A 55,084-nucleotide genomic window follows, 5' to 3' on the forward strand; every position below is an offset into this window, starting at 1 on the left:
CGGCATGAACCAGGAGCAGCTCTCCCGCCTGTTCCGCCGGTTCAGCCAGGCGGACAGCTCCACCACCCGGCGCTTCGGCGGCACCGGGCTTGGCCTGGCCATCACCAAGGCCTTCTGCACCCTTCTCGGCGGCGACATCGCCGTGGAGAGCGAGGAGGGGCGGGGGACCACCTTCACCATCCGCGTGCCGGTGGACATGCACGAGACGGGGCCGGAGCCTTCGGCCGAGCAGCGCCTGGCCACCATCCCCGAGCCGGATTCCGGAACGGCCGGCCTTGTCCTCGTCGTGGATGACGACCCCGCCTCGCGCGAGCTGCTGTCCCGCTTCGTCGTGCGGGACGGCTTCTCCGTCGCCTGCGCCCATGATGGGGAGGAGGGGCTGCGCCTCGCCCGCCAGCTCCGCCCCACCGCCATCCTGCTGGACGTGATGATGCCGCGCATGGATGGCTGGTCCGTGCTCTCCGCGCTCAAGGCGGATCCGGACCTGTCCGAGATTCCCGTGGTGATGGTTTCCATCGTCCAGGAACGCGCCCTCGCGGTGTCCCTCGGCGCGGCCGACTACCTCGTGAAGCCGGTGCAGTGGCACCGCCTTCGCACGGTGCTGGAACGCTACCGAGCGCCTGGCACCGCCCTGGTGGTGGAGGCCGAGCCGGAGCCCCGCAACGAGCTGCGCCGCCTTCTGGAAAGCGAAGGATGGTCGGTGGAGGAAGCAGGGAACGGCTCGGCCGCCCTGGAGCGCCTCTCGGCCGCCTCGCCGGCCGCGCCGCCCCTCGGCCTCGTCCTCGTCGCCGTTCCCGGGCCGGATGGCGACGGGCTCAGCCTCGTGCACCAGCTCCGGCGCAACGAGGCATGGAAGGGCATCCAGGTCATCGCCCTGACCGGCGGCCATGTCGCACCCGCGGAGCTGGAGGCACTGCGCGGCCAGGTCCGCCGCATCCTTCCCGCCGATGACGAGCCGCCGGAGGCGCTTCTCACCGAACTTCGCCGCATTGCCGGGCAGCGGATCGCGAATGCAGCCCCAGGGAACCCGCCGCCGCCGCCGCCGTTGGAGGCGCAGAGGGAGACCGCGACGCGATGACGAAGATCCTGCTGGTGGAGGACCATGAGGAGCTGTGGGATTTCCTCTCCCGCCGCCTCCGCCGCCGTGGCTTCGACGTGGTGCTGGCCCATGACGGCCAGCAGGGCGTCGACATGGCCCAGGCCGAGAAGCCCGACGTGATCCTGCTGGACATGAACCTGCCCGTGATGGATGGCTGGACGGCCGCCCGGAAAATCCGGGAGCTGCCCGAAACCACCCGCATCCCCATCATCGCGCTGACCGCCCATGCCATGTCGGGCGACCGCGATAAGATGATTGCCGCGGGCTGCGACGACTATCACCCCAAGCCCGTGGACTTCCCCCAGCTGCTCGCGCAGATCGATGCGGCAATGCTGGCGGCCGAGGAGGGGTAGCGGCATCGCAACCGGCCGCTCCGCCGCCCTGGGTGGGACTCGGCGGCGATGATAGCCTGCCCGAAGCCGCAGCCCCGCACCGGCGTTGCGACGACGGATCAGAGAAGGACAGGCCCGATGCGCCGAGCGCCCATCCGCGCGTGCATGCACTCCCTCGCGGCCCTGGGCGCGCTCCTCGGCCTCGCGGCCTGCGGGGCGCCCAACCCGCCTCCATCGCCGATGTCCGAAATCCCGATCCGCGCGCCCACCACCCCGCCCGCCATCCTGTATGTGTCCATGCCGGGCGTGGCCCCCGTGCCGCATTTCCTCACCGCGCAATTGTCCCGCGGGGCCGAGGTGGTCTGCGCCCCGATTGTCGGCACCCGGCTGGACCCGGTGGCGGACAGCACCTTCCTTCTTGTGCTCAGCCCGCCCGGCTTCGTGGTCACGCGGGAGACGGTGCTCCGCCGCACCGTGCCCGGCCCGGTCAACGCGCCGGAACTCGCCATGGACGGCGCCAATAACGGCCGGTGCGACTACATCTTCCGCGTGGCGGCAGGCTGATCCGGCGGCCTCGCGCGCCCCGTGCGCACGAGGCCAGTATGCGCGGGGCCGGCCGTCCTAATCCGCGCGGATATTGGCGCGCTTGATCACGGGCTCCAGCGTGCGCTTCTCCCGCTCGATCAGCGCCGCAAAGGCCTGCGGCCCCTGGCCACCCAGGATCGTCCCCTGCTCAGCCAGCCGGCCGCCCACCGCCGGGTCGCGCATCGCGGCCGCCACGCCTTCGGCCAGCGTGGCGATCACCGCCTCCGGCGTGCCCGCGGGCGCCACCATGCCGAAGGCCGTGCCGAAGATGAATCCTGGCACGCCGGCCTCCGCCGTCGTCGGCACGTCCGGCAGCTGCGGCAGCCGCTGCTCCGTCGCCACGGCCAGGGGACGCACCGCGTTGCCGCGGATATGGCCGAGGATGTTCGGCAGGTTGTCGATCACCATGTCGATATTGCCGGCGATGAGGTCGGTGACGGCCGGCGCCGCCCCGCGATAGGGGATGTGCTGGATTTCCGTGCCCGTCGCGCCCTTGAACAGCTCCAGCGCCAGGTGAAGGCTGCTGCCCGAACCGGCCGAGCCCGCCGTGAGCTGCCCCGGCTTTTCCTTCGCCGCCGCGATCAGCGCGCCCAGGTTCCGCCAGGGCCGTGCATTCGCCACGCAGATCACCTTTGGCGTGGAGGCCAGCAGCGTGACCGGCGCGAAGGCCGCGTTGGTGTCATAGGGCATGGAGGGGTAGATGAACTGGTTCACCGCCAGCGGCCCCATGGAGGCGGCGAGGACGGTGTAGCCATCCGGCGCCGACTTCGCGACGAGATCGGCGCCGATATTCCCGCCCGCCCCGGCGCGGTTATCGACCACGAAGGGCTGGCCGAACCTGGTGGCCAGCGATTGGGAGACGGAGCGCGCCAGCGTGTCCACCAGCCCGCCGGGCGGGAAGGGGACAACGATGCGCACGGGCTTGCTCGGCCAGGCACCTGCGCTCTGGGCGCCCTGGGCGCGCACGATGGCCGGCGCGGCGAGGGCGAGCGGCACGCCCAGCAGGATGCGGCGCGGAATGCGGTGGCTCATGACGTCGGTCCTCCGTTGTTGCATTGATTGCCCGTCACGCGGCCTCGGCCGCGCCCAGATAGGCCCGGCGCACCGCCGGATCGGCCGCGAGCGCGGCGGCGGTCCCGCCGCCCACCACGCGCCCGCCTTCCAGCAGGATGCCGCGATCCGCGATGGCCAGGCTCCGCCGTGCATTCTGCTCCACCAGCAGGATGCCCGTGCCGCCCGCCCGGATGCGCGAGAGCGCGCGGAACAACTCCCCGGCCATCAGGGGCGAGAGCCCCAGCGAGGGCTCGTCCAGCGCAAGGATCTCGGGCGCGGACATCAGCGCGCGGCCGATCGCCACCATCTGCTGCTCGCCGCCGCTCATGGTGCGGACGGCCTGGCCCATGCGCTCGGTCAGGCGGGGGAACAGGGCCAGCACCGTTTCCAGCCGCGCTGCCTCGCCCCGGCGCGCGCGCGCCGGATAGGCGCCGAGCAGCAGGTTCTCCCGAACCGTCAGCGCGCCGAAGATGCCGCGCCCTTCCGGCACCAGCGCCAGCCCCGCCTCCACAACCGCATGGGCGGGAATGCCGCCGATATCGCGCCCGCCCATGGCGATGCGCGCGCCGGCAGCGGGGCGGACCAGCCCGGCCAGCGCCTTCAGCAAGGTGCTCTTGCCCGCGCCATTGGCCCCCAGCACCACCAGGATCTCGCCCGGGGCGACGGAGAGGCCGACATCCTCCAGCGCCCGGTGGCGCCCGTAGGAGACGGAAAGCCCGGTCGCCTCAAGCATCGTCCTCTCCCAGATAGGCCTGGATCACCGCGCGCTCCGCCAGCACCTCGGCGGGTGGACCCTCGGCGATGGACCGGCCGGCATTCATCACCACGCAGCGGTCGGCCAGGGCACGGATGGCATCCATCACATGCTCCACCATCAGCACGGTGCAGCCCTCGTCCCGCAGGGAGGCGATGAGGTCGATCCCGCCGCGCAGCTCCGTCGGGTTCAGCCCCGCCAGCCATTCGTCCAGCAGCAGCAGGCGCGGGGAGAGGGCGAGGGCGCGGGCCAGCTCCAGCCGCTTCTGGTCGCCATAGGTCAGGACCGAGGCAGGCTGCGCCGCACGCCCGCCCAGCCCCACACGCTCCAGCAGCGCGGCGGCCCGCGCGCGCGCCTCTGTGCCCCAGGCCGGGTCGCGCCCGAAGGCGAGGCCGGCCACCACATTCTCCTCCAGCGAGAGTCCGGGCAGCACGCGGACGAGCTGGAAGGTGCGCGCGATGCCCAGCCGGGAGAGCCGGTGCGCCGGCAGCCCGGCCACCTCGCGCCCTTCCAGCACTACGCGCCCCGCATCCGGTGCCAGCACGCCGGAGATAAGGTTCAGCGCCGTGGTTTTGCCCGAGCCGTTCGGGCCCAGCAGCCCGAGGATCTCCCCCGGGCGGATGCTGAAGGAGAGCCCGTCCACCGCGACCAGCCCGCCGAAGGCGCGCCGCAGCCCCTCCACCCGCAGCAGCGGGGACGGATCCGTGCCAAGCGCCGCGCTCATGCCACGGCCCCCCGGCGCAGCCGCGCCAGCAGCCCGGAAACGCCCTGCGGCAGCGCATAGACGACGAGAAGGAACACCACCCCAACCAGGATGGAGAAGTGGTTCGGGAAGCGCGCCGTCAGCACCTCGAAGAGCATGGCCAGAGGCACCACGCCGAGAAGCGGCCCGAGCAGGCTCCGTGTGCCGCCCAGCAGCGCCATGATGAGCACGGTAAAGGAGATGGAGGGATTGAAGGCGATGGCAGGATCCAGATAGGTCCAGCGCGGCGCCATCACCGCCCCCACCAGCGCCATGAAGACCGAGGAGAGGGCGAAGAGCGCCACCTTGGCCCGCGCCGTGTCGATGCCGACATGCCGGGCGACCGTCTCGTCCTCCCCGATCACCCGCAGCGCGAAGCCGAGGCGCGAGCGCGCGAGCCATGTGCCCAGCGCGAGCAGCGCGCCGAACAGCGCGAGCAGCTGCCAGAGGATCTGCGCCTGGCTGATCTCGACGAAGACGTAGCGCCCCATGCTGCGCGTGACGTTCACCTCGAACCAGGTGACGAGCTGCCGCACCAGCTCGGCGAGGCCGAAGGTGAAGACGACGAAATAGACGCCTGAAAGGCGGAGCGTGGCGAAGCCCACCAGCAGCGACATCACCGCCCCGATCACGCCGGCCACCAGCAGCACCAGCGGCCAGGGCAACGCCTCCCCCAGTACGGCGACGGTATAGGCCCCGATCCCGAAGAAGGCGGCGGTGGCGAGGGATACGTATCGCGTCGGCCCGCTGAACATCGCCCATGCCGTCGCGAGCACCGCGTATTGCGCGACATTGATCGCCAGGGCCAGCCAGAAGCCGGTATCGAGGAAGGGCAGGGCGGCCAGGGCCGCCAGGGCAAGGAGCGAAAGCCCGAGGGCGGCGTTGCTCATCGCGCGGCCACTCCGAACAGCCCGGCGGGCCGCAGGATCAGGACCAGCAGGAACAGCCCGTAGGTCGCGGCCAGCGTCAGACCTGGATCGACGAAGCTGGCCACCAGCGTCTCCGTCAGCCCCAGCAGCAGCCCGGCCACAAGGCAGCCCATCAGGTTCCCCACGCCACCCATGATCACGACCACCAGCGCCTTCATGGTGAAGACCATGCCCATGGCCGCGTTGAAGGTCAGGAAGGTGGAGACGAGCACGCCGCCAGCGGCCACCACCGCGCCCCCCACGGCGAAGGCCAGTGCGGCGGTGCGCGCCATGTCGATGCCCACGAGCGGCGCCGCCGCCGGGTTCACCGCGACGGCCCGGACGGCCGTGCCCATGCGCGTATGCGCCAGCAGGAACCAGAGCCCCCCGCCGATCACGGCGGCGAAGGCCAGCGCGACCAGCCTGTTCGCCGTGATGGTGGCCCCCAGCACCTGCACGGGCACCGAGAGATAGGAGTAGGACTGGTAGGCGCCCCCGAAGATCGCCAGCATCACCCCCTGCACCACGAAGAGCAGCCCGAAGGTGGCCAGGATGCTGTCCGTCTCCAGCGCGCCCGCATCCGGCGCCCGACGCACCAGCGGCGTGAGGAAAACGCGGTAGAGCGCCCAGTTCGCCAGGAAGGCGAGCGGCATCACCAGCACCAGCCCCAGAAGCGGGCTGACGCCGAGGCTCGTAAAAAGCCAGAGCGCCGCGAAGGCCGCCGCCACCACGAACTCGCCATAGGCGAGGTTCATGATCCGGGCGACGCCGTATTGCAGCGTCAGCCCGATCGCGACCAGCGCATACATGCCCCCCAGCACGAACCCGGTCACGATCGTGGCGGCAGCGGCCTCCATGGCGCGTCCCCCCTCAGGCCGCGGGCCAGGCGGGCTTGGGCAGGATGGCGGGCTTCGCGCCCTGCTTGTTCAGCGGCATCAGCCCGTAAAACTCGCCGCCCTGCCACTGGCCGACCTGCCAGAGATCCGTCAGCAGGTTGTTCTGCAGCTTCACGGGGCCGATCACCGTGTCGAAGCTGCCGGTCTGCAGCTCGCGGATCACCGCCGCGCGGTCGATGCGCCCCACGCGCTCGATGGCCTGCTGCAGCATTTCCAGGCTGGCGAAGGTGATGGCCGAGGCCCAGCGATCCGGCTCCCGCCCCGCGGAAGCGACATGGCGGCGTAGATAGTCCTGGAAGCGCTGGCTGGAGGCATCCACCCCGCCGACCCCCATCACCCCCTCGGTCGCCGCGCCGAAGCGCTGCTTGTAGAGCGGGAAGGCCGTGCCGACGCCGGTGTAGAAAACCTTCGGGTTGAAGCCGGAGACGCGCGCCTGCTCGGTGATCGCCAGCGTGTCCGGCGGATAGGAGCAGGCGACGAAAACCTCCGGATTCCCGCGCGCGGCTTCCGCCAGGATCGGGGCCATGTCCTGCGTGCCGACGGGGTAGGAGCGGTCATAGGTCAGGCGGAAGCCGGCGCGCTGGAAGGCCGGGCGCATGCCGTTCGCCAGCTCGATCCCGAAGCCGTCCGCCACGGAAACGAGGGCGACCGTGTCGCCGATCCGGCCCTGCTGCTTCAGCGGCGCCAGCACCTCCACCAGCCCCGCCCCGGCGCCCGAGCCGGTGCCGAGCATCCAGAAGGAGTTGGTCCAGCGCCGCCCCAGCTCCGGCGCGCGGTCCGTCACCGCGGTGGAGGCGAGATGCGGATAGCCCGCGCGGTTCAGGATGGGGGCGACGGCCAGGTTCAGCGCCGTGCCCCAGGGCGGGAGGACGAAATCTACCCGGTCCTGGTTCACCAGCCGCTCCGCCGCGCGCACCGTGTCCTCGGAAACGCTGCGGTCGTCATATTCCGTGACCTGGATCGGCACCCGGGCCTGGCCCAGGCGCAGCCCGCCGGCGGCGTTCACCTCCTTCACCCACATCTCGTAATTCGGGATGGTGGTGATGGCCGCCCCGCCCGCATTCGGGCCGGTCTTGGAAATGGCATAGCCGATCCGCACGGCGGAGGGCGCGCCCTGCGCCCGGACAGCGGGCGCCGCCAGGGCGGCCGCCGCGGCGCCCAGCGCGCCGCGGCGGGTGATGGTGCTGTTCATTTCTTCTGTTTCCTCCCTTTGTTTCTTGCGGCGTCTAATGCGCGCCGGGCGTCGCGGGCGGCGGTGCCTTGGCCGCGGGCGGGAAGGGGTATTGCCCGGGCTGCGTCTCCACCGTGATCCAGCGCAGCTCGGTGAACTCCGCGATCCCCGCGCGCCCGCCGAAGCGGCCGTAGCCGCTGGCCTTCACGCCGCCGAAGGGCATCTGCGCCTCGTCATGCACGGTCGGCCCGTTCACATGGCAAATGCCGCTCTCGATCCGCTGCGCCAGCGCCAGCCCGCGCGCCACGTCCTTCGTGAAGATCGCGGCGGAGAGGCCGTATTCGGTGTCATTGGCGACGCGGATCGCCTCCTCCGCATCCTTCACGCGGATCATGGCCACCACCGGCCCGAAGCTCTCCTCCGCGTAGATCGCCATGTCAGGCGTCACGCGGTCGATGATGGAGGCCGGCATGATCGTGCCCTTGCGCGCCCCGCCGCCCAGCAGCGTCGCGCCCTTGCCGACGGCATCCTCGATCAGCCGCTCCACCTTCACGGCGGAAGCCTCGTCCACCACGGAGCCGAGGAACACCGTGCCCGTACGAGGGTCGCCCACCGGCAGTGTCGCGACGAAATCGGCGAAGCGGCGCGCGAACTCATCCGCCACGCTGTCCACCACCACCAGCCGTTCGGTGGACATGCAGATCTGGCCCTGGTTCATGAAGGCGCCGAAGGCGGCGGCCTTCACGGCCTCGTCCAGGTCGGCATCCTCCAGCACGATCATGGGCGCCTTGCCGCCCAGCTCCAGCAGCACGGGCTTCAGGTGCTTCGCCGCATGCATGGCGATGATCCGGCCCACATGCGTGGAGCCCGTGAAGTTGACGCGCCGCACGGCGTTATGCGCGATCATCGCCTCCACCACCGCGGGCGCATCCTCGGCGGAATGCGTCACCACATTCACCACGCCCGGGGGCACGCCACCCTCGCGCAGCGCCTGGGCAATCAGGCTGTGCGTGCCGGGGCAGGTCTCGCTGGCCTTCAGCACCACGGTGTTGCCGCAGGCCAGCGGCAGGGCCAGGGCGCGGACGCCCAGGATGACCGGCGCGTTCCACGGCGCCATGCCCAGCACCACGCCCACCGGCGCACGGATGCTCATCGCCAGGCAGCCCGGCTTGTCGGAGGGAATCACCTCGCCCGTGGTCTGGGTGGTGGCCGCCGCCGCCTCGCGCAGCATGCCGGCGGCCAGATGCACGTTGAACCCGGCCCAGCCGGCCGTGGCGCCGATCTCCTCGGCCATCAGCCGGATGAAATCCGGCGCCTTCGCCGCCAGCGCATCCGCCGCCTTCAGCAGGATCGAGCGCCGCGCATTGGGGCCAAGCTTCGACCAGGCCGGGAAGGCCGCCGCCGCCGCGTCGCAGGCGGCCAGCGCATCCTCCACCGTCGCCGCGGCGGCGCGTGTCGCCACCTCGCCCGTCACGGGGTTGCGCCGCTCGAAGGTCGCCGAACCCGTGGCGGGCCGATCGCCCTCGCCGATGATCAGGGGCACGTCCAGCATCTCGTCTTTCCTCCCTTGCTACTTCTTTTCGTCGTAGAGCGTGGCGATGGCGGCATCGACGGCCACCTCCACCAGGAACGGGCCTTCGGCGGCCATTGCCTCGGCCAGCGCCGCGTCCAGCTCCCCTGGCGTCGCCACCGCACGCGCAGGGCAGCCCATGCCGCGCGCCATGGCAACGAAATCGATTCCGGGCAGGTCGATGCCCGGCGCGTCCCGCACCTGCAGCACGCGGGAGAAGGAGCGCATGGCGCCGTAGCCCGCGTTGTTCATCACGATCACCGCCAGCGGCAGCTTCTCCTGCACAGCGGTCCAGAGAGCCTGGGGCGAGTACATGAAGGATCCGTCGCCGATCAGGCACACCACCCGGCGCCCCGGACGTCCCAGCGCCACGCCCACCGCCGCCGGCAGCCCGTAGCCGAGCCCGCCGCTCGCCATGGTGAAGAAGCCGCCCCATTCGCGGATGGGCATCTGCTGCTGCATCGCCGGGCGGTGGGACGGGGCCTCCTCCACCAGCACCGCCCCTTCCGGCATCGCCGCATGCAGCCGGTGCAGCGCATAGGCCGCGCTCGGCGGCGACGAAGGCGCGGGCGGCGCCGGACGAGGACGCGGGGCGGGCAGGCTGCGCCCCGATTCCGGCAGAAGCGCAGCGAGCGCCGGGATGCCCAGCCGCAGCGCACCGAGCACGGCCGTCCCGGCCGGCGCCGAGGAAGCGGCTTCCAGATCCGTCGTCATTTGGAAGATCGGCGTGCCGGAGCGGAACAGGCCGCATTCCCCGGCCACGTGGAAGGTGAAGACCGGCGCCCCGATCACCAGCACCAGGTCATGCCCGATCAGCGTGTCCGAAACCTGCTGCGGCGCCGCGTGCAGATGCCCGGCGAAAAGCGGGTGATCCTCGGGAAAGGAAAGCCGGGAGGAGAAGGGGCTGGTCCAGACCGGCGCCCCGATCCGCTCCGCCAGCATCACCAGTTCCGGCCCGCATCCCTCCGCATCCACATCCGGCCCCACGACCAGCACGGGCCGGCGGGCCGCCATGATCGCCCGTGCCGCCTCGGCCAGCGCCGCCGGGTCGGGCGCCGTGTCCGGGAACCAGGCGCGCGGCACCACGGGCTGGCACGCAGCCGCCCAGTCATCCGCGGGGATCGAGACGAAGGTCGGGCCATAGGGCCGCTGCATCGCGATCCGGTGCGCCTGCGCGATCGCCGCCGGCACGTCCTCGGCGCGCGCCGGCTCGATGCTGAACTTCACATAGGGGCGGGGGAAGCTCGCCGCCTCGCTCGCCCCCAGGAAGGGCAGGTTGGGCAGCAGCGAGCGCGTCTGCTGCCCCGCGGTGATCACCATCGGCGCGCCGTTGCGGTAGGCGGTGAACAGATTGCCCAGCGCATGCCCCACGCCCGCGGCGGAATGCAGGTTCACGAAGGCGCATTGCCCGGTCGCGCGGGCATAGCCATCCGCCATGCCCACCACGCTCGCTTCCTGCAGGCCGAGCACGTAGCGGATGTCGCGCGGCCAGCGGTCCAGGAAAGGCAACTCCGTGGAGCCGGGATTGCCGAACACCGTGTCGATGCCCAGCCCGCGCAGCATCTCGAACACCGCCTCGCGCACCGTCACGCGGCCGGTTCCCATCCCATCCATCATGCTTCGTCCGAATCCAGCCCCGCCAGCAGGCGGCGCAACGTGTCGAGAAAGGCCTGCCGGTTCTCCGGACCCACCAGCGCGTCCAGCGCCCGGTCATGCGCCGCCGCATGGCCCTGCAGCGCTGCCAGCGCATCCTGCCCGGCCGGGGTGAGGCTCAGCGCGTAGCTCCGCCGGTCCGCCGCCGCCCGGTCACGCCGGATCAGGCCGCGCTTCTCCAGCTCGGTCAGCTTCGGGGTGAGCGTGGACTTGTCGCGCCCCACGGCGCCACCAAGGGCGGTCTGCGAAAGCCCGGGGTTTTCCTGGATCACCACCAGCGCGGCGTAATGGCCCGGCTTCAGCCCGGAATCGCCAACCCGCCGCGCGAAGGCGGCAAACGAAGCCTCCTGCGCCAGGCGAAGATGGAAGCCGAGCGTCTCCGTCAGCGGCCCGAGCCGGACCGTGCCGCCGCCACCCGGCAGGGCGCGCAGGGCCGGCCGTCCGCCGCGTGGCCGGATGCTTGGCCGCGATGCTCCCGCTGGCTGCGCCAAGGGACCTTCCTCCTCCCGGCGCATCCTGTCCGCGCGCCTTCCCCCGGGATCGTAGGAGATCCAACAATTGAGTCGCAAGCCCTCCGTCGCCACCTCACGCGCTTGGCAGCCGCGTGGCCGGACCCGCCGGGCTCAGCCGTGGGAGAGGCAGCCTCCAGACCGGGTCAGCGGAAGGATGCTGCTCATGTTCCGGTCTGGATCCGGGGCAGGAACGCGCCGCGCGGGGTGCGATCAGGCCGCTTCCTCGTCCGCCTGCTCCTCCAGCGCGTCCCGGTTCAGGATTCGCAGGTGGTGGGTTCCATGATTGGCGACCAGGCGGTTCTTGCGCAGCGTGGTCAGCACCCGGCTCACCGTCTCTGCCGTCAGGCCGAGGAAATCGGCGATGTCATAGCGCGACATTGGCAGCTCGATCACACCGTCCGGTCCCTTGCCGCGATCCGCCAGGTCCAGCAGGAAGGCCGCTACGCGCTCGGCGGCTGTACGGCGGCCAAGAAGGATGAACCGGTCCTGCGCCGCGGCCAGCTTCTCCAGCGTGTAGGAATGCCAGGACTGCGCGGCCGCGGGGTCGCGGTCCACCCAGGCGGCGATGTCCCGGCGGGAGAAGGCGATCACCACCGCATCCGTCACCGCCTCGGCGAAGAAGCGGTGGCGCCCGACGCCATCCAGCCCGAACAGCTCACCCGCCAGGGCGAATTGCGCGATCATCCGGCGCCCGTCCGGCAGCAGCCGGCAGGTGCGCACCGTGCCTGAGAACACTTGGTAGAGCTGGTCCGCCGCCTTGCCCGCGGGATAGATCTCGGCGCCGCGCTGGAAGTGGAGCGTCCGGCCCACCAGCGGGTTCAGCATCGCCTGGGCGCGGCCGAAGCCGGGGATCGGGAAGGGAAGGACATTGGCCGGCGATGCGCTGCGGGCGGTGGCGGCGAGCTGCATCGGGATGCTCCAACTCCTGGTTCCGTGAGCACTGGTAATCCCGGCACCGGACCGCCGCACATTCGGGAAAAACCCCTACGCGGAACTACGTAGCCCTGGCGCGGGATCCTTCAGCGATACGTAGATTTCCCAGGTCGCAGGGCGCCCTTCGCCGGCACAGATTGCGTCCTGCGCCACGGCCCGCGGCGCGCGCCCAGCCAGAGGGAACCACCCTGTCCATGTCCCCGCGCGAGGCGCCTCCCGAGGTCCAGCCGGAGGGAAGCATCGTCGCCGTACCGCTTGCCCTCGTCGTGAGCTCGGACCCCGCCGTGGAACGGGCCCTTGCCCTGATGCTGGAGGCGGAGGGCATCGCCGCCCGGTCCTTCGGTTCGGCCGATGCGTTCCTTGCCGCGCTTCCCGTCCTGGCCGCATCCCCGTCCGGCCCCCCCCGCTGCCTGCTCGCCGAGGAGGATCTCTCCGGACAGAGCGGAAGCGGGATCGCCCTGGCCAGCCGGGCTGCGGCGGAGGGCTTCGCGATCCCCGCGATCATCCTGCGCCGTGCGGTCCGGCGCCGGCGAAAGGAAATCGCCGCCCCTGTGACCTTCGTCGATCCCTTCCAGATGGATGTGCTGGTGGACAAGGTCCGGGCCGCGCTGCGCGCGCCCCTTCCGCCCGGCGCCAGCGCTGCCTAGCCGCCGGCTTCCCGCCCCCCGCGGGCGCCCGCCATATCCGCCCAGACCGAAAGGCGCACGGCCTCGGCCAGGCTTCCCACGCCCAGGCGCGCCATCAGGCGCAGTCGGTGCACCTCGACCGTGCGCGGGCTGATCCCCAGCTCATGCGCGATCAGCTTGCTCGGCTTCCCCTCCATCGCCAGGTCCAGCACCTCGCGCTCGCGCGGAGAGAGCGTGGCGATCAGCGCCGCCGCCTCGGCCATCTCCGGGCGCAGCGCCTCCTGCGGCGCCGCACCTCCGGGCCGGGCCTCCCCGCCCGCAAGGGCCAGGGCGGCCCGGATGATGGCGAACAGCGCCTCGTCGTCGAACGGCTTCTCGATGAAGTCGAAGGCGCCGTCCTTCATCGCCCGGACGGCCATGGAGACGTCGCCATGGGCCGTCATCACGATCACCGGGCGGCGGAAGCCCTGCTCGCGCAGCCGGCGCAGCAGCTCCATTCCGTCCATGTCGGGCATGCGCACATCGGTCAGCACGCAACCCGGCTCGGGCAGGGCGGGAAGTGCGGCCAGGAAGGCCGGGGCGGAGGAATGGGTTTCCACCAGCAGGTCGAAGGAACCGAGCAACGTAGCCACCGACCAGCACACATCCTCGTCGTCATCGACCACATGCACCACGCGGCCCGGTGCGGCCCCTGTCGCCATGGCAGACCCCTTCACGACATCGCCTCCTCCACCGGCGCGGCGGGAAGGGTGAACCGGAACACCGTTCCGCCGCCAGGATTTCCCTCGGCCCAGAGCCGCCCGCCATGGCCCTCGATGATCGAGCGGCAGATGGAAAGCCCAACGCCCATCCCGGCGGGCTTGGTCGAGACGAAGGGTTCGAACAGGCGCGCGGCCACGCCCGGCGCCAGGCCCGGCCCTGTATCCGCGATGGCCACCTCCACCTCCTCGCCGCGCGGCATGGCGGAGACCAGCAGCTCGCGGCGCTCCGGCCCGTCCTCCTCCGTCATGGCCTCCACCGCATTGCGGATGAGGTTGAGGAGCACCTGCTGCACCTGGATCCGGTCCACCAGCACCGGCGGCAGGTCCGGGGCCAGGCGAAAGCTCGCCTGCACGCCGCGCTGGCGCGCCCCTACCAGCGCCAGCGCGCATGCCTCCTCGACCAGCCCCGGCAGCGATTCAAGGTGGCGCTCCGCCTCGCCCTTTGCCACGAACTCGCGCAGCCGCCGCACGATCTGGCCAGCGCGCAGCGACTGACCCACCGCCCGTTCCATCGCCTCCATCGCACGCGCCGGGATCGCCGCGGGTTTCCCATCCGGCCCGGGCGCCTGCAGCATCCGCATGGCCGCCTTCACGGAGCTGGCGATGGCCGTGAGCGGCTGGTTCAGCTCATGCGCCAGGGCGGAGGCCATCTCGCCCGCCGCGCTCACGCGCGAGACATGCAGCAGCTCCGCCTGCAGCTCCTGCACGCGGCGGTCGGATTCCTGCCGCTCCGTGAGGTCCCGGATGAAGCCGGTGAACAGGTGCCGCCCGGCCGAGCGCACCTCGCCCACCGCCAGTTCCATGGGAAAGACCGAGCCGTCCCGCCGTCTTCCGCTCACAACCCGCCCGATGCCGATGATGCGACGCTCGCCCGTTGCCAGGTAGCGCGAGAGATAGGCGTCGTGGCCGGTGCGGTGCGGCTCCGGCATCAGAATGGAAACGTTGCGCCCCACCAGCTCCTCGGCCTTCCATCCGAACAGGCGTTCCGCCGCGGCGCTGAAGGAGGCGATCACCCCGCGCTCGTCGATGATGACCATCGCATCGGGGACGGTCTCCAGGACGGAGCGCAGCTGCGCCTCGCTCTCCGCCAGGGCACGGCGGTCGCGCGAGCGCTCGGTGATGTCGATCCAGGCCGTGTAGAGCAGCGCATGCGCGCCGATCGTCACCCGCTCAGCCCGCAACAGCATGTCCAGCGTCGCCCCGTTGCGGGTGCGCAGCCGCGCCTCGAACTCCTGGCCCTCGGGGATCCCGCCATCCATGCGCTCCGCCCATTCGCGCGCGCTCGAACCGGTATCGATCTCCGGCAGGGTCAGCCGCGTGAACTCCTCCCGCTCATAGCCAAGCTCCCGGCACGCATGCTCGTTCACGTCCAGGAAACGCAGCGTGTCCGGGTCTATCAGCGCGATCGACACTGGCGCCGCCTCCAGCAGGGCGCGGGAGCGCTGCTCCGCCTCTCGCAGCGCCCGCTCCGCCGCCCGCCGCGCGGTGAGGTCCACCACGATCCCGACCCGCCGCGGCTGCCCCTGGTAGACAAGGGGGCGGCATTGCAGCCCGGCCGGAAAGCGCGAGCCATCCGCCCGGATACCCACTGTGTCCCATTGCCGCGCCTCCCGCCGCCGCAGCGCCTCGCGCGCCGCGTCCCGCTCCTCGGGCGCGATGAAATCCAGCGGATGGAGCCCGATGACGGCCTCGCGCGAGCTGTGGCCGAACATCCGCCAGAAGGCGTCGTTCACCTCGATCACCCGCTCCTCGTCGTGAATGGCCACGCCCTCCTGCGTGGCCTGGGCCAGGGCGCGATAGCGCTCGTCGCTTTCATGCAGCGCGCCGGCTGCCTGCCGCAGGTCCGCCTCGCGCCGTAGCGCGGCCCGTGCCTCCGCCACCTGCCGCGTCCGCCCCAGCGAGAGCATGACGAGCCCGGCCAGCGCGACCACGGCGGGCAGGCCGAAGCCGGCCTGCCACAGGACGATTTCGCGCCAGCGCGCCACGACGGTTGCACGGGTCTGCGTCGCTGCTGCATAGACCGGCCAGCCCGCGACGCGGCGGAAGGCCATCAGCCGCTCCTGCCCGTCCTCACGGCTGGCCATCTGGGCCGTGCCCCGCTCCGCGCCTGCCTCCATCACCTGTCGCAGCGCGCTCCCTGCCGCGAGGGGAGGGGGCGGCGCATCGATACCCGTGCTGCGGGCGAGCAGCGCCCCATCGGTCCGCACCAGGGTCACGACCTGGTCACGGTCGGGCGCGAGCTGACGCAACCCTTCGGCCAGCTCATGCGGGCTCAGGGAGGCCAGAACGACGCCGTTGAAACCTGGCGCCGCGTGCTCCGTGCCCATGGCGGCACTGCCCCTGCGCTCGGCGACTGCCAGGTAGAGCTCCCCGTCCAGCCGGCTCGGATAGATCTTGCTGATCGCGGTTCCCGAGGCGGGGTCCTGGCGGAGCTGGATGAAGAAGTCCCGGTCCTGCAGCGCCATGTCGCGCGGCGCGGGAAGCACGGCGCCGCTGACCAGCATCCGCCCCTGCGCGTCCAGGGCGTGCAGCCCGCGCACGATCGGGCGCGGGGCGGCCAGCTGCCGCAGCACCTCGTGGAACTCCGCTTCGCGCCGGCGGATCTCGTCATCCGGGATGTCGCGCAGGAGATCGTCCACGCGGCCCGCCAGCAGCCCATGGCCGTCCAGCACGCGCGCGGCATATTCGGCCGCGGCGCCCGCGGTGGCGTTCACCTCCGCCCGGGCCCGGTCCCACACCTGCGACCAGGCGACCCAGGCGCCCAGCGCAAGGATACCGACCGGCACCAGCACGGCCGAGGCCAGCATCGAGACGGTGGTGAGATTTTGGGACGGCGCGCCGCGCCTGCTGCGCTGCGGTCCCGGGCGAGGCGTGGCCTGCCCTTCGGTGCTCATGCAGCCCCGCCCCGGATCCCGCCCCTGTCCTGCGCCCATCCGGGGCGGTGGGTTCGTCCTGGGCCAATCGGGCGCAGCATCCGAAGAAAGTCTCCGCTTCGGGGCATGATCGTGGATAGGGCGCGCTGCCAGGCCCGGCAACCCTGCAGTCCCCCATTTCAGCCAACGGATCGTGCCACGAAGTCGTCATCGCGCTGCACGGGGGACCCGCTTTGCCCTGCCCGCGAACGAGGCGGCCGGGGTGGTCCCGGATGAGGCGGGATAGGGCCCGTCAGGCCGACCGGGCCGCGCGCTCCCGGAGGAAAGCCTCGAAGGCCTTGAGGCTGGGTTCGGAGACATGGTGCTCAATGCCTTCCGCATCGGCCTCCGCCACCTCCTCCGGCACGCCGATCGCCCGCAGGAGGTCCACCACCAGCCGGTGCCGTGCCCGCACGGTTTCGGCCAGCGCGTGCCCGGCCTCAGTCAGGAACACGCCGCGATAGGGCTTGCTATGCGCCAGCCCCGCCGTCTTGAGCCGGCTGATCGTGTTGATCGCGGTTGCATGGCTGACACCGAGGCGCCGGGCGATGTCAGTGGCGCGCGCCTCTCCCCCCGTGGCCAGAAGGTCGTCGATCAGCTCGACATAATCCTCCAGCAGCGCGCTCGCACGGGCGGTGCGGGCGCGGCGGTGCCGCGCCGCCTGAGCGGGCTCGGCGGGCAGCTCGGCGGGTGGGTTCGCGCCGGGGCGCGGCGGGCGGCGGTTCGGCGTTGCAGTCACCCACCACCGGTAGCCGAAGGGCGCGCCATCGGAAAGGGTGCTGCATTTTTGTAGCCTTGGCTACAACCGCGCCGTCCCACGCAGCCGTGTTCCCCGCGATCCCGGCGCGACACCGGAAATCCTGGCTTCCTGGCTTGAAAGTAGCATCGGCTACATTATACCCGATGGACTGCATGTTCGGGTGCGTTCAACAGGAGAACCTGATGTCCCGCTTGCTGCCGCGCCGCCTGTTGCTCGCCGCCGCGCTTTCCCTCGCGGCAGTCGCGCCGGCCTTTGCCCAGGCGCCCGCCGCGCCACGGCGCGTGGTTGCCACTTTCACTGTCCTGGCCGACATGGCCCGGAACGTCGCGGGCGACGGAGCCATCGTGGAAAGCCTGACCCGCCCGGGCGCCGAGATCCACGATTACGACCCAACGCCGCAGGACGTGGCGCGTGCGCAGGGCGCGGACCTGATCCTCTGGAACGGTCTGGGGCTGGAGCGCTGGTTCGAACGCTTCTTCGACCGCATGAAGGGCACCCGGCAGGCCGTGCTGAGCGAGGGAGTGGCGCCCATCGGCATTGGCGAAGGGCCCTATCGCGACCAGCCCAACCCCCATGCCTGGATGTCGCCCACCATCGCGCTCACCTATGTCGAGAACATCCGCAAGGCATTGACCGACCTCGATCCCGCCCGGGCCGAACTCTTCGCGGCCAATGCCCGCGCCTATTCCGAGCGCATCCGCGCCGTGGATGCGCGGCTGCGCGAAAGGCTGGCCGCCATCCCCGCCGAACGCCGCGTGCTGGCCACCTGCGAGGGCGCATTCAGCTATCTCACCCAGGCCTATGGCCTGCGCGAGGCCTATCTCTGGCCCATCAACGCCGAGGAGGAGGGCACGCCCCGCCAGGTCCGCGCGTTGATCGACACGCTGCGCCGGGCCAAGCCGCCCGCGGTCTTCTGCGAGAGCACGGTGAACGAGCGCCCCATGCGCCAGGTCGCGCGCGAGGCCGGCGTGCCCTTCGGCGGCGTGCTGCATGTGGACAGCCTCACCGCCGCCAATGGCCCGGCCCCCACCTATCTGCGGCTGCTGGAGGCCAATGCGGACACCATCCTGCGCGCCTTCGGGGGGACGGGCCGCTGATGCTGAAGCCCCTCGCACCGGACCTTTCGGTCGAATCCGTCTCGGTGGTCTATCCGAACGGCCACACCGCCCTGCGTGGTGCCGGCTTCCGCCTGGAGTCCGGCACGATCTGCGGGTTGGTGGGCGTGAATGGCGCCGGCAAGTCCACGCTCTTCAAGGCCATCATGGGCCTTGTCCGCCCCACCGCCGGGCGGGTGCTGATCGGCGGGGAGCCGGTGGAGGCCGCGCTCCGGCGCAACCGCGTCGCCTATGTGCCGCAGGGCGAGGAGGTGGACTGGAACTTCCCCGTTTCCGTGCGGGACGTGGTGATGATGGGCCGCTACGGGCATATGGGCATCCTGCGGATCCCGCGCGCGGCGGACCGCGCGGCGGTGGCCGATGCGCTCGGCCGGGTCGGCCTCTCGGATCTCGCGGAGCGGCAGATCGGTGAGCTCTCGGGCGGGCAGCGCAAGCGCGTCTTCCTGGCCCGCGCCATGGCGCAGGGCGCGGGCATCCTGTTGCTGGACGAGCCCTTCACCGGCGTGGACGCGACCACGGAGCAGGCCATCATCGCCCTGCTCCGTGGCTTCCGGGAGGAGGGGCGAATCGTGCTCGTCTCCACCCATGACCTCGCCAGCATTCCCTCCTTCTGCGACCAGGTGGTGCTGGTGAACCGCACCGTCCTGGCTGCCGGCCCGACCGGGACCGCCTTCACCGAGGAGAATCTTCGCCTCGCCTTCGGCAATGCCCTGCGCCGCGGCGCAGCCGGGCGACTGCCGGAGGAGCGCGCGGAGGGGCGGGCCGCCTGATGTCCGAGGAGCTGCTGGTTCCCTTCCTCTACGACTACATGCTTCGCGCCATGGGGATCAGCATGCTGGTCGGCGCTGTGGCTGGGCTGCTGTCCTGCTATGTCGTGCTGAAGGGCTGGTCGCTGATGGGCGACGCGCTGAGCCACGCCGTGGTGCCGGGCGTGGTGCTGGCCTGGCTCGGCGGCATCCCCTTCGCGGTCGGCGCCTTCGCCTCCGGCCTCCTCGCCGCCGGTACCATGGCCGCGCTGCGCGACCGCACCCCGCTGCGCGAGGACACGGTGATCGGCGTGGTCTTCACCGGCTTCTTCGGCCTCGGCCTTTTCCTGCTCTCCCTCTTTCCATCCAACATCCGGCTGCAGACCATTGTCTTCGGCAATGTGCTCGGCGTCGCCGATGCGGACATCCTGCAGATGGCCATCATCGCCGTCGCCGTGGTGATCGTGCTGGCGGTGAAGGGGCGGGACCTCATGCTCTCCCTCTTCGATCCCGTGCAGCTCGCCGCGATCGGCGGCAGCCCCGCGGCCATGCGGCTGCTGCTCCTCACGCTTCTTGCCGCCACGGCTGTCGCGGGGCTGCAGGCTGTGGGGGCGGTGCTCGTCATCGGCATGCTCGTCACGCCCGGCGCCACGGCCTATCTGCTGACCGACCGCTTCGGGCGCATGGCGGCGCTGGCGGCCGGAATAGGCGCTGCCACTGGCCTGTTCGGGGCCTATGCCAGCTATTTCCTGGATGGTTCCACGGGCGGCGTCATCGTCGCCTCCCAGGCGCTGCTTTTCCTGCTGGCCCTCGCCCTGGCGCCACGCCATGGCGTGCTCGCCACGCGCCGTGCCGCGCGCGACGCCATGGCGGAGGGCGGTGCATGACCGCGCTGATCGAACCCTGGACCCATGACTTCATGCAGCAGGCGCTGCTGGTCGGGCTGGTGGTTGCCGTTCTCTCGGCCATCCTCTCCTGCTTCGTGGTGCTGAAGGGCTGGTCGCTGATGGGTGATGCCGTCAGCCACGCCATCCTGCCCGGCGTGGTCGGCGCCTGGCTGCTCGGGCTGCCGCTGGTGCTCGGCGCCTTCGCCGCAGGGCTTCTCTGTGCCGTCTCATCCGGCTCCATCCGTGCGGTCAGCCGCGTGAAGGAGGATGCCGCGATGGGCGTGGTGTTCAGCGGCATGTTTGCCCTCGGGCTCGTCATGCTGAGCCAGGTCCGCTCCAACATGCATCTCTCCCACGTGCTCTTCGGCAGCATCCTCGGCATCGAGGCAGAAGACCTCTGGCAGACCCTCGGCATTGCCGCGGCGGCGCTGCTCATCCTGGCCGTTCGGGGGAGGGACCTGATGCTCTTCTGCTTCGATCCGGGCCAGGCGCGGGTCGTGGGGCTCGATCTCGGCCGCCTGCGCCTCATCCTCCTGGTTGTGCTTGCCGCCAGCATCGTTTCCGCGGTCCAGGCGGTCGGCGTCATCCTCGTCGTGGCCCTGCTGATCACGCCCGGCGCCATCGGCCTGCTCATGGCCGCGCGCTTCGGGCGCATGATGATGGTCGCCGTGGGCAGCGCCTGCCTTGCCGTAGTGGCGGGCATTCAGATGAGCTTCATGCTCGATGCCTCCACGGCCGGCTCGATCGTGGTGGTGCTCTCTGGCCTTTTTATCCTTGCCCTTCTCGCCTCACCCCGGCACGGCCTCCTGCGCGCACGGCGCGCGGCGGGGTAGGGACCGTGTGGGGCCTCAGGCGATCGGCAGCGCGGCCGAGCGCTTGATCTGCCCCAGTGCGAAGCTGGATTCGATGGAGGCCACGCCCTCCAGCCGCGTCAGCTTCTCCTTCAGGAAGCGCTCATAGGCTTCGATGTCGCGCACCACGATCCGCAGCAGGTAGTCGCGCTGCCCTGTCATCAGGTAGCAGTCCACCACCTCCGGCCAGCGGGCGATCGTCGCCTCGAACCGGTCCAGCGCCTCCTCCCGCTGCCGCTCCAGCTTCACGGAGGCGAAGACGCTGACGGGCAGCCCCACCCGCGCCTGATCTATCACCGCCGCATAGCCCTTGATGATCCCGGCCGCCTCCAGCGCCCGCATCCGGCGCAGGCAGGGGGAGGGGGAGAGGCCGCAGCGCTCCGCGAGCTCCTGGATCGTCAGCCGGCCTTCGACCTGTAGCGCGGCGATGATGCGCCGGTCCGTCGCGTCCAAACCCCGTTCAGCCATTTTCTGCCCTGTATCCCGCCCTGATTGGTAGATCCTGCCACAACTCCGCATCGCCAAGGCGAAAAGGGGCGAAAAATGCCCTTGCCGCCGTCCTAGGGTTCCAGCAACGAAGGTGGAGGGAAGCATCATGGCCACAGACCGGATCCGTGTCCTGGCGGAGCTGGAGCGCAAGATCCTGTGGCTGGCCACATGGACCGTCCATCACGCCAATCACCTCCGTCCCAATCCGGACGGGCTGAAGGTCGGCGGGCACCAGGCCTCCTCCGCTTCCATGGCGACGATCATGACAGCGCTCTACCTGGCCGTGCTGCGCCCGCAGGACCGGGTGGCGGTGAAGCCCCATGCCTCGCCCGCCTTCCACGCCATCCAGTATCTGCTGGGCCGCCAGACGCGCGAGAAGCTGGAGCATTTCCGCGGGCTCGGTGGGGCGCAGTCCTATCCCTCGCGCACCAAGGACACGGACGATGTGGATTTCTCCACCGGCTCCGTCGGCCTTGGCGTGGCGCAGACGCTCTTCTCATCGCTCGTGCAGGACTATGTCCGCGCGAAGGGCTGGGGCGTGGGACCGGAAGGGCGGATGGTGGCCCTGCTTGGCGACGCCGAGATGGACGAGGGCAACATCTTCGAGGCACTGGCCGAGGGTTGGAAGCACGGGCTGCGCAACACCTGGTGGGTGGTGGACTACAACCGCCAGAGCCTGGATGCCGTGGTGCGCGAAGGCCTCTGGTCCCGGCTGGAGGCGACCTTCCGCAATTTCGGCTGGGATGTGGTGGTCCTCCGCCACGGCACGCTGCAGCGGGCCGCCTTCGCCGAGCCGGGCGGCGAGCGCCTGCGCGCATGGATCGAGGCCTGTCCCAACCAGCTCTATTCCGCGCTCACCTTCCAGGGCGGCGCGGCCTGGCGCCGGCGTCTGCTCGACGACCTGGGCGACCAGGGCGAGGTCTCCAACCTCATCGCCCGCCGTTCGGATGAGGCACTGGCGGAGCTGATGGGCAATCTCGGCGGGCATGACCTGCCGACCCTGCTGGAGGCCCTCGAGACGGCGGCCCGGCATGACCGCCCCACCTGCTTCATCGCCTACACCATCAAAGGCGCCGGCCTGCCCCTGGCCGGGCACAAGGACAACCATGCAGGGCTGCTGACCCCCGCGCAGCTGGAGGGCTTCCGCGCAACGATGCGGGTGCGGGAGGGACATGAGTGGGACCTCTTCGAGGGGCTGGAGCTGCCCGAGGCGGAGCTGCGCGCCTTTCTCACCACCATTCCCTTCGCGCAGCCGGCCGCAAGGCGGCACGAGGTTCCCGCCATTTCCGTGCCTGCATCCCTGGGCGTGCCGGCCCAGCCGGTCATGTCCACCCAGCAGGGCTTCGGCCTGCTGATGCATGAGATCGCCAAGGGCGACACGGAACTGGCGCGACGCATCGTCACCACCTCGCCCGATGTCACCGTTTCCACGAATCTCGGTGCCTGGGTGAACCGCCGCGGCCTCTATGCGCGGGAGGAGATGGCGGACATCTTCCGGCGGGAACGCATTCCCTCCACCTTCAACTGGCAGGCTTCCCCGGGCGGGCAGCACATGGAACTCGGCATCGCGGAGATGAACCTGTTCCTCATGCTTTCCGCCCTTGGGCTGTCGCATTCGGTGAACGGCGCGCGGCTCCTGCCCGTGGGCACGCTCTACGACCCGTTCATTGAGCGCGGCCTCGATGCGCTGAACTATGCCTGCTACCAGGATGCGCGCTTCATCACCGTGGCCACCCCTTCCGGCGTGACGCTCGCGCCCGAGGGAGGCGCCCACCAGTCCATCAAGACGCCGCTGATCGGCCTGTCGCAGGACGGGCTGGCGAGCTTCGAGCCCGCCTTCGTGGACGAACTGGCCGTGATGCTGCGCTTCGCCCTTGAGCAGATGCAGCGCCACGGGACGCCGGCACCGGACGACCTGCTGCGCGATGCCGCGGGCGGTGCCGCCTATCTGCGCCTCTCCACCCGCAGCATCGAGCAGCCGCAGCGCCGCATGGATGCGCAGCTGGAGGCCGACATCCTGGCCGGCGGCTACTGGCTCCGCCGCCCCGGGCCGAATGCCGAGCTGGTGGTGGCCTATGCGGGCGCGATTGCTCCTGAGGCCATCGCCGCCACGGGGATGCTGGCCGAGGATCGGCGCGATGTCGGCCTGCTGGCCGTCACCTCCGCCGATCGCCTGCATGCCGGCTGGTTGGCGGCACAGCGCCGGCGTGACGAGGGGAATCATGGCGCACGCAGCCATGCCGAGCACCTGCTCGCCCCGCTGCCCCGGCATTGCGGGCTGGTCACGGTCCTGGACGGCCATCCGGCCACCCTCGCCTGGCTCGGCGGCGTGGAAGGGCACCGCACCCGGGCCCTGGGGGTGGAGCGCTTCGGTCAAACCGGCACGATCGCCGACCTGTACCGGATCAACGGCATCGATGCGGAGGGCATCGCGGCGGCGGCGCAGACGGTCACGCCGGGCCGCCCGGTGCGCCACCTCCGGCGCGCCTCCTGAGGGTGGGGCCGGCGGGATCTTCCGCCGCCCCTGGAACGCGAAACGGCCCACGTCAGGAACGTGGGCCGCCCGCCGGGATACTTCCCGAAGCTCCGCCGGATCAGACGGAGTAGTACATCTCGAACTCGACCGGGTGCGGCGTGTGCTCGAACTTGTACACGTCCTGCCACTTCAGCTCGATGTAGCTGTCGATCTGGTCCTTCGAGAACACGTCGCCGGCCAGCAGGTACTCGTGGTCGGCCTCGAGGGACTGCAGCGCCTCGCGCAGCGAGCCGCAGACCGTCGGGATGCCCTTCAGCTCCTCCGGCGGCAGGTCGTACAGGTCCTTGTCCATCGCCTCGCCCGGATGGATCTTGTTCTTGATGCCATCAAGACCGGCCATCAGCATCGCGGCGAAGGCGAGGTAGGGGTTCGCGCCCGGATCCGGGAAGCGCACCTCGACGCGCTTCGCCTTCGGGCTCGTCGCGTAGGGGATGCGGCAGGAGGCGGAGCGGTTGCGGGCCGAATAGGCCAGCAGCACAGGAGCCTCGAAGCCCGGGATCAGCCGCTTGTAGGAGTTGGTCAGCGGGTTCGTGAACGCGTTGAGGGACTTGGCGTGCTTGATGATGCCGCCGATGTACCACAGCGCGTAGTCGGACAGGTCCGCATAGCCGTTGCCGGCGAAGAGCGGCTTGCCGTCCTTCCAGATGGACTGGTGCACATGCATGCCCGAGCCGTTGTCGCCATAGATCGGCTTCGGCATGAAGGTCGCGGTCTTCCCGTAGGAATGCGCCACGTTGTGGATCACGTACTTGTAGATCTGCATGTGGTCGGCCTGCGTGATCAGCGGGCCGAACTTGGTGCCGAGCTCGTGCTGGCTCTGCGCCACCTCATGGTGGTGCTTCTCGCCGAGGACGCCCATCTCCATCATCGTGGAGAGCATCTCGGCGCGCAGGTCCTGCTCGCTGTCCACGGGCGCGACGGGGAAATAGCCGCCCTTCACGCCGGGGCGGTGGCCCATGTTCCCCTCGGGGAAGTCCTTCATCGAGGCGCCGGGGCCCTCGCCGCTCTCCAGCTTGTAGTGGCCGTAATTGCCGCCCGTGCCGAACTTCACGTCGTCGAACACGAAGAACTCGGCCTCGGGCCCGAAGAAGGCGGTGTCGCCGATGCCGGAGGACTTGAGGTAGGCCTCGGCCTTCTTCGCCGTCGAGCGCGGGTCGCGCGAGTAGGACTGGCCGGTGGAGGGCTCAATGATGTCGCAGAACAGGATCAGCTGCGGCTTCGCGCTGAACGGGTCCATGCAGGCATTCAGCGTGTCCGGCATCAGGATCATGTCTGACTCGTTGATCGCCTTCCAGCCGGCGATCGACGAACCGTCGAACATGATACCCTCGGCGAAGGTATCCTCCTCGATGGTGGAGACATGCTGGGCCGTGTGGTGCCACTTGCCCTTCGGGTCCGTGAAGCGGAAGTCCACGTACTCGACGCTGTTCTCCTTGATCATCTCCATCACCTTGGAGACGCTATCCTTGTCGTTCGCCATTTACTGGGTCCTGTTCCCCTGAAACGCGTTGATCGTCGTGGGACATGCCGTCCCGCGCGGCGGGGCCTTGTCGGCCCCGCCCTGGCCCGCCGCAAGCCCCGGATCCCTCTCCGGGGCACGCGGCAGGAAACCGTCAGACCGCCTCTTCGCCGCGCTCGCCGGTGCGGATGCGCACGACGTCCTGCACATCGGTGATGAAGATCTTGCCGTCCCCGATCCGCCCCGTGCGCGCGGCGGCGGTGATCGCCTCCACGGCCCGCTCGGCCAGGTCATCGGAGCAGATCACCTCGATCTTCACCTTCGGCAGGAAGTCCACGACGTATTCCGCGCCGCGATAGAGTTCGGTGTGGCCCTTCTGCCGCCCGAAGCCCTTGGCCTCGACCACGGTCAGCCCCTGCAGGCCGATCTCGTGCAGGGCGTCCTTCACCTCGTCCAGCTTGAACGGCTTGATGATAGCTTCGATCTTTTTCATCGGCTCCGTATCCCGCGGGGCTCGGGCGCACCCCGCTCCTCCCGCGTTTTGGCTGCGCCCCGGCACAAGGGACCGCTAGCGGGCGGACGTTGCACGGCCCGTGCCGGCCGGGCAAGGATGCCGAAGGGTGATTTTCCGGTCTGCTGGACCGATTTTGCCTTAGCTGTGTGCAATTTGCTGAATCGGCAGGCAAACCCACCCTGCGCGATTGCGTCTCCGGCCCCGCCACACCATCATGGGCCATTCATCTTGGGCGGGCCCGCCCGGGCACCCGTCCCGCCGGCCAGGCCCGCAGCTTCTGGAATGCCGCGCCTGTCATGACCACATCCAGCCCGCCCCCGCTCAAGCCGCAGAACGATCTGCTCTCCGCCACGGGAACGACCGTCTTCACCGTGATGTCCGCCCTGGCGGTCCAACACGGCGCGATCAATCTCGGGCAGGGCTTCCCGGACTATGAGGGCCCCGAGCCGGTCATCCGCGCGGCGGCCGAGGCGTTGCTGGACAACCGCAACCAGTATCCCCCGCTCACCGGCGTGCCGGAGCTCCGCGCCGCCGTGTCCGAGGCGAACCGCCGCTTCTACGGGCTGGAAATCGATCCGGTCTCCGAGGTGGTTGTCACCTCCGGCGCCACCGAGGCCATCACTGCCTGCCTCATGGCCGTGCTCAACCCCGGCGACGAATGCGTCCTCATCGAGCCGCTCTACGACACCTACCTGCCCGTGGTGCGGATGCTCGGCGCCATCCCGCGGCTGGTCCGCCTGACCCCGCCCAAATGGGAGCTGCCCCGTGCGGAACTGGCCGCAGCCTTCGGCTCGAAGACCAAGGCCATCCTGCTCAACTCGCCCATGAATCCCGCCGGCAAGGTCTTCACCGCCGCGGAGCTGGCCTTCATCGCCGATCTCGTCCAGCGCCACGGCGCCTATGCCGTGTGCGACGAGGTCTATGAGCACCTGACCTTCGATGGCTGGGCCCATATCCCCCTGATGACGTTGCCCGGCATGCGCGAGCGCTGCATGCGCATCGGCAGCGCGGGCAAGACCTTCAGCCTTACGGGATGGAAGGTGGGCTACATCACCGCCGACAAGTCGCTGGCCCCCAACATCGCCAAGGCGCACCAGCTCCTCACCTTCACCACCCCGCCCAACCTGCAGCGCGCGGTGGCGGTGGGGCTGGGCATGGAAACCTCCTACTTCGCCGGCCTCTCCGCCTCGCTCCAGGCAAAGCGGGACCGGCTGGCGGCCGGTCTCTCCGCGCTGGGCTTCGGCGTGCTGCCCACCCAAGGCTCCTACTTCATCACCGCCGATTTCCGTCCGCTGGGCTACACCGGGGACGACGTGGACTTCTGCCGACACATCACCGAGGCGGCGAAGGTCACCGCCATTCCCGTTTCGGCCTTCTATGGGCCGGGCGAGGGGGCGCCGAGCCATTTCGCCCGCTTTGCCTTCTGCAAGGCCGATGCGGTTCTGGATGAGGCCCTGGCCCGCCTTGCCGCCTGGAAGCAGGCCCGAACCGCCGGGGTGCGCGCGGCAGGCTGAGAGTAGTGGGGAAGGGGGAGCCGTTCTCCCCCGTCCGTCCCTGAATCACCGCCAGCCGCGATACGGCCAGGGTTCGCAAGCGATCCCGTCATCATCGGCATCGAGATGCGGCCAGTAGCCTGGTTCCCCGCGCCTCGCAGGGGCCAGGCCGACGGCGCGGGCCGTATCACAGCTTCGGGCCGCCATCCGATGCCGCGCCTCAAGGCTCAGGGTCGAGGCGCCCTGGCCGCCATGCCCCATCCAGGCCTGCGGGGTAGCAGGACTCGGGGCATAGGCCATGTAACCTCCTGCGAGAAGGCCGAGAAGCAGGAGAGGCGCATAGCCCACGGCGCGTCGTAACGCGCGTTTGCGGCGCACGGCGCGGTCATGACGATGCCAGGTGGAAAGCTTGGGCTTCGCGCGGCCCGCCGTCGGGCCCTCACCCTTGATGAGGCGGACGGCCGATTTTCCCCAAAAGGTTGTCAAACGAACCTCCAAAGCCCGCCATGATTGTAATCGCCTGCTGAGAGATCTCGCCAGCGGGAAAGCTGTCAAAAGTTGCTGGGCCGCAGCCTGATGAGGCCTGACAGCGTGTGCCAATGAAGGACAGGAGCGTCGTCGAGCAGCGGTCAAAGCTACTCCCCGGCGGTGGCGGGCCGGTTTCGCGAGCCTGAGCGAGCCAACCCGGTTGACGCCGCCCCGCCATGCTTCTAAATCGCGCCGCCGACCGGAATTCGCGGTCGGCCTTATGGCGGCCTTAGCTCAGTCGGTAGAGCGCCACGTTGTGGTCGTGGATGTCACGGGTTCGAGCCCCGTAGGTCGCCCATTCTTTCCCGGATCTGAATCCTTTCCCACATCCGTTGTACGCGGCCGGTTTGCAATCTCTGGTTGTGTCGAAGGTTGCCATAGAAACCACCGATTGGTCCTTTCTCCCTCGTTTTCATACCCTTGCTCCAGCGGCACCGAGCCGCGAAGAGGGAAAGACGAGAATGAACCAGACCCGGTGGACGCGCTTTATGCCTGCCCTGGCGCTGACCCTGGCCGGAGCCTCCATGGCGGTCAGCCCCGCCGCCGCTCAGCAGCGCTATTGCGATGGCCGCCTCATGGCTGATGTCACCGTGCAGTACCGCCCAACCACCGGTGGCGGGCTGATGGGTGACTATGCCGTCCTCCTCCGGGCACAGAGCGGCTTTGTCCGTTACCAGATCAGCGTTGACCACGACCTGCCTGCGGGCGGCGGCATCCACTTCAACCATGCCGGAAGCGTCATTGCCGGGCACGCCCTGCCGCTTCGCATCGGTTCGCTGCCGATCGCCAGCCCGGAAGGGACCGGTGTGCAGGACGTGCAGCGCGCACTCCGTATCAACTGCACCACCTGAATATACGCCCGGCGGATTGACACCGGGGCGCGCCGCTCCCGAACCTCGGGGAAAGGAGCGGCGCGGCCGCCCGTCGGAGGAACACCATGCAGCTCACCCTTGCAGGCCGTCGCGCCCTCATTACCGGGGGATCGCGCGGCCTCGGCCTTGCGACCGCCCATGCGATGGCCGGGGCCGGGGCCCGCGTCGTCCTCATCGGACGGGACCAAGCGGCCCTGGATGCCGCCGCGGCCTCGATCCCCAGCAGCACGCCCGTTCGGGCCGACATCGCCACCGCCGAGGGCTGCGAGCACGCCTTCCGCGCCGCCGAATCCGCCCTGGGCGGGATCGACATCCTGGTGAACAACGCGGGCACCTCCAAGCGCGGCCCCTTCACCGCGATTTCCGATGCCGAATGGCAGGCCGATCTGGACCTGAAGCTCTTCGCGGCCATTCGCCTTGCCCGCCTGGCCTGGCCCGGCATGGCGGAACGCCGATATGGCCGCATCATCAACGTGCTGAACACCGGCGCGAAGGCGCCTCCGCCCACGGGCGCGCCAACGGCCGTTTCCCGTGCCGCGGGGCTGGCGCTGACCAAGATCCTGGCCGGGGAGGGTGCGCCGCTGGGCATCAACGTCAACGCGCTCCTTGTCGGCAAGATCGACAGCGACCAATGGGTCCGCCGCCACGCTGCCGACCCCGGCGGGCAGAGCTACGAGGAATGGATGGAGGAGGCGGGGCAATCCATCCCCATGCGCCGGATGGGGCGCGCCGAGGAATTCGCCGCCATGGCCCTGGCCTTGGCCTCCCAGCCCGGCGATTACGTCACTGGCACCGCCATCAATGTCGATGGCGGCGCCTCGCCCGTGACCTGACCGGAGATTCGCTTGGAAAAGACCGTCGCCATCGCGGGCCTGGGCGCCATCGGCCTGGAAGTCGCCCGGGCGCTGGACAAGGGGGTGGACGGCCTCCGCCTCGTGGCCGTTTCCGCGCGCGACCAGGCGAAGGCCGGAGCCAACCTCGCCGGCTTCTCCGGCAGGCCTCGCCTGCTGCCGCTCGAAGCCCTGGCCGACGAGGCCGAGATCGTCGTCGAATGCGCCCCGGCCGCCGTTTTCGCGCAGGTGGCCGGCGCCGCCATCGCGCGTGGCCGCATCTTCGTCCCTGCCTCGGTCGGCGCCCTCCTGCCGCGCATGCATCTGGTGGAGGAAGCCCGCCGCAGCGGCGCCCGTATCGTCGTGCCAACCGGCGCGCTGCTTGGGCTGGACGCGGTCCGCGCCGCCGCCGAGGGCTCGGTCGAGAGCGTCACCATCGAGACCCGCAAGCCGCCCCGTGGCCTCGAAGGTGCTCCCTATCTGGCGGAGATGGGCCTCGACATGGGGGCGGTCACCGAACCCATGCTGGTCTTCAAGGGAAACGCGCTGGAAGCCGCGCGCGGCTTTCCGGCCAATGTGAACGTGGCGGCCGCCCTCGCCCTGGCCGGGATCGGGCCCGAACGCACCATGGTCGAAATCTGGGCCATACCCGGGCTGGCCCGCAACACCCACACCATCCGCGTGGAGGCCGCAGCGGCCCGCTTCACCATGAGCATCGAAGGCGTGCCTAGCGAAACCAATCCTCGCACCGGCAAGCTGACGCCGCTTTCCATCCTGGCCTGTCTGCGAGGGCTCGTCTCAACGCTGAAGGTGGGTAGCTGAAGCGGGGGGGGGGCGCTTCCACCTTCGCGTGGCGCGGGTCTATCCCGGCAGGTGCATGAAGTTTGCTGCGGCGCTCGCCCGGGCGATCAGCGCCTGCATCGCCGGGTTCTCATCCCCGCGCTCGGCGGTCAGCGCTTCCATCGGGCAGAAATACTCATGCGCCTGGGGCATCTGCGTGCGGGCGAAGCCGTCATATTGCCGCGCCTTCAACCCGTAGAGCACCCGCACGTCGCGCACCGGCAGCACCAGCGGGTCCATCGGCTCCCCCCGCATCAGTCTGATCAGCTTCCAGCGCGGGGTCGGATCCTGCGCCTGAATGGGGGAGAGCAGCCAGGGAACCGGGCAGACGGCCAGGAGCGAGGTCGTGGAGGGGGCGAAGCGCGACCTCTTGTCCAACAGGTTCTGCAGGCTGGAGCAGGCTTCGATGCACAGGATATCCGCATAGGGGTCCGAGGCATCGGGCGAGAAATGGAGCCACAACCCATCCGGAAGGGTCCGCAGGCGGTTCGTTCCCGGCAGCTTCAGAAAGGGCTGGTTCGCGGTCTGCAGGTCCCCGGGCCGTGCGCGGAGCCAGGTTCCCGGCTGCTTTGCCGTGTGCGGTGCGCCGGGCGGGTGCTGTGGCCAGTTGCGAAGGCGCCGACGAACCATCTCATCCAGGGACAAAGGTTGGATACGCACAGGCTCTGCAAGGCTCACGGGAAGAATACCCCTACTCCGCAACTCTATGGAGAAGAACCGTTCACCGATGCGTTATCAAGGGAACGTTACGAAAACAGATCGGGCGTAGAGATTAAAAATAAAGAAGTTATGGCAAGGTGACGGCAGGGCAGAGCAAAGCAACATGAAATTCGAATGAGAGTTAACTTCCTCCTTCATGGACTTGCGCGGAAATCTTCAGAGATAACTTCACCCAGATCCCGGGAGAATAAAAAAAACCCGCTCCTTTCGAAGCGGGTTTTCAGTGTGACATCCCAGGGCCGGCGCCGGCCCTGGGGCGGGATCAGCCGCGCTGGCCCATCGGCACGTAGTCGCGGTTCGTCGCGCCCGTATAAACCTGGCGCGGTCGGCCGATGCGCTGCCCCGGCTCCTCGATCATCTCCTTCCACTGGCTCACCCAGCCCACCGTGCGCGCCACGGCGAAGAGCACGGTGAACATGTAGGTCGGGATGCCCATCGCCTTCAGGATGATGCCCGAATAGAAATCCACGTTCGGGTAGAGCTTGCGCTGGATGAAGTAGTCGTCGCTCAGCGCGATCCGCTCCATCTCCATGGCCATGTCCAGCAAGGGCTCGTCCTTGATGCCGAGCTCGGCGAGGACCTCGTGGCAGGTCTCCTTCATGATCTGCGCGCGCGGGTCGAAGTTCTTGTAGACCCGGTGCCCGAAGCCCATGAGCTTCACGCTGCTGTTCTTGTCCTTCACCTTGTCGATGAAGTCCGGGATGTTCTCGGGCGTCTTGATCTCGCCCAGCATCTTCAGCACCGCCTCGTTGGCCCCGCCATGCGCCGGCCCCCAGAGCGCCGCGATGCCGGCGGCGATGCAGGCATAGGGATTCGCGCCGGTGGAACCGGCCAGGCGCACCGTGGAGGTGGAGGCGTTCTGTTCGTGATCCGCGTGCAGCACCAGGATCCGGTCCATGGCGCGCGCCAGGATCGGGTTCACCTTGTATTCCTCCGCCGGCACGGCGTTGAGCATGTAGAGGAAGTTCTCGGCATAGCTCAGGTCGTTGCGCGGATACACGAAGGGCTGGCCGATCGAGTACTTGTAGGCCATCGCCGCGATGGTCGGCACCTTCGCGATGAGCCGGAAGGCCGCGATCTCACGCTGCCGCGGGTCCGAGATGTCCAGGCTGTCGTGGTAGAAAGCCGAGAGCGCGCCGACCACGCCGCACAGGATCGCCATCGGGTGCGCGTCGCGCCGGAAGCCGTTGAAGAAGTTCCGGATCTGCTCATGCACCATCGTGTGCATGGTCACGTCATGCGTGAACTGCTTCAGCTGCCCTTCATTCGGCAGGTCACCATTCAGCAGCAGGTAGCACACCTCGGTGAAGCTGGACTTCTCCGCCAGCTGCTCGATCGGGTAGCCGCGGTACAGCAGCACGCCCTCGTCGCCGTCGATATAGGTGATCTTGCTTTCGCAGGCCGCCGTCATGCCGAAGCCAGGATCGAAGGTGAAGATCCCGAGGTCGCCATAGAGCTTGCGGATATCCGCCACCGCCGGGCCGACGCTCGCCTGCACCAGCGGCGCTCGGCTGGACTTGTTCGTGCCGTCCAGCGTGATGGTGACGGAACCCGAATTGGAGGCGTCGCTCATGCGTTGATCCTCGCAGCCGGTGCGACCGGCCGTATGGGTGGAAGCGCGGTGCCGGGTGCGGCCAAAGGCCGGCCCCTTGCCGTCCCCGCGGGCCAGGACCCCCGGGATGATGCGCCGCAAGATAGGCCGGTGGCTGTTCTTGTCCATCCACCGGAACCGGTTCGTCCCTGGGATCGCCGTGACGTGCTGCGGGGCGGCGGGATGCCGTGCACGGTCGGTAACGCAACATTCAGCGGCATGATACGGGCCTGGAGCACGGGGCCGGGCCCCGCTGCCCATGCGTCAGCGGCGGTCCTGCCACTCGGCGGGCGCAAGCGCCCCGGATGCCCAGAGCCCACGCCCCGCCGCGCGCGCGGCCTGCTCCATCGGCGCCAGTTCCCCGCCATCCGCCAGCGCCCAGCCCGCGGAAACCAGCGCCCCGTTCAGGTCCACCCCCTCCGCCTCGCACTGGCCGAGGCCGCGGCCGAAGCGGTCCCGGCCGCGCACGCGGCAGGCCACCTCGCGCCCGGAGACAAGCCGGGACAGCGCCTCGGCCGAACCTGCCCCGCAGTCGAAAACCCGGCCCGCCCCATCGCGGCACGACTCGCCGCGCACCGGCGCCTCCAGCCCGCGCAGCCGCACGATGTGGTCGGAAAGCCGCAGCGTGTCTCCATCCACCACCCGCACATCGGCGGCCGTGGCAGCCCAGTCCTGCTCGCCCGGGGAATTGCCGAAGAGCTGGGTCGGCCCGCTCAGGCCCCCTATCAGCACCGCCGCACCGGCGCCTATGCCGAGCAGCAGCAGCAAGGGCCCACGCCAGGGGCGGGGGGAGTAGGCGGGGCGGAAGATGCGGCGACGAGGGTACACTCGGCCTTGCCTAGCAAGGCCCGGCGCCCTGGCACAAGCCGGGTCTTGCTTCCTTTTGCCCGGGCAATCTGCCCGGCCCGGGCGGGGTTGGCGCTACCCCGCCATCTCCGGCAGGTCCCGCGGCTGAAGAAAGCGCACCAGGCGCGCCCGGCGCGGGCCAATGGAAGCCCAGGGCTCCTCGAGCGCGAACTCCGCCAGGGCGGCGGTCGGATAGGCCTCGGCCAGCGCCGCCGCCTCCGGGCCGGAAGCCGGGCCGGCCAGGTTCATCGCCAGATCATGCAGCCCAGGATTATGGGCGATCAGCAGCACGCTCCCGATCTCATCGGGCACCTCGCGCAGCGCATCCATCAGCCGCGTCCATGGCGCGAGATAGAGGTCGTCCAGCGGCTCCACCCTTGGCGGTCCATGCAGCGCCCCCAGCCCCTCAAGGGTCTGCAGGGTGCGGCGGGAGGAGGAGACGAGAACCAGCCCAGGGTGCAGGCCCAGGTCGCGCATGGCGGCCGCCATGGCCGCCGCCGCGCGGCGCCCCCGGGCATTCAACGGTCGGGCATGGTCCGAAAGGGCAGGATCGTCCCAGGCGGACTTGGCGTGACGCAGCAGCAGCAACTGACGCATGGGGGTACCCTGCCACACTCGCCGCGCCCTGTCGCGGGGCGCTCCCCGCGGGGAGGCGGGGCGGGGGAATGAAGATGCGGCAAGCCTTCCGCACGAAACCGTGAAAACGGCCGCTAGCGACGCGGCGGCGCGTTCATCACCCGGCCCGGATCGCGCCAGGCCGGTGCGGCCGGTGGGGTGCGCGGCGCGGCGGGCAGGGCATCCCGCGCCGCCTGCCCAGGGGAAACCTGCCCTTCCGTCACCCCCACGCTGATCCGCTGGAACGCGACCTGCGCCGTGCCGACCTGGAATCCGTACCAGGAGACCGCGGCACGGGAGATCGCCATGTCATCCGCGGTGCGGATGAACCATTGGTCGAAGCCCAGCCGCCGGCGCTTGCCGGAGAGGGTGAGCATGTCCAGCTCGTGCTCCAGCTGGAAGGCGCTGCCCCAGACCCTGCCGCGTACGGGGCCGGTCGCATCCGTCGCCTCGCCGATCCAGCTCGCGCCCGTCGGGTCGGATTCGTCGCGCCGCAGCTGCCAGAAGCGCCGGTCCTCGAAGGTGTCGTCGTAGGTGAAGATCTCGTCAAAGGTCAGCAGCCTGCCATCCCAGGCGCCCACCAGCGTTGCGGTGAACCACCGCTCGATCGCGCCCAGCCGGGTCACGAACATCCCGTGGCTCCGGAACTTGCCCGCGAAGAACTCCTCGGGCCGGAAGGGCAGGCCCTTGCCCTGGAAGGTTTCCGGCGCGCTGCCGCAGCCGGGCAGGGCGGTGGCAGCGCCGAGCGCGGGCAGGGCGAGGAGAAACGGTCGGCGGCGGATCATGATGGGGCGGACCATCCAGCATGCCCCGCTCCTTCGCCAGGGGTCCCGGGGCCACACCGCGGCACAATCCGCGGGGGCGGCAACCAGCACGCTGCCGGCCCCCTTACCCGATCCGCGCCGCGGCGCCGGGTGCGACAGCCATGCCCCGGGCCGGGAACGGCCTGGCCGGCGCGAATTCCCCGTGCCGAAGCATGGGCGCCTCTGCGGCACCCGCGTGCATCCTGCCGCGCGCCGCGCGTTACACCGGCTCCCCAGGAAGCAGCAGGGCTGCAATCGGAGAGCCGGCCCATGAGGCAAGCCGAATCCGCGAACGCGCTCCAGCGCGGCCTGGCGTCGCGGGGCTGAGCGTGACGGCGCTGCACCTCATGGCCCTGCTGCTGGCCGCGGTCGGGCCCTTGCTGGCCCTGGCCCGGCTGCTGCGGCTGCCGGCCTCGCTCCTGCTGGTCGGGGTCGGGGCGGCCACGACCTTCCTGCCCTGGCTTCCGCCTGCGCCGGTGGATCCGCAGCTTCTGATCACCCTCTTCCTGCCGCCCGTCATCTTCGCGGCGGCGATCCGCGTCACCGTGCACCTGCTGCGTTTCTCTCTTGGCACCGGCGTGGCAATCGGGATCGGGCTGGCAGCCATCGGCATACCGGCCATCGCCCTTGCCGCCCGCGCGCTGCTGCCAGGGCTCGGCTGGGCGCCGGCCCTGCTGCTGGGCATCGTCGGCGCCCTGTTCGACACGCGCATTTTCCATGAGGCGGAAGGCCGCCCGCAGGTGCCCCGCGCTATCGCGGAAGCGCTGAAGGTGCGGGAGATGGTCGCGCGCATCCTGGCGCTTGGCGTGCTGGCCCTGGTTCTCCAGGCGGTCGAGGAAGGTGCTCCCACGCCGCTGGAGGCGGCCGGCCTGTTTGCCTGGGGGCTGGTGGCCGGGGTGGCGGCGGGTGTCGTGCTGGGGCGGTGCTCGGTCTGGCTCCGAGGCCGAGTCGGCCCTGCGCCCGTGGAAATTGCGGTGTCCGTCGCGCTCCCCTTCCTCTGCGCCCTGACGGCGCAAGCGCTGGGCCTCTCCCTCTCCGCCACCATCATCGCGGCCGCCCTGACCGTGTCATCCAGCGAGGTGGACCGCGAAACCGGGCGGACCAGCACCTCCTCCGAGGCCCGGATCTCCGCCACCGCCTTCTGGGAGGAGGTGAGCCTGCTTCTCTCGGCCGTGCTCTTCCTTCTCGCCGACCGGGCGCTGCCAGGCGCGCTCCAGGCGCTGGGGTCCTGGCCACTCTGGCAGACAGCGGGCACGGCGCTGGCGCTCGTGCTGCTGATCCTTGGCCTGCAATTCGCCTTCTCCTACCTGGCTGCCTGCCTTCCGGCCCCGGCAGAGGCGCTGCGGGAGCGGGAGGAGGAGGCCGGAAGGGCGATCACGCGGCTGACGGCCGCCGGGGTGATGGCCTGGGCCTGCACCCCTTCCATCCTGGGCATCGTCATTGCGCTCTCCGCGCCGCAGGGCATGGAGGACCGGGGGCTGACCCTGGTCGTGGCCGCCTTCCTGATCGTCGGCGCGGTGGTGGTGCAGGGGCTGACGCTGCGAAGCGCGGTGCGCGCGGCCTCGCTGGGGAACCGGGAGGAGGAGAAGCGGGAGGAGCGCCTGGCCGGCCATGTCGCCGCCCGCGCGGCGGAGGGCGAGCTGGATGGCGGCGGCGGGCTGGAAGCCGTGCGACGCGCCCTGCTGCGCCTACGCGAGGAAAACCAGATCGGCGACGAGATGCTGCAGAAGATGCTGCGCGAGACGGATCTCAGTGAACGCGCCGCCGAGGGACCCGCCGCGGCGCTGCCCGGGGCTGGCCCGCCCAATCCCTGAAAGACGGGGCAGGCCGCCGGCATTGCCTCAGGCGGATACTCGGCGCAGCGGCGGCGCCAGCACGTCGGCGGGGATCGGGCAGGCATAGTCCTTGCCGCCCCGGCGCTGCTGCAGCTCCGCCTTCGCCCGCGCCAGCAGCTCCGGGTCACGGAACCCGTCCAGCGCCGTGGCCGCCATCACCTTCGCCACCTGCACCATGCCTTTGTGGGCATGGGCGGACTGGCCCTGTGCCACCACCTGCCAGGTGTGGAAGGGCGTGCCGATGGCCCAGCACCCGCCGAAGGCCTGCACGGTCGGCACGATCTGGGACACGTCGCCCACATCGGTGGAACCGGCCTGGGTAATCGGCGTGCCGCCGAAGGGCAGCACGCCCTCATGCAGCACGGCCTCGCCCATCTCCGCCGCCGCGCCATAGCTCGCCACCTCGGAGGCGATGTCCTCCGCGCTCAGCGTGCGCCGGATCTCCGCCGCGAAGCGCTGGTCCGCCTCGTCGTGCTCCGGCGCGCCGATCGTCTGGAAATTCCCGTGCAGCACCGTCTCCAGCGTGCGGTTCTGCATGAGTTCGGAACAGGCCTTGTCGATCTCGAAGGACCAGCTCGTGCCCGTCATGATCGCCGCGCCCTCGGCGCAGGCCTTCACCCGCTCGAACAGCGCCGCCGCCTCGGCCACCTTCGGCGCGCGGATCAGGTAGAGAACCTCCGCATTCGCCTGCACCACATTGGGCGAGATCCCGCCGGAATTGGTGATGGCGTAATGCACCCGCGCCTCCTGCGGCATGTGCTCGCGCAGGTAGTTCACGCCCACATTCATCAGCTCCACGGCATCGAGCGCCGAGCGGCCGAGATGCGGTGAGCCCGCCGCATGCGCCGCCTTGCCCTTGAAGCGGAAATAGACCTGGTAATTCGCCAGGTTGCGGATCGACATCACCCCGTTGAAGGCGCCGGGATGCCAGGTGATCGCGGCATCCAGCCCATCGAACACGCCCTCCCTCGCCATGAAGGTCTTGCCCGATCCGCCTTCCTCGCCGGGGCAGCCGTAATAGCGCACGCGGCCCTTCATCCCGGCCTCGCGCAGCGCGTCCCGCGCGGACACCGCCGCCAGCATCGCCCCGGCGCCGAGCAGGTTGTGCCCGCACCCATGCCCGTTGCCCCCGGCCTCCAGCGCCCGCTGCTCCGCAACCCCGGCCTCCTGCGAGAGCCCGGCCAGAGCATCGAACTCGCCGAGGAAGCCGATCACCGGCCCATCCTCCCCGGCCTCGGCCATGAAGGCGGTGGGGATGCCGGCAACATTGCGCGTTACCCGGAAGCCCTCCGCCTCCAGCAGCGCGATCTGCGCCTCCACCGAGCGCTGCTCGGCAAAGCGCAATTCGGGCATCGCCCAGATCCGGTCGGACAACTCGGTGAAGGCGGGCGCCTTCGCCTCCACGGCATCGGAGAGGCGGTCCAGCGCGATGGGGTCGTTCTTCATGGCCCGCTCTCTACGCCGGGTTTCCGCTCAGGTCACCTCGATCACGAGCTTGCCGAAGTTCTTTCCGGCCAGCAGCCCGATGAAGGCCTCGGGCGCCTTTTCCAGTCCCCGCACCACATCCTCGCGGTAGCGCAGCGAACCCTCCCGCAGCCAGGCCGCCCCGGTGCGCGGCCAGACCTCGAAGGCGCGGGGATGGTCCCGAACGATGAAGCCCTGCAGCTTCAGCCGCTTCCGCACCACCTGCATCAGGTTCGGTCCCGGGGCGGGGGAGGGGTCGTTATACTCCGCCACCATTCCGCAGAAGGCCACGCGGGCGAAGTCGTTCAACAGCGGGAACACTGCCTTCTGCACGGCCCCGCCGACATTCTCGAAATAGCTGTCGATGCCACCGGGGCAGGCCGCCGCCAGGCGCTCCGCGAAATCAGGCGCGCGATGGTCCACGCATTCCGGGAAGCCCAGCTCATCCCGCACGAAGGCGCATTTCTCCGCCCCGCCGGCAATGCCGACGACCCGCGCGCCCATCCGCATGGCGATCTGCCCGGCCACCCCGCCCACGGCGCCCGAGGCGGCGGACACCACGAAGGTCTCACCAGGGCGCGGCGGCGCGATCTCGGTCACACCGACCCAGGCCGTGGTCCCCGGCATGCCCAGCACGCCCAGGGCCGTCGTCACCGGCGCCAGCCCCGGCTCCAGCTTTCGCAGGTTTCCGGCCGGCACCGCCGAGAAGCGCTGCCAGCCTTGGCCGCCCAGAACCCAGTCCCCGGGCTGGAAGCGTCCTGTCGGATCCTCCACCACCTGCGCGACGCATTGCCCCTCCATCACCGCCCCGATCTCCACCGGGGCCGAATAGGATTTCGCCGCGCTCATCCGCCCGCGCATATACGGGTCCAGCGAGAGATAGCGGTTCCGCAGGAGCGCCTCTCCGGGGCGCGGGGAGGGCGGGGATTCCTCCCGGATCTCGAAATGCCCGGGCTCCACCCGCCCTTCGGGGCGGGCGCGGAGCAGGACGCGAAGATTGCTCTCGGTCATGGGGAATCTCCCTGGTCGCGGTCAGGCTGGCACCATCCAGCCGCAAGGTCACGGCTGGCGCCCCATCCCCCCCGGCGCTACAGCCCTGCGCCATGAACAGGGCCGCCCTTCCATCCCGCTGCCGGAATTCCCGCCCATGCGCGTGATCGGCCTGTCCGGCTGGAGCGGGGCGGGGAAGACCACGCTTCTCGCGGCGCTCATCCCCTGGCTCCGCGCGCAGGGCCTCACCGTCTCCACCATCAAGCATGCCCACCATGGCTTCGACGTGGACAAGCCAGGCAAGGACAGCCACACGCACCGGGAAGCCGGCGCATCCCAGGTGCTCGTCGCCTCCTCCCGGCGCTGGGCGCTGATGACGGAGTTGCGTGGCGGGCCGGAGCCGGTGCTGGCGGAGCTGCTGGCCCGCCTTGATCCCGTGGATCTCGTGATCGTGGAGGGGTTCAAGCGTGACTCCCATCCCAAGATCGAGGTCCACCGCGCCGCGAACGGCAAGCCCTGGATCCACCCGGAGGACCCGGCCATCTGTGCCGTCGCCTCCGACGTGCCGCCCCCGGCCGGGCTCCCGCATGCCGCGCTGGACGACATCCCCGCGATCGGGATGCTGGCGTTGCGTTACGCCGGCTCTTCCCTAGACCGGCCCGGTCAGCGCCAGCCGCGCGAGGAGCCCTAGCGCGGCGGACACCCCCAGGGTGGGCAACAGCCCAAGCCGGAAGCGGAACAGGCAGAGCGCCGCGATGGCGGCCAGGGCGAGGGCGAGGGGGTCGAGGCTGGCCGGGTTCGGCAGATCGAGGGTGAGCGGGCCGAGTTCCAGATGCCGGATCTCCGCGAACAGCGTGCGGAGGCCGAACCAGAGAGCGAGGTTCGCGATCACGCCGACCACGGCCGCGGTCACGGCGGCAAGGGCGCCGGTGAGCTTCCGGTTCGCGTGCAGGCGTTCGACATAGGGTGCGCCGAGGAAGATGAAGGCGAAGCAGGGCGCGAAGGTGACCCAGATGGTCAGCAGCGCCGCGAGGATGGCCCAGCCCAGGCCGCCCTGGCCGTATCCCGCCAGGAAGCCGACGAATTGCAGCACGAGGATGAGGGGGCCGGGCGTGGTCTCGGCAAGCCCGAGGCCGACCAGCATCTGCTCCGCCGTGAGCCAGCCATAACCTTGCACGGCGTCCTGGGCGACATAGGCGAGCACGGCATAGGCGCCGCCGACGGTGACGACGGCCATCTTGGCGAAGAACCACGCGATGTCGGCGAAAACGCCGCGTTCGGCGAGCATCAGCAGGGCAACGGGCAGCAGCCAGAGGGCGAGCGCGGCCCAGCCGGCACGCCAGGCCTGGGCGGCCAACCGGGCGGGGCGGCCGGGATCGGCGGCGAGGGCGGCGTCGAGCAGGGCAGGCGGGCCATCCTGGGCCGTGCCATGGCTGCCCGCGCGAAAGGCGGCCGGGAAGGCGTAGCCGATGAGGGCGGCGGCGAGGACGACGGCAGGGAAGGGAACGCCGAAGGCATAGAGCGCCAGGAAGGCTGCGCCAGCCAGGAGCCAGGCCGTGCCCGTCTTCAGCGCCCGGCGGGCCACGCGCAGCAGCGCCTCCACCACCAGCACCAGCACGGCGCATTGCAGGCCGAAGAAGAGACCCGCGATGGCGGGCACCTCGCCCAGGGTGACGTAGAGAATGGAGAGGGCAAGCATGACGAGCATGCCTGGCAGGACAAAGAGCGCGCCCGCCGCGACGCCGCCGCGCACGCCGTGGAGCAGCCAGCCAAGATAGGTGGCGAGCTGCTGCGCCTCCGGCCCGGGCAGCAGGGTGCAGAAGTTCAGCGCATGGAGGAACCGGGCATCGGACACCCAGCGGCGCTGGTCCACCACCTCGCGATGCATGAGGGCGATCTGCCCCGCTGGGCCACCGAAGGAGAGGAGGCCAATGCGGAGCCAGACGCGGAAGGCCTCCGCGAAGGAGGGCAGCGCGGCATGGCTATGGTTGGTGTCGCTCATGGCGGCGATCCGCTCCTCCCCCGGCGGCGGCGCCGCATCCTGTGGGTTTGCCGCAGGCGCCGGCCGAGGTCGAGCGCTGCTGGCGTGACAGGCCGGTGAATTGGCGCATCGGGTCAGCCTGGCGGCGAGAAGCGGTATGGCGCGCCCGCCTGGGCCGGATCCAGAATGAGGCGGTGCTCCAGCGGGGGAAAGGCGCGGGAGCGGCAATCCGGGCGGTCGCAGAGACGGCAGGAAAGGCCGATGCCGACCCGGGCCGTGGCGAGATCGATGCCGTCGGCGTAGCAGACCTCCCCGGCGCGGCTGATGTCGCATCCCATGGCGACGACATGGACGGGATTGGGCTCGCCCCAGCGCGTGGCCGGGTGCTCCACGCTGCGGGCGAAGCAGAGAAAGGCGGCACCGTCGGGCAGCTCGGCAAGCTGCACCACCACGCGGCCGGGCGTGGCGAATGCGGCGTGCGGGATCCAGCGCGGGCAGGAGCCGCCGCCGCGCGCGAAGGGAAAGCCGGCGGCCGAGAAGCGCTTGGAGACGTTCCCGGCCGGATCGACGCGCAGGAAGAAGAAGGGCACGCCGCGCGCGCCCTCGCGCTGAAGGGTGGAGAGGCGGTGGCAGCTCTGCTCGAAGGAGGTGGCGAAGCGGGCCGAGAGGGCGGAGACGTCGTGCCGCAGGGCTCGCGCGGCGGCCAGGAAAGGCGCATAGGGCATCATCACCGCGGCGGCGACGTAGTTGAGCAGGCCGATGCGGAGCATCGAGGCGGCCTCGTCGCTGGAAGGGCCGATCACGGCGATGCTGCGCTCCACCGCCTCGCGCGCTTCCAGCAGGGCGAGGGTGAAGGCGAGGTGGAAGGTCCGGCTCTCGCGCGGCAGGGTCTCGCTGATGGCGAGTTGAGCAGCGGCAGCGTCGTAGCGGCGCAGGGCGGCGCCCTGGAGCGGACCGATGGTGACGCTGAGCGCGTGATGCACGCGCAGGCGCTGCGCAAGCGCGTGGTCCAGCCCGTGGGGGGAGGGATCCTCCAGTGCCGCGCGAAGGGCTTCGGCGGCCTCCTCCAGCGCGGGGAAGTGGTTCGCGGCGTCGTGGAAGGCGTCGCGTGCCTCCTCGCCGGGCAGGCGCAACAACCGGCCGGAGGGGAGGGAGAGGCCGGCGGAATCCTCACGCGCCACGCGCCAGGCCCGCCAGAGGGCGAGCACGGCGCGGGCCGCGTCGGGTGCCGCGGAGGCGAGGGTCGCCGCCTGTTCCTCGGGCACGGATTCCGCGCCCAGCAGCGGGTCGCGGAACACCTCGCGCAGCCCGGCCTCAAGGCGGCCCTCGGCCTGGCCGGAGAGAAGGGCGAGATCGACGCCCAGCGCATCGGCGAGCTTGAAGACGAGGCTGGCGGTGACGGCGCGCTGGTCAGCCTCGATGAGGTTCATGTAGCTGGCGGAAATGCCGAGCCGGGTGGCAAGCGTGGCCTGGGTGATGCCACGTTCCTGGCGAAGGCGCCGGACGACCCGGCCGATCATGGGACGGGCCATGATTGACAACCTTTACGGATTTTCGCCCGGATCAGTGAAGGGCTTCACTGGTTTGCGGGGTTGAAGCGCCTGGAATGGCTCGCTTTTCCGACGGAAATGTCAATCCTTTACGCATTGCAAGAGGAGATGGCGATGCGCCCGAGGATCACCCCGAACTACTCCCCCGATGGTTCCGGCAGCGGCATCCCCGCTTCGCCCGGACGCTTCGACGGAATCCGCCGCGACTACACGCCGGAGGACGTGGCGCGGCTGGCCGGTTCCTTCCGCCTGCGCCACACGCTGGCGGAAATGGGCGCGGAGCGGCTGTGGCGGCTGCTGCACAGCGAGGACTATGTGAACACGCTGGGCGCGCTGACGGGCAACCAGGCGCTGCAGCAGGTGAAGGCCGGGCTCAAGGCCATCTATCTCTCCGGCTGGCAGGTGGCGGCCGACGCGAACTCGGCCGGAGAGATGTATCCGGACCAGTCCCTCTACCCCGTCGATTCCGTGCCGAAGGTGGTGCGGAGGATCAACGCCGCGCTGCGTCGCGCGGACCAGATCGCGGTGCAGGAAGGTGGCGAGGACGGCACGCATTGGATGGCGCCGATCATCGCCGATGCCGAGGCCGGCTTTGGCGGGCCCCTCAACGCCTATGAGCTGATGCGCGCGATGATCGAGGCGGGCGCGGCCGGCGTGCATTTCGAGGACCAGCTGGCGAGCGAGAAGAAGTGCGGGCATCTCGGCGGCAAGGTGCTGGTGCCGATCTCCCAGCATATCCGCACGCTGAACGCGGCGCGGCTGGCCGCGGATGTGGAGGGTGTGCCGACCGTGCTGCTCTGCCGCACCGATGCCGAGAGCGCACAGCTGCTGACCAGCGACGTGGATGAGCGCGACCACCCCTTCATCAGCGGCGAGCGCACCCCCGAGGGCTTCTTCCGCATCAAGCCTGGCGTGGGCAAGGACTACGCGATCGCGCGCGGCCTGGCCTATGCGCCCTATGCCGACCTGCTCTGGTGGGAGACGAGCGATCCAGACCTGGAGGATGCGCGGCGCTTCGCCGAGGCCATCCACCGCGAGTTCCCGGGCAAGCTGCTGGCCTATAACTGCTCGCCGAGCTTCAACTGGAAGCGGAAGATGGGCGAGGAGGCCGCCGCGCGCTTCCAGCGCGAGATCGCGGCCATGGGCTACAAGTTCCAGTTCATCACCCTGGCCGGCTTCCACAGCCTGAACCATTCCATGTTCACCCTGGCCAAGGGCTATCGCGAGCGCGGAATGGCCGCTTACTCCGAGCTGCAGCAAGCCGAGTTCGCCTCGGAGCGCGACGGCTACACGGCCACGCGCCACCAGCGCGAGGTGGGGGTTGGCTATTTCGACGCCGTGGCGACAGCCGCGAGCGGCGGCAAGTCCTCCACCACGGCGCTGGCGCATTCGACAGAGGCGGCGCAGTTCCACGACGACGCGCCCGCCGGGGTGGCCGGGCCGGTGGACCATGATGACGGGCTTGTCCATTCGCATGGATGGGCCTGCGGGGAGCGCGGCGCACCGGCCATGGCGAAGTAGGGCATCAGGGTAGCGTCCTGCTTTCCCGGCGCCAGCGAACAGGATTTCCGGGCGCGGTCCTTATGGGGCCGCGCCCGTCTTCGTCCGGCTCGGCAGCCCTGATTCGCTTGCGGGGCCGGGCAACCCGGTGGGGGCCTGGGCACTTATGGGGGGAACCACGGCCCGCCACGCGGCAGGCCGCGGCCCTATTCGCAATCAGCTTTCGGAGGAAATAATGCGCAGTCGCTTTACGCTCCCGTTGATGGCCGCGGCAGTGCTGGCCTCCAGCCCGCTCGCCCTTGCCCAGACGCGGACCGACTCCACGACGGCGAACCCGCCCCAGTCATCCGGCGCGGCCAGCTCCGCCACCGGCACCAACAGCGCCACCAGCGGAATGAGCACCTCCGGCGGCACTGGCGGCACCGCCTCCAGCAGCACCAGCACGGGTGGCACGTCCACGGCCGCCAATCCGGCGAACAACACCGGCGCAGCCACCCGCAGCGGCACCATGGGCACCACCACCATGGGCAGCACCGGCACGACCATGGGCTCCGGCCAGGCCGTCAATCCCGCCAGCCTGCGCGGCGGCATGAGCGCCAGCCGGCTGCTGGAAGCCGATGTCTACGGGGCGAATGACCGTGAGATCGGCGAGGTGGAGGATGTGATCTTCCAGCCGTCCGGTCAGGCCGGCCAGGGCGGCCCGGTGGTCATCCTCTCCGTGGGCGGCTTCCTGGGCCTGGGTGAGCGGCACGTGGCCGTCCCCTTCTCCCAGCTGCAGCACAATGCCGAGCGCGATCGCTGGACCATGCCCGGCGCCACCGAGGATAGCCTGAAGGCGCTGCCCGCCTTCGACATGGCGGAGTTCCGCGGCAACCGCACCCGCGCCAACAACACGGCGGCCGGGGGCAACAACCGCGCGAACACCGGCGCCGCGGGCACGACCCCCATGGGCACGACCCCCTCGGGCACGACCCCGGGCGCGGCGGGCAACACCGCTGGCCAGACCAACACGACCACCACCCGCTAAAGGCAAGCGGCTGGCCGGAGGGAGGATCGCCTGGAAGGGCGATCCTCCTTTCGCGTGTACAGGCAGGGCAGGGGCGAGAGCCTCTCCACCTTCGGTGACGGCCGGAAAGCCAGGCGCTTTCCGGCCGTCACCGTCCGGGGCTACTTCTTCTCCATGTTCCAGAAGAACTGCACGGGGGAAAGCACCATGCCCGTGAGGTTCCTGCGATAGGCCATGGGCTGCTCGACCTTGCCCGCCGGCGCATAGGGCACGGTCTCGAAAGCGCGGCGCTCGATCTGCGCGGCAAGGGTCTTCTGGGTGTTCAGGTCATCGCTCGCGATCCACTGGTCGCGCAAGGCCTCGATCTGCGGATCATCCGGCCAGCCGAACCAGGCCGTGGCGCCATTGCTGCGGATGAGCGGGTGCAGCGCCGGGTTCAGCACGTCGGCGCCCGACCAGAGCGTGTGGAACACCGACCAGCCGCCCTGCTCCGGCGTGCCGCGATTGGCCCGGCGGCCGATGAAGCTGGCCCAGTCCGTGGAGATCAGCTCCACATTCATGCCGAGATTCGTCAGCAGCTGCTGGGTGACAAGGGACTGGTTGTAGGCGATGGGCTGGTCCGCAGGGGCGAGGAGCACGACCTTCTCGTTGTTGTAGCCTGCTTCGCGCAGCATGGCCTTCGCGCGGTTGATGTCCGCGCGCATGGCCTCCGCACCGCCCGCGCCGGTGGACATGGGCGATCCCGGGGTGAAGAAGGTCTTGGCCTCCTGGTAGTAGTCCGGGCTGCCCACCACGGCCTGCATGTAGTCTTCCTGCTTCATGGCCATCATCACGGCCTGGCGGATCTTCGGATTGTTGAAGGGCGCCTGGCTGTGGTTGAAGCGCATCAGCAGGATGAGGCCGAGCGGCACGTTCTGGATGGTGATGTTGCGGTCCCGCTTCAGCACGGGCAGCAGGTCCACCGGCGGCTGCTCGTACCAGTCCACCTCGCCCTGGATCAGCGCGCCGACGGCGGCGGAGGGTTCGGTGAGGCCGACCCACTCGATGCGGTCGATCTTCGCGACCTTGCCGCCAGCGGCCCAGGATGGCGCCTCCTCGCGCGGCTTGTACCCGGCGAAACGCTCGTAGATGGCGTTCTGGCCGGGCACCCACTGCGTGGTCTGGAAACGCCAGGGGCCGGAGCCGACGGCTTCGGTGATGTTGCGTGTCGGCTCCGTCATCGCCACCCGCTCGGGCATGATGAAGGGCACGTTGGAGGAAAGCTTGCCGAGCGCCGCGGTGATCTGCGGGAAGGGCTTCTTCAGGCGCACGGCGAAGCTGCGCTGGTCCACCACGTCATAGCCATCGACGAAGGTGGCGAAGGTCTGGCCGAAGGCGTCGCGCGCGGACCAGCGGCGGATGGAGGCGATGCAGTCCTGCGCGCGGACGGGCGTGTTGTCATGGAACATCAGCCCGTCGCGAAGCTGGAAGGTCCATTTCAGCCCGTCTGGCGCGCTTTCCCAGTGCTGAACCATCTGCGGGCGGATCTGAAAATCAGCATCCGTGGCGAAGAGCGTATCGTAGATGAGGTAGCCGTGATTGCGGATGACGTAGCTGGTCGCCACGATCGGATCGAGCGAGGGCAACGGCGTGGAGGGAATGAAGCGGAGCGGCGCGGCGGATTGCGCGCGGGCCGGCCCGATATAGGGCATGCCGCCCAGGGTTGGTGCGGCCGCGATGGCAGCGCCTCCGGACAGGAGATTGCGGCGGGTCAGGCTCATCGGTCGATCCTCTTGCGCGTTGGATGCCGTGCGCCCCACCCGGAGCCGGAGTGGAGCCTCCCAGCGTTTCTTATCGTTGTAGGGAGCGGCCTTCCGGCCGCTCCGGCAGTCTCAGGTCAGGCCGCCTGCTTCAGGCCGACATCCGGCAGCGCCGGGCGGTTGGCGAGGGCCGCGTTCATCATCGCCTCCACCTCCGCGCGCTCCTTCTCAGGCAGTGCCAGGCGCGGCGGGCGGGTCACGGCGGAGCCGCGGCCCATGATGGACTCGCAGAGCTTGATGCATTGCACGAGGTCCGGCCGGGCATCGAGGTGCAGCAGCGGCATGAACCACTCGTAGATCGGCATCAGCTCGGCCATGCGGCCCTGACGCGCGAGGCGGAACAGGGTTTCGCCTTCCACCGGGAAGGCGTTGGACATGCCGGAAACCCAGCCCTCGGCCCCCATCAGCACGCTCTCGACCACCACGTCGTCGAGGCCCGCGAAGAGCTTGAAGCGGTCGCCGACGAGATTGCGCAGGTCGATAAAGCGCCGCGTATCCCCCGAGGATTCCTTGAAGCAGACGATGGTTTCCACGTCTGTCAGGCTGGCCAGGATGTCGGGGGTGACGTCATTCTTGTAGATGGGCGGGTTGTTGTAGACCATCACCGGCAGGTCGGTGGCGCTGGCCACGCCGCGGAAATGGGCCGCCGTCTCATGCGGCTTCGCGGAATAGACGAGGGCGGGCATCACCATCGCGCCATCCAGCCCGATGCGCGCCGCTTCCCTGGCCGTATCGCAGGCGAAGGCGGTGGTGAACTCGGCAATGCCGGCAATGACGGGCACGCGGCCGCGCGCGGCGTCCTTGGCCGCCTCCATCACCTGCACCTTTTCCTTCAGGGACAGGGCGGTGTTCTCGCCGACCGTGCCGCAGATGATGAGGCCCGAGACACCATCGCGCACGAGGTTCTCGATGACCTTGTGGGTGGCCTGGATGTCCAGGCTGAAATCGTCGCGGAACTGGGTGGTGACGGCGGGGAACACGCCCTGCCAGCCAATGGTCTTCGCCATGGGAAACTCCTGCGCGGTGGCGGCACGGTAGATTGGATAAAATCTACAGGTCAAGCAGAGAGCGCACGATCACGTGTGTGGGAGCTTCCACACCCCATCCATTTGAAGGGGGCGGAGGGTCGGGGCGGAATTTAGAAAACGCCCTGTCCAGGCGCCCGACGCGATCCGCGGTTCAGGCGTCATCATTCCGGCCGATCCCCCTCGCGGCCGAGAGGAGATGCGCATGAGTGCTGCGATCGAAACCCTCATGTCGGTTGCCCGGACCGCCGAGCTCCCCCAGCCGGCGCGTGACTCCGTCCGGGTCCCCCTGGCCCCCACCGGGGCGGAGCCCGGACGGATGGTCCACCTGCTCGGCATGCTCGTTACCTTCAAGGCGACCACGGGCGAGACGGGCGGCGCCTTCTCCCTGGTCGAGCTGGCCCTGAACCGTGGCGCGGGCATGCCGCTGCACCGCCATGTGGACGCGGAGTCCTTCCTCGTTCTCGAGGGCGAGGTGGAGTTCACCATCGGCCACGAGACGCTGCGGCGGGGCGAGGGCGACTTCGTGCCCATCCCGGCCGACCTGCCCCATGCTTTCCGTCAGGTGGGTGGGCGGCTGAGCCGGATGCTGAGCATCACCATGCCAGGCCGCGCCCAGGAAGGCTTCTTCCTCGATGCCGGCGATCCCGTGGCCTACTGGGCCGTGCCGCCGGCCTCAGGCTCCAACTTCGCACGTATCGTCAGTGCCGGCATGCGGCACGGGATCGTGATGCTGCCGCCCATCTGAGGGGGCTCCACATCCAGGCCGACCGGGGCCGGGGGACGATGTCCTCCGGCCTTCTCTGCTTCCGGGGGCGGGGCTGTTCATGCCGCCATCGGATTCTCGCCCCGGCGCTTTGGCCACGTGCTATCGGGGGCAGGATGAGCGGTTTGGGGGACCTTTCATGCGCCATGTGACCATCGCCCCGGCGGTGCTGCTCGCGCTGGTCATGCTCGCGGGTTGCGCGGGGCGGGAGGGCTGGAGCGAGAGCGAGCCGGAGAGCGCAGGACCCGTGGCCCCGTCCGCCTATGCCGAAGCCATTGCCGAGGGCATGGCGCGGGCGCGGGTGGATCTCATGCGCCGCGCGGTGCGGCGCATGCTGATGCGGGGCGGCGAGGGACCGCCGGGCTGAGGCTCCTTCCGGCCCTAGGCCTTGGCCCAGCGGATGGAGGCGAGGGCAAGTGCCTCGATCGTGTCGATCACCGCGAAGGGCAGGGCGGGGCCCGCGGCGATGCCGAGCGGGATCTCGGTGCAGCCCAGCACCACGGCCCGCGCGCCGCGGGCGGCGAGGGCACGGGCGGCCTCGGCCAGCGGCGCGTGGGAATCGGCCACGCGGTTGGCCTTCACCAGGGCAATGCCCGGCGTGACCCAGCGCTCCATCTCGGCCTCGTCCGGGACCAGAACCTCCCACCCATCGGCGCGCAGCCCGTCCTGGTAAAGGCCCATGGCGAGGGTGGCGGCGGTGCCCATCACGCCCACCGGCCCGGGCCCGATCCCGGCGCGGCGCAGCGCCTCGGCCGCGGCTTCCACGATATGCAGGATGGGCAGGCGCGTGGCCGCGCGCATGCCCTCGATCCAGCCATGGGCGGTGTTGCAGGGGATGGCGATGGCACCGCATCCCGCCGCCTCCAGGCCATGGATTCCGCGCAACAGGGCGGGCAGCGGGTCGGGGCCGGTACCGAGGCGGGCGGCGGTGCGGTCCGGGACGCGGGGATCGGACCAGAGGATGGCGGGGATATGGTCCTGGTCCCGCCCGGCGGGGGTGAGGAGGGTGAGCTGGCGCATGAACTCGGCGCTGGCCAGCGGCCCCATGCCGCCGAGCACGCCCAGGATCCGCTCTTCCATCGCCCTGTTCCCCCTCATCTTCGCCTGGTCGGTATAGGGGCAGGCGCGCGCTAGCGCAGCCCGTCCCAGACCAGCTTGGTGCCGGTGATCGCGAGCAGCACATAGACCACGCCGTAGAAGGTGCGGTCGCTGATCCGCTTCTGCAGCGCGATGCCAAGATGGACGCCGATGGGCGCCACGGGCAGGAGGACGAGGCTGGTGAGGAGGTTCGTCCAGTCCAGCAGGCCAAGGCTCCAATAGGGAAGGAGCTTGGCGTAGTTCACCACCCCGAAGAAAACCGTGGTGGTGGCGGCCAGCACCTGCCGGTCGAGCTTCAGCGGATAGAGATACATGGCCAGGGGCGGCCCGCCGGCATGGGCGAGGGTGCTGGTGAAGCCCGAGGCCGCGCCGAAGAACCATGCCCGGGGGCGGCTGGGCGGGGCAGGCGGCGGCACCCGGCCACGCAGGCGCTGCCAGATCCCGCGGGCGAGGAAGCCCAGGGTAAGGATGCCCAGCATCAGGCTGATGCCGGCGGCGGAGAACAGGCCGAAGGCAAGCGTACCGAGCCCGATGCCCAGCAGCCCCGCGGGAAGGACCGCCCGCATCTCCCGCGTGCTCCACTTGCCCCACCAGGCCCGGAGGCCGGCCACATCCATGGCGCAGAGCACGGGCAGGGCGATGCCCACGGCCTGTGGGGCAGGAATGACGGCCGCCATCATGGGGACGGCGACATTGCCCGCCCCGGAGGCGAAGCCCCCCTTGCTGATGCCGTTGATCAGGAAGCCGATGATCGCCAGGCCATAGAACAGGGGATCGGTGATGACGGGCACGCCGGGATGATGCGCCGGGGGGCAGCCCTGCGCCAGCACCCCCCTGACAGGGGCGGCGTTCCGGCCTAGAGCCTTGTGCGCGGTCCGCCTTGCTGCGGAACCTATTCCCAGAATGCCCGCCAGACGGCCACCGAGGACAAGCCCATGGACCATATGCAGGACCCTGTCTGGATCGCGGCGCTCGCGGCAGTGATGGCGGTGACCGGGCTGGCTTCCGGCACCCTCGCAGGGCTGCTGGGGGTTGGCGGCGGCATCGTGATCGTGCCGGTCCTGTTCAACATCTTCCCGCTGCTGGACATCCCCGAGGCGGTGCAGATGAAACTGGCCGTGGGCACCTCGCTGGCCACGATCATCCCCACCTCCATCATGTCGGCCCGCAAGCACAATGCGAAAGGCGCGATGGACGTGCCGCTGCTGAAGGCGATGATTCCCTCGCTGCTCGTCGGCGTGGTGGTGGGCACGGTGATCGCGATCTGGGTTCGGGGCGATACGCTCACGGCGGTTTTCGCGGCGGTCGCGCTGCTGGTGGCGCTGAACATGGGCTTCACCGGGGTGGATGCCCGCTGGCGCGAGACCTTCCCCACCGGCTTCCTGCGCCAGGTTCTGGGCGTCTTCATCGGCGGCATCTCGGCCATGATGGGGATTGGCGGCGGCACGGTGGGCGTTCCGCTGATGAACATCTTCGGTACGCCGATCCGCTCCGCAGTGGCCACCTCCTCGGCCTTCGGGATCATCATCTCCATCCCCGCGGCGATCGGCTTCATCTATGCGGGCTGGGGCAATCCGCTGCTGCCGCCCGCCAGCATCGGCTATGTGAACCTGATCGGCTTCGCGTTGATCGTGCCCTCTTCCATGATCGCAACGCCCTGGGGCGTGCATCTGGCGCATACCATCTCGCCCCTGGCGCTGAAGCGGGCCTTTGCCGTCTTCCTCGGCATCACCTCCATTCGGATGATCTACTCGCTCGTGACCTGAGCCGGGCGGTTCCACTCCCTGGTCCGCGGGGGTTGCCATCCGCGGCCGGGCGGGGTTGAACCCGCGCCCCCGGCGGAGCGGCCCCTTCATGCGACCTGTCATCGGCATTGATTTCGGCACCACCAACAGCGTGGTGACCGCTCTGGGGCCCGATGGGCGCGCGGTGACGCTGCGGCACGACACGGGGGAGGTGTTCCGCTCCGTCCTCTGCTTCTGGTCGGATGCGCGGAGCGGCGCCCTGCGCCACGCGGCGGGCCCGGCAGGCATCGAGGCCTATCTGGAGGAACCGCTCGCCAGCCGCCTCGTGATGTCCATGAAGAGCTACCTGGCGCAGCGCAGCTTCACGGAGACGCGGATCTTCGGGCGGCGCTGGACGCTGGAAGGGCTGATCGCGCTCTTCCTGCGGGAGCTGCTGGCGCCCTTCGGGGCGGCGCTGGCCGGGGCGCGGGTGGTGGTGGGCCGCCCCGTGCGCTTCGTCGGGGACCGGGCGGAGGACGATCTGGGTGAGGCTCGGCTCCGGGCGGCCTTCGCCCAGGCCGGCCTGCCCGAGCTGGAGGTGGCGCTGGAGCCGGCGGCGGCGGGCCAGCGCTTCGCGGCCGGGATCGAGCGCCCCTCGACCGTGCTGGTCGGCGATTTCGGCGGCGGCACCAGCGACTTTTCCGTCCTGCGCTTCGACCCCGGCCCGCCGCTGCGGGTAACGCCGCTGGGCCATGCGGGGGTGGGGCTGGCGGGGGATGCCTTCGACACCCGGATCATTGACCACGTGGTTTCCCCGCGCCTGGGAAAGGGCGGAGAATACACGGTGATGGGCAAGAAGCTGCCCGTGCCCCCGGCCTGGTATGCAAGCTTCGCCCGCTGGCACCAGCTGCCCCTGATGCGCGGCCCGAAGACGCTGCGGGACATCGCCGAGGTGGCGCGCACGGCGGATGAGCCGGAGCAGCTGCACAGCCTGGTCCGGCTGATCGAGGATGAGGCGGGCTATGCGCTCTACCGCGCCGTGTCCTCGGTGAAGGCGGCGCTCTCGGGCTCGGAGGAGGCCGTGCTCTCCTTCCGGCATGAGGATTTCGCGATCGAGGCACCGATCCGCCGGGCCGATTTCGAGGCCTGGATCGCCCCGGACCTGGCGCGGATGGAAGCGGCGGTGGAGGCCGCCCTGGCTGATGCGGGACTCGGGCCGGAGGCAGTGGAGCGGGTCTTCCTCACGGGCGGTACCTCCCTGGTGCCGGCGGTGCGGCGGATCTTCGCCCGGCGCTTCGGGGAGGAGCGGATCTTCGGCGGGGGCGAGTTCGTCTCCGTGGCCGAGGGGCTTGCGCTGATGGGGCGCGGCTAACCCCGGCCCCTGGTCCCGCGCATGTAGTGCCGCTCCGGGCGGTAGGTGCCGCGGCTGCTGAACCGGATCAGGATTCGGCGCAGGCTTGCGATGGTCCGCACGATCATGGGGCAGGGCTCCGTTGGGCTCCGGGTGATCTTTCGGGCTGTCTGGTGAAGGGAACGTCACCCATCCGCCCCGGTTCGCCCTTCGGACGCGCCTTGTGGTTGACCCGGAGGCGTGTGGCCCATATACCGCGCCCTCTCCCCGGGGGACGGCTCACGTCGCCCCGCCCCTCGACGTGTGGCCAGGCTGACAAATGAAGATCCGTAACTCCCTCAAAACTGCAAAGACGCGCGACAAGAACTGCGTGGTGGTGCGCCGCCGCGGCCGTCTGTACGTGCTCAACAAGAAGAACCCGCGCCTGAAGGCCCGCCAGGGCTGAGGCCGGGCCGCCGCCCCTTTCCGGTGGAAGGGGGCGGGCTGGTCCGGGGCGGGGCTGGTTCCCGCCTGAGCGCCGGTCGTGAAGCCGCCGAGGGGTCCCCTCCGGCGGTTTTTCGCGTTTCCGGAGATGCTTGCCCTGCCGGGGCGCCGATCCCATCCTGGGCTGCCATGCTGGAGGAATGTCCATGATCGCCCTTCCCGCGCCGAAGCCCGAGGTGATGGGCCGGCGCGACGAGATCCTGGCAGGGCTGCGCGCCCTGGTGCCGGGGGACGGCGTGATCTCCGAGCCGCTGCGGCTGCGCCCCTATGAGACGGATGGCCTGTCCGCCTACCGCCAGCCGCCCCTGGCCGTGGTGCTGCCTTCCTCCACCGAGCAGGTGGCGGCGGTGCTGCGCTTCTGCCACGAGAACGGGGTGCGGGTGGTGCCGCGCGGGGCGGGAACCAGCCTTTCCGGCGGTGCGTTGCCCCTGGCCGATGCGGTGGTGATCGGGCTGATGCGGATGAACCGCATCCTGGATGTCTCCTTCACGGACCGGCTGGCGGTGGTGGAGGCGGGGGTGACGAATCTCGGCATCACCAAGGCCGTGGAGGGGGAGGGGTTCTTCTACGCACCCGATCCGTCCAGCCAGCTTGCCTGCATGATCGGCGGCAATGTGATGATGAATTCCGGCGGCGCGCATTGCCTGAAATACGGGGTGACGGCGAACAACCTGCTGGGCGTGAAGTTCGTCACCATCACCGGCGATGTCATCGAGATCGGCGGCGGGCACCTGGATGCGGCGGGCTATGACTGGCTCGGCATCATCACGGGCAGCGAGGGGCAGCTGGGCATCGTGACCGAGGTGACGGTGCGGATCCTGCGCGCCGCCGAGGGGCAGCGCGCGATGCTGGCGGCCTTCTCCTCGACCGAGGTGGCCGGCGCGGCGGTGGACGCCATCATGGCCTCCGGCGTGATCCCGGTGGCGCTGGAATTCATGGACCGCCCCTGCATCCATGCCTGCGAGGCCTTCGCCAAGGCCGGCTACCCGCTGGATGCGGAGGCCATGCTCATCATCGAGGTGGAAGGCAGCCTGGAGGAGCAGGACGCGCTGCTGGCGCGGCTGCGCGACATCTGCGCGCGCTTCGACCCGATCTCCATGCGCGTGGCGACCAGCGCGGAGGAATCGCTGGCCATCTGGAAGGGGCGCAAAGGCGCTTTCGGCGCGGTGGGGCGGATCAGCCCGGACTATCTCTGCATGGACGGCACCATCCCCACGGGCGAGCTGCCGCATGTGCTGCGGCGGATCGGCGAGATGAGCGAATCCTACGGGCTGGCGGTCGCCAACGTGTTCCATGCCGGCGACGGCAATCTGCACCCGCTGATCATGTTCGACGCGAATGATTCCGAGAGCTTCCGCAAGGCCGAAGCCTTCGGCGCCGATATCCTGAAGCTGTGCGTGGAAGTTGGCGGCTGCCTGACCGGCGAGCATGGCGTGGGGGTGGAAAAGCGCGACCTGATGCCGGTGCAGTTCACCGGGCCCGAGCTGGCGCAGCAGCGGCGCGTCAAGTC

Annotated in this window: 54 protein-coding genes and 1 tRNA gene (2 of these 55 only partly in view); 24 read left to right on the forward strand and 31 right to left on the reverse strand. The window is 70.1% G+C overall.

Translation table 11 applies throughout. From position 1 onward, the window contains the following. The 3 genes from J8J14_RS02565 to J8J14_RS02575 form a co-directional block, all read left to right on the forward strand. Positions 1-1,078 carry the final stretch of a response regulator gene (locus tag J8J14_RS02565; protein WP_209377875.1) on the forward strand. It extends 1,982 nt beyond the left edge of the window, so the window shows 1,078 of its 3,060 coding nt (coding positions 1,983-3,060); the start codon falls outside the window, past its left edge; its stop codon occupies positions 1,076-1,078. Further along, positions 1,075-1,452 carry a response regulator gene (locus J8J14_RS02570; protein ID WP_209377876.1) on the forward strand — a complete coding sequence of 126 codons (378 nt, stop codon included), beginning with the start codon at positions 1,075-1,077 and terminating at the stop codon, positions 1,450-1,452. Before J8J14_RS02565 ends, J8J14_RS02570 begins: the two co-directional genes overlap by 4 nt. Positions 1,453-1,569: 117 nt before the next feature. Continuing rightward, a complete protein-coding gene (locus J8J14_RS02575) occupies positions 1,570-1,995 on the forward strand; it encodes a hypothetical protein (protein ID WP_209377877.1) in 426 nt (141 codons plus the stop codon). Positions 1,996-2,052: 57 nt separating this feature from the next. Here the strand turns inward: J8J14_RS02575 and J8J14_RS02580 are convergent, their stop codons facing one another. The 10 genes from J8J14_RS02580 to J8J14_RS02625 form a co-directional block, all read right to left on the reverse strand. Further along, entirely contained in the window at positions 2,053-3,048 is a 996-nt protein-coding gene (locus J8J14_RS02580) for a Bug family tripartite tricarboxylate transporter substrate binding protein (RefSeq protein WP_209377878.1), read from the reverse strand. A 34-nt stretch (positions 3,049-3,082) separates the two neighbouring features. Beyond that, positions 3,083-3,802, reverse strand: a complete 720-nt coding sequence (locus J8J14_RS02585) for an ABC transporter ATP-binding protein (protein WP_209377879.1) — start codon at positions 3,800-3,802, stop codon at positions 3,083-3,085. Beyond that, entirely contained in the window at positions 3,795-4,547 is a 753-nt protein-coding gene (locus tag J8J14_RS02590) for an ABC transporter ATP-binding protein (RefSeq protein WP_209377880.1), read from the reverse strand. Before J8J14_RS02590 ends, J8J14_RS02585 begins: the two co-directional genes overlap by 8 nt. Further along, positions 4,544-5,455 (reverse strand): branched-chain amino acid ABC transporter permease, encoded by a 912-nt coding sequence (locus J8J14_RS02595; protein WP_209377881.1) that lies wholly within the window; start codon positions 5,453-5,455, stop codon positions 4,544-4,546. Before J8J14_RS02595 ends, J8J14_RS02590 begins: the two co-directional genes overlap by 4 nt. Continuing rightward, positions 5,452-6,330: a branched-chain amino acid ABC transporter permease gene (locus J8J14_RS02600; RefSeq protein ID WP_209377882.1), complete on the reverse strand. Its 879-nt coding sequence runs from the start codon at positions 6,328-6,330 to the stop codon at positions 5,452-5,454. Before J8J14_RS02600 ends, J8J14_RS02595 begins: the two co-directional genes overlap by 4 nt. Positions 6,331-6,343: 13 nt before the next feature. Beyond that, positions 6,344-7,561, reverse strand: a complete 1,218-nt coding sequence (locus tag J8J14_RS02605) for an amino acid ABC transporter substrate-binding protein (protein WP_209377883.1) — start codon at positions 7,559-7,561, stop codon at positions 6,344-6,346. A gap of 34 nt (positions 7,562-7,595) precedes the next feature. Then, positions 7,596-9,092, reverse strand: a complete 1,497-nt coding sequence (locus J8J14_RS02610) for an aldehyde dehydrogenase (RefSeq protein WP_209377884.1) — start codon at positions 9,090-9,092, stop codon at positions 7,596-7,598. A gap of 18 nt (positions 9,093-9,110) precedes the next feature. Next, positions 9,111-10,727: a benzoylformate decarboxylase gene (gene mdlC, locus J8J14_RS02615; protein ID WP_245215304.1), complete on the reverse strand. Its 1,617-nt coding sequence runs from the start codon at positions 10,725-10,727 to the stop codon at positions 9,111-9,113. After that, positions 10,724-11,254, reverse strand: coding sequence for a MarR family winged helix-turn-helix transcriptional regulator (locus J8J14_RS02620; RefSeq protein WP_245215305.1), 531 nt, complete (start codon positions 11,252-11,254; stop codon positions 10,724-10,726). The genes mdlC and J8J14_RS02620 overlap by 4 nt, the downstream gene beginning before the upstream one ends. Positions 11,255-11,485: 231 nt before the next feature. Further along, positions 11,486-12,184, reverse strand: a complete 699-nt coding sequence (locus J8J14_RS02625) for a helix-turn-helix domain-containing protein (RefSeq protein ID WP_209377886.1) — start codon at positions 12,182-12,184, stop codon at positions 11,486-11,488. A gap of 218 nt (positions 12,185-12,402) precedes the next feature. On the opposite strand from J8J14_RS02625, the gene J8J14_RS02630 reads away from it, so the two are divergent. Next, the gene (locus J8J14_RS02630) at positions 12,403-12,855 is read left to right on the forward strand and encodes a response regulator transcription factor (protein ID WP_209377887.1); all 453 of its coding nucleotides are present in this window, start codon (positions 12,403-12,405) and stop codon (positions 12,853-12,855) included. Here the strand turns inward: J8J14_RS02630 and J8J14_RS02635 are convergent. From J8J14_RS02635 to mntR, 3 genes are all read right to left on the reverse strand, one after another. Next, a complete protein-coding gene (locus tag J8J14_RS02635; protein ID WP_342452370.1) occupies positions 12,852-13,550 on the reverse strand; it encodes a response regulator transcription factor in 699 nt (232 codons plus the stop codon). The two genes, J8J14_RS02630 and J8J14_RS02635, sit on opposite strands and share 4 nt — an antisense overlap. After that, positions 13,547-16,489 carry a PAS domain S-box protein gene (locus tag J8J14_RS02640; protein ID WP_209377888.1) on the reverse strand — a complete coding sequence of 981 codons (2,943 nt, stop codon included), beginning with the start codon at positions 16,487-16,489 and terminating at the stop codon, positions 13,547-13,549. Before J8J14_RS02640 ends, J8J14_RS02635 begins: the two co-directional genes overlap by 4 nt. 271 nt (positions 16,490-16,760) lie before the next feature. Then, positions 16,761-17,246, reverse strand: a complete 486-nt coding sequence (mntR, locus tag J8J14_RS02645) for a manganese-binding transcriptional regulator MntR (RefSeq protein WP_209377889.1) — start codon at positions 17,244-17,246, stop codon at positions 16,761-16,763. Between the two features lie 203 nt (positions 17,247-17,449). Between mntR and J8J14_RS02650 the strand changes: the two genes are divergently transcribed. From J8J14_RS02650 to J8J14_RS02665, 4 genes are read left to right on the forward strand one after another with little or no spacing between them, the layout of a single operon-like run. Beyond that, positions 17,450-18,364: a metal ABC transporter substrate-binding protein gene (locus tag J8J14_RS02650; protein WP_209377890.1), complete on the forward strand. Its 915-nt coding sequence runs from the start codon at positions 17,450-17,452 to the stop codon at positions 18,362-18,364. Next, a complete protein-coding gene (locus J8J14_RS02655; RefSeq protein ID WP_209377891.1) occupies positions 18,364-19,152 on the forward strand; it encodes a metal ABC transporter ATP-binding protein in 789 nt (262 codons plus the stop codon). Before J8J14_RS02650 ends, J8J14_RS02655 begins: the two co-directional genes overlap by 1 nt. Next, positions 19,152-20,015, forward strand: a complete 864-nt coding sequence (locus tag J8J14_RS02660; RefSeq protein WP_209377892.1) for a metal ABC transporter permease — start codon at positions 19,152-19,154, stop codon at positions 20,013-20,015. The genes J8J14_RS02655 and J8J14_RS02660 overlap by 1 nt, the downstream gene beginning before the upstream one ends. Next, the gene (locus J8J14_RS02665; RefSeq protein ID WP_209377893.1) at positions 20,012-20,848 is read left to right on the forward strand and encodes a metal ABC transporter permease; all 837 of its coding nucleotides are present in this window, start codon (positions 20,012-20,014) and stop codon (positions 20,846-20,848) included. Before J8J14_RS02660 ends, J8J14_RS02665 begins: the two co-directional genes overlap by 4 nt. A 15-nt stretch (positions 20,849-20,863) precedes the next feature. Here the strand turns inward: J8J14_RS02665 and J8J14_RS02670 are convergent, their stop codons facing one another. Beyond that, positions 20,864-21,334: an Lrp/AsnC family transcriptional regulator gene (locus J8J14_RS02670; RefSeq protein WP_209377894.1), complete on the reverse strand. Its 471-nt coding sequence runs from the start codon at positions 21,332-21,334 to the stop codon at positions 20,864-20,866. 127 nt (positions 21,335-21,461) lie between these two features. Between J8J14_RS02670 and J8J14_RS02675 the strand changes: the two genes are divergently transcribed. Then, a complete protein-coding gene (locus J8J14_RS02675; RefSeq protein WP_209377895.1) occupies positions 21,462-23,849 on the forward strand; it encodes a transketolase in 2,388 nt (795 codons plus the stop codon). 100 nt (positions 23,850-23,949) lie between these two features. Here the strand turns inward: J8J14_RS02675 and glnA are convergent, their stop codons facing one another. Then, complete coding sequence (gene glnA, locus J8J14_RS02680; RefSeq protein WP_209377896.1) at positions 23,950-25,371, reverse strand: type I glutamate--ammonia ligase; 1,422 nt, start codon at positions 25,369-25,371, stop codon at positions 23,950-23,952. A 133-nt stretch (positions 25,372-25,504) separates the two neighbouring features. Then, on the reverse strand, positions 25,505-25,843 hold the full coding sequence (locus J8J14_RS02685) for a P-II family nitrogen regulator (protein WP_073139598.1): 339 nt from the start codon (positions 25,841-25,843) through the stop codon (positions 25,505-25,507). A 317-nt stretch (positions 25,844-26,160) separates the two neighbouring features. Here J8J14_RS02685 and J8J14_RS02690 point away from each other — a divergent pair, with 317 nt between their 5' ends. Further along, on the forward strand, positions 26,161-27,378 hold the full coding sequence (locus J8J14_RS02690; protein ID WP_209377897.1) for an aminotransferase: 1,218 nt from the start codon (positions 26,161-26,163) through the stop codon (positions 27,376-27,378). Between the two features lie 45 nt (positions 27,379-27,423). Here J8J14_RS02690 and J8J14_RS25725 read toward each other — a convergent pair whose 3' ends face one another. After that, complete coding sequence (locus J8J14_RS25725) at positions 27,424-27,657, reverse strand: excalibur calcium-binding domain-containing protein (protein WP_209377898.1); 234 nt, start codon at positions 27,655-27,657, stop codon at positions 27,424-27,426. A gap of 451 nt (positions 27,658-28,108) precedes the next feature. Between J8J14_RS25725 and J8J14_RS02700 the strand changes: the two genes are divergently transcribed. The 4 genes from J8J14_RS02700 to J8J14_RS02715 all read left to right on the forward strand — a co-directional run bounded on the left by J8J14_RS02700 (position 28,109) and on the right by J8J14_RS02715 (position 30,409). Continuing rightward, a tRNA-His gene (locus J8J14_RS02700) sits at positions 28,109-28,181 on the forward strand. Between the two features lie 165 nt (positions 28,182-28,346). After that, on the forward strand, positions 28,347-28,736 hold the full coding sequence (locus J8J14_RS02705; protein WP_209377899.1) for a hypothetical protein: 390 nt from the start codon (positions 28,347-28,349) through the stop codon (positions 28,734-28,736). 86 nt (positions 28,737-28,822) lie between these two features. Next, the gene (locus tag J8J14_RS02710; RefSeq protein ID WP_209377900.1) at positions 28,823-29,590 is read left to right on the forward strand and encodes an SDR family oxidoreductase; all 768 of its coding nucleotides are present in this window, start codon (positions 28,823-28,825) and stop codon (positions 29,588-29,590) included. A gap of 12 nt (positions 29,591-29,602) precedes the next feature. Next, positions 29,603-30,409 carry an aspartate dehydrogenase gene (locus J8J14_RS02715; RefSeq protein ID WP_245215306.1) on the forward strand — a complete coding sequence of 269 codons (807 nt, stop codon included), beginning with the start codon at positions 29,603-29,605 and terminating at the stop codon, positions 30,407-30,409. 39 nt (positions 30,410-30,448) lie between these two features. Here J8J14_RS02715 and J8J14_RS02720 read toward each other — a convergent pair whose 3' ends face one another. The 5 genes from J8J14_RS02720 to J8J14_RS02740 all read right to left on the reverse strand — a co-directional run bounded on the left by J8J14_RS02720 (position 30,449) and on the right by J8J14_RS02740 (position 34,999). Further along, positions 30,449-31,057 carry a hypothetical protein gene (locus tag J8J14_RS02720; protein ID WP_209377901.1) on the reverse strand — a complete coding sequence of 203 codons (609 nt, stop codon included), beginning with the start codon at positions 31,055-31,057 and terminating at the stop codon, positions 30,449-30,451. A 352-nt stretch (positions 31,058-31,409) separates the two neighbouring features. Next, positions 31,410-32,720 carry a citrate synthase gene (gene gltA / locus J8J14_RS02725; RefSeq protein ID WP_209377902.1) on the reverse strand — a complete coding sequence of 437 codons (1,311 nt, stop codon included), beginning with the start codon at positions 32,718-32,720 and terminating at the stop codon, positions 31,410-31,412. A gap of 282 nt (positions 32,721-33,002) precedes the next feature. Further along, the gene (locus J8J14_RS02730) at positions 33,003-33,566 is read right to left on the reverse strand and encodes a thermonuclease family protein (RefSeq protein WP_209377903.1); all 564 of its coding nucleotides are present in this window, start codon (positions 33,564-33,566) and stop codon (positions 33,003-33,005) included. A 93-nt stretch (positions 33,567-33,659) separates the two neighbouring features. Further along, positions 33,660-34,181, reverse strand: coding sequence for a SixA phosphatase family protein (locus J8J14_RS02735; RefSeq protein WP_209377904.1), 522 nt, complete (start codon positions 34,179-34,181; stop codon positions 33,660-33,662). A gap of 113 nt (positions 34,182-34,294) precedes the next feature. Next, on the reverse strand, positions 34,295-34,999 hold the full coding sequence (locus J8J14_RS02740; RefSeq protein WP_209377905.1) for a DUF3833 family protein: 705 nt from the start codon (positions 34,997-34,999) through the stop codon (positions 34,295-34,297). 332 nt (positions 35,000-35,331) lie between these two features. Here J8J14_RS02740 and J8J14_RS02745 point away from each other — a divergent pair, with 332 nt between their 5' ends. Further along, positions 35,332-36,816, forward strand: a complete 1,485-nt coding sequence (locus J8J14_RS02745; RefSeq protein WP_209377906.1) for a cation:proton antiporter domain-containing protein — start codon at positions 35,332-35,334, stop codon at positions 36,814-36,816. A 27-nt stretch (positions 36,817-36,843) separates the two neighbouring features. On the opposite strand, the gene J8J14_RS02750 is transcribed toward J8J14_RS02745, so the two are convergent. Both J8J14_RS02750 and J8J14_RS02755 read right to left on the reverse strand, forming a co-directional pair. Continuing rightward, complete coding sequence (locus J8J14_RS02750; RefSeq protein WP_209377907.1) at positions 36,844-38,283, reverse strand: M20 family metallopeptidase; 1,440 nt, start codon at positions 38,281-38,283, stop codon at positions 36,844-36,846. Positions 38,284-38,310: 27 nt separating this feature from the next. Then, complete coding sequence (locus J8J14_RS02755; RefSeq protein ID WP_209377908.1) at positions 38,311-39,312, reverse strand: NADP-dependent oxidoreductase; 1,002 nt, start codon at positions 39,310-39,312, stop codon at positions 38,311-38,313. Positions 39,313-39,448: 136 nt separating this feature from the next. Here J8J14_RS02755 and mobB point away from each other — a divergent pair, with 136 nt between their 5' ends. After that, a complete protein-coding gene (gene mobB / locus J8J14_RS02760) occupies positions 39,449-39,982 on the forward strand; it encodes a molybdopterin-guanine dinucleotide biosynthesis protein B (RefSeq protein WP_209377909.1) in 534 nt (177 codons plus the stop codon). Here mobB and chrA read toward each other — a convergent pair. After that, on the reverse strand, positions 39,941-41,293 hold the full coding sequence (gene chrA / locus J8J14_RS02765; RefSeq protein WP_209377910.1) for a chromate efflux transporter: 1,353 nt from the start codon (positions 41,291-41,293) through the stop codon (positions 39,941-39,943). The two genes, mobB and chrA, sit on opposite strands and share 42 nt — an antisense overlap. A gap of 113 nt (positions 41,294-41,406) precedes the next feature. Continuing rightward, the gene (locus J8J14_RS02770; protein WP_209377911.1) at positions 41,407-42,804 is read right to left on the reverse strand and encodes a helix-turn-helix domain-containing protein; all 1,398 of its coding nucleotides are present in this window, start codon (positions 42,802-42,804) and stop codon (positions 41,407-41,409) included. Between the two features lie 132 nt (positions 42,805-42,936). Here J8J14_RS02770 and aceA point away from each other — a divergent pair, with 132 nt between their 5' ends. Beyond that, on the forward strand, positions 42,937-44,343 hold the full coding sequence (aceA, locus tag J8J14_RS02775; RefSeq protein WP_209377912.1) for an isocitrate lyase: 1,407 nt from the start codon (positions 42,937-42,939) through the stop codon (positions 44,341-44,343). A 195-nt stretch (positions 44,344-44,538) separates the two neighbouring features. Here aceA and J8J14_RS02780 read toward each other — a convergent pair whose 3' ends face one another. After that, positions 44,539-44,862, reverse strand: a complete 324-nt coding sequence (locus J8J14_RS02780) for a hypothetical protein (RefSeq protein WP_209377913.1) — start codon at positions 44,860-44,862, stop codon at positions 44,539-44,541. On the opposite strand from J8J14_RS02780, the gene J8J14_RS02785 reads away from it, so the two are divergent. Further along, positions 44,831-45,349: a PRC-barrel domain-containing protein gene (locus J8J14_RS02785; RefSeq protein WP_209377914.1), complete on the forward strand. Its 519-nt coding sequence runs from the start codon at positions 44,831-44,833 to the stop codon at positions 45,347-45,349. The genes J8J14_RS02780 and J8J14_RS02785 overlap by 32 nt on opposite strands. A 140-nt stretch (positions 45,350-45,489) precedes the next feature. On the opposite strand, the gene J8J14_RS02790 is transcribed toward J8J14_RS02785, so the two are convergent. After that, entirely contained in the window at positions 45,490-47,088 is a 1,599-nt protein-coding gene (locus J8J14_RS02790; RefSeq protein WP_209377915.1) for an ABC transporter substrate-binding protein, read from the reverse strand. Positions 47,089-47,204: 116 nt separating this feature from the next. After that, the gene (locus J8J14_RS02795) at positions 47,205-48,134 is read right to left on the reverse strand and encodes a dihydrodipicolinate synthase family protein (RefSeq protein WP_209377916.1); all 930 of its coding nucleotides are present in this window, start codon (positions 48,132-48,134) and stop codon (positions 47,205-47,207) included. A 223-nt stretch (positions 48,135-48,357) separates the two neighbouring features. Here J8J14_RS02795 and J8J14_RS02800 point away from each other — a divergent pair, with 223 nt between their 5' ends. After that, positions 48,358-48,900, forward strand: coding sequence for a cupin domain-containing protein (locus J8J14_RS02800; RefSeq protein ID WP_209377917.1), 543 nt, complete (start codon positions 48,358-48,360; stop codon positions 48,898-48,900). 157 nt (positions 48,901-49,057) lie between these two features. Next, on the forward strand, positions 49,058-49,285 hold the full coding sequence (locus J8J14_RS02805) for a hypothetical protein (RefSeq protein WP_209377918.1): 228 nt from the start codon (positions 49,058-49,060) through the stop codon (positions 49,283-49,285). Between the two features lie 14 nt (positions 49,286-49,299). On the opposite strand, the gene cuyB is transcribed toward J8J14_RS02805, so the two are convergent. Both cuyB and J8J14_RS02815 read right to left on the reverse strand, forming a co-directional pair. Next, complete coding sequence (gene cuyB, locus J8J14_RS02810) at positions 49,300-49,998, reverse strand: cysteate racemase (RefSeq protein WP_209377919.1); 699 nt, start codon at positions 49,996-49,998, stop codon at positions 49,300-49,302. Between the two features lie 50 nt (positions 49,999-50,048). After that, the gene (locus tag J8J14_RS02815) at positions 50,049-50,807 is read right to left on the reverse strand and encodes a sulfite exporter TauE/SafE family protein (protein WP_209377920.1); all 759 of its coding nucleotides are present in this window, start codon (positions 50,805-50,807) and stop codon (positions 50,049-50,051) included. Between the two features lie 144 nt (positions 50,808-50,951). On the opposite strand from J8J14_RS02815, the gene J8J14_RS02820 reads away from it, so the two are divergent. The 4 genes from J8J14_RS02820 to J8J14_RS02835 form a co-directional block, all read left to right on the forward strand. Next, positions 50,952-51,782 carry a sulfite exporter TauE/SafE family protein gene (locus tag J8J14_RS02820; RefSeq protein WP_209377921.1) on the forward strand — a complete coding sequence of 277 codons (831 nt, stop codon included), beginning with the start codon at positions 50,952-50,954 and terminating at the stop codon, positions 51,780-51,782. 88 nt (positions 51,783-51,870) lie between these two features. Beyond that, positions 51,871-53,112, forward strand: a complete 1,242-nt coding sequence (locus tag J8J14_RS02825) for an Hsp70 family protein (RefSeq protein WP_209377922.1) — start codon at positions 51,871-51,873, stop codon at positions 53,110-53,112. A 298-nt stretch (positions 53,113-53,410) separates the two neighbouring features. Next, positions 53,411-53,536 carry a type B 50S ribosomal protein L36 gene (ykgO, locus tag J8J14_RS02830; RefSeq protein ID WP_043337704.1) on the forward strand — a complete coding sequence of 42 codons (126 nt, stop codon included), beginning with the start codon at positions 53,411-53,413 and terminating at the stop codon, positions 53,534-53,536. A 184-nt stretch (positions 53,537-53,720) separates the two neighbouring features. Beyond that, on the forward strand, positions 53,721-55,084 hold the 5' portion of the coding sequence (locus tag J8J14_RS02835; RefSeq protein ID WP_209377923.1) for an FAD-linked oxidase C-terminal domain-containing protein. The gene runs 76 nt beyond the window's last position; only the first 1,364 of its 1,440 coding nucleotides appear in the window; it begins with the start codon at positions 53,721-53,723; its stop codon lies beyond the right edge, outside the window.

The sequence above is a fragment of the Pararoseomonas baculiformis genome, assembly GCF_017813395.1.
Taxonomy (GTDB): domain Bacteria; phylum Pseudomonadota; class Alphaproteobacteria; order Acetobacterales; family Acetobacteraceae; genus Roseomonas; species Roseomonas baculiformis.

Coding starts and splice junctions, on each gene's coding strand:
- J8J14_RS02675 (WP_209377895.1), top strand. CDS start 21,462: ATGGCCACAGACCGGATCCGTGTCCTGGCGGAGCTGGAGCGCAAGATC.
- J8J14_RS02570 (WP_209377876.1), top strand. CDS start 1,075: ATGACGAAGATCCTGCTGGTGGAGGACCATGAGGAGCTGTGGGATTTC.
- J8J14_RS02690 (WP_209377897.1), top strand. CDS start 26,161: ATGACCACATCCAGCCCGCCCCCGCTCAAGCCGCAGAACGATCTGCTC.
- J8J14_RS25725 (WP_209377898.1), bottom strand. CDS start 27,657: ATGGCCTATGCCCCGAGTCCTGCTACCCCGCAGGCCTGGATGGGGCAT.
- J8J14_RS02805 (WP_209377918.1), top strand. CDS start 49,058: ATGCGCCATGTGACCATCGCCCCGGCGGTGCTGCTCGCGCTGGTCATG.
- gltA (WP_209377902.1), bottom strand. CDS start 32,720: ATGAGCGACGCCTCCAATTCGGGTTCCGTCACCATCACGCTGGACGGC.
- aceA (WP_209377912.1), top strand. CDS start 42,937: ATGCGCCCGAGGATCACCCCGAACTACTCCCCCGATGGTTCCGGCAGC.
- J8J14_RS02795 (WP_209377916.1), bottom strand. CDS start 48,134: ATGGCGAAGACCATTGGCTGGCAGGGCGTGTTCCCCGCCGTCACCACC.
- J8J14_RS02655 (WP_209377891.1), top strand. CDS start 18,364: ATGCTGAAGCCCCTCGCACCGGACCTTTCGGTCGAATCCGTCTCGGTG.
- J8J14_RS02625 (WP_209377886.1), bottom strand. CDS start 12,184: ATGCAGCTCGCCGCCACCGCCCGCAGCGCATCGCCGGCCAATGTCCTT.
- cuyB (WP_209377919.1), bottom strand. CDS start 49,998: ATGGAAGAGCGGATCCTGGGCGTGCTCGGCGGCATGGGGCCGCTGGCC.
- J8J14_RS02600 (WP_209377882.1), bottom strand. CDS start 6,330: ATGGAGGCCGCTGCCGCCACGATCGTGACCGGGTTCGTGCTGGGGGGC.
- J8J14_RS02785 (WP_209377914.1), top strand. CDS start 44,831: ATGGGCACCACCACCATGGGCAGCACCGGCACGACCATGGGCTCCGGC.
- glnA (WP_209377896.1), bottom strand. CDS start 25,371: ATGGCGAACGACAAGGATAGCGTCTCCAAGGTGATGGAGATGATCAAG.
- J8J14_RS02705 (WP_209377899.1), top strand. CDS start 28,347: ATGAACCAGACCCGGTGGACGCGCTTTATGCCTGCCCTGGCGCTGACC.
- J8J14_RS02740 (WP_209377905.1), bottom strand. CDS start 34,999: ATGGTCCGCCCCATCATGATCCGCCGCCGACCGTTTCTCCTCGCCCTG.
- J8J14_RS02575 (WP_209377877.1), top strand. CDS start 1,570: ATGCGCCGAGCGCCCATCCGCGCGTGCATGCACTCCCTCGCGGCCCTG.
- J8J14_RS02610 (WP_209377884.1), bottom strand. CDS start 9,092: ATGCTGGACGTGCCCCTGATCATCGGCGAGGGCGATCGGCCCGCCACG.
- J8J14_RS02665 (WP_209377893.1), top strand. CDS start 20,012: ATGACCGCGCTGATCGAACCCTGGACCCATGACTTCATGCAGCAGGCG.
- J8J14_RS02670 (WP_209377894.1), bottom strand. CDS start 21,334: ATGGCTGAACGGGGTTTGGACGCGACGGACCGGCGCATCATCGCCGCG.
- J8J14_RS02685 (WP_073139598.1), bottom strand. CDS start 25,843: ATGAAAAAGATCGAAGCTATCATCAAGCCGTTCAAGCTGGACGAGGTG.
- J8J14_RS02720 (WP_209377901.1), bottom strand. CDS start 31,057: ATGGTTCGTCGGCGCCTTCGCAACTGGCCACAGCACCCGCCCGGCGCA.
- J8J14_RS02755 (WP_209377908.1), bottom strand. CDS start 39,312: ATGACCGAGAGCAATCTTCGCGTCCTGCTCCGCGCCCGCCCCGAAGGG.
- J8J14_RS02800 (WP_209377917.1), top strand. CDS start 48,358: ATGAGTGCTGCGATCGAAACCCTCATGTCGGTTGCCCGGACCGCCGAG.
- J8J14_RS02790 (WP_209377915.1), bottom strand. CDS start 47,088: ATGAGCCTGACCCGCCGCAATCTCCTGTCCGGAGGCGCTGCCATCGCG.
- ykgO (WP_043337704.1), top strand. CDS start 53,411: ATGAAGATCCGTAACTCCCTCAAAACTGCAAAGACGCGCGACAAGAAC.
- J8J14_RS02820 (WP_209377921.1), top strand. CDS start 50,952: ATGGACCATATGCAGGACCCTGTCTGGATCGCGGCGCTCGCGGCAGTG.
- J8J14_RS02770 (WP_209377911.1), bottom strand. CDS start 42,804: ATGGCCCGTCCCATGATCGGCCGGGTCGTCCGGCGCCTTCGCCAGGAA.
- J8J14_RS02735 (WP_209377904.1), bottom strand. CDS start 34,181: ATGCGTCAGTTGCTGCTGCTGCGTCACGCCAAGTCCGCCTGGGACGAT.
- J8J14_RS02660 (WP_209377892.1), top strand. CDS start 19,152: ATGTCCGAGGAGCTGCTGGTTCCCTTCCTCTACGACTACATGCTTCGC.
- J8J14_RS02630 (WP_209377887.1), top strand. CDS start 12,403: ATGTCCCCGCGCGAGGCGCCTCCCGAGGTCCAGCCGGAGGGAAGCATC.
- J8J14_RS02605 (WP_209377883.1), bottom strand. CDS start 7,561: ATGAACAGCACCATCACCCGCCGCGGCGCGCTGGGCGCCGCGGCGGCC.
- J8J14_RS02650 (WP_209377890.1), top strand. CDS start 17,450: ATGTCCCGCTTGCTGCCGCGCCGCCTGTTGCTCGCCGCCGCGCTTTCC.
- J8J14_RS02710 (WP_209377900.1), top strand. CDS start 28,823: ATGCAGCTCACCCTTGCAGGCCGTCGCGCCCTCATTACCGGGGGATCG.
- mdlC (WP_245215304.1), bottom strand. CDS start 10,727: ATGATGGATGGGATGGGAACCGGCCGCGTGACGGTGCGCGAGGCGGTG.
- mobB (WP_209377909.1), top strand. CDS start 39,449: ATGCGCGTGATCGGCCTGTCCGGCTGGAGCGGGGCGGGGAAGACCACG.
- J8J14_RS02640 (WP_209377888.1), bottom strand. CDS start 16,489: ATGAGCACCGAAGGGCAGGCCACGCCTCGCCCGGGACCGCAGCGCAGC.
- J8J14_RS02585 (WP_209377879.1), bottom strand. CDS start 3,802: ATGCTTGAGGCGACCGGGCTTTCCGTCTCCTACGGGCGCCACCGGGCG.
- J8J14_RS02750 (WP_209377907.1), bottom strand. CDS start 38,283: ATGAAGAACGACCCCATCGCGCTGGACCGCCTCTCCGATGCCGTGGAG.
- J8J14_RS02590 (WP_209377880.1), bottom strand. CDS start 4,547: ATGAGCGCGGCGCTTGGCACGGATCCGTCCCCGCTGCTGCGGGTGGAG.
- J8J14_RS02580 (WP_209377878.1), bottom strand. CDS start 3,048: ATGAGCCACCGCATTCCGCGCCGCATCCTGCTGGGCGTGCCGCTCGCC.
- chrA (WP_209377910.1), bottom strand. CDS start 41,293: ATGAGCGACACCAACCATAGCCATGCCGCGCTGCCCTCCTTCGCGGAG.
- J8J14_RS02595 (WP_209377881.1), bottom strand. CDS start 5,455: ATGAGCAACGCCGCCCTCGGGCTTTCGCTCCTTGCCCTGGCGGCCCTG.
- J8J14_RS02825 (WP_209377922.1), top strand. CDS start 51,871: ATGCGACCTGTCATCGGCATTGATTTCGGCACCACCAACAGCGTGGTG.